This window comes from Bacteroidota bacterium (genome assembly GCA_016711505.1).
Classification (GTDB): Bacteria; Bacteroidota; Bacteroidia; order AKYH767-A; family 2013-40CM-41-45; genus JADKIH01.
In genome coordinates this window covers 1-57671 of the sequence record JADJSV010000008.1, presented here as the reverse complement: position 1 = coordinate 57671, position 57671 = coordinate 1, and the positions used below count along the sequence as shown (strand labels likewise).

Genomic DNA, 57671 nt, shown 5'->3' with positions numbered 1-57671 from the left:
CTGATTGCGTTCCTGCCGAAAGGACCCATTCGCCGGTTGCAGTAATATCAGGTTTGATCCTGCCATCACGTGTTGGACCACGACTGGAGAAAGAGGATAATTGTCCAACTTCTAAACTTGTATCTCTGGTAATAGCGAAATTTGCATTGGTGTAATAATTTCTGTTAATGTATGAGCCAACTGTTATGACCTTATCACTACATGTGAAACTACTTACAATAGTCTGCTCACCATCCGGTTTTTTATACTGATTTATTACAGGGAAAATTAAACTGTCGGGAATATTGTCAAAAACCATTTCAAGACTCCATGCATCCATTCTTCCACTGCCAAATGTTTTGAAACTCCATAAATATCTGCTGGTATCATTTCCGGAAATATTCATAGTTGAATCCGGATAGATGATGTATTCAAAAGAATATCTGCCATTGAAATATTCTGCATAGCGATAGATTGTTCCAAGACGATTGGTGCCATCGAATAGGGTATCAACAACAACGGTATCCAATTGTGATTGGATATTGACAAATGGCATAGTTGCAACTGAATAATAATCCGGTTTAACTCTGTCCAGTCCAATCGAAAAATTTGCATTCTCAAATTGTCCTGAATCGCCCCATGCCTGAATGTAAATGTAATCACTGCTGAATTGCAGCCATGTAAAATTAGTATCTGCATTCAGGTCATATCCGAGATGAATCGGTGCTGTACCTGCATTTCCTGCTGAAGCTACAACTACACGACCGGGTCCTGTTGTTATAAGATTGTCGATGTACTGCGCCTGAATATCTTTTCCATCATGAGAACCGAAATAAGTTCCCAGACTAATATTGATAACTGCGGGTTGACCTAAAGCATCGGCTTTATCGAAAATATATTTTACTGCATCACCCAATGAACTCAGAAAGTCATTGTCAGGCTGGTTTAAATTTGCCTTGACGATGATCATGTCTGCTTTTGGAGCCATGCCTTTATAATTATTTACTGCTAATCCATTTCCGCAAGCAATTCCGGCAACATGGGTGCCATGTCCGAAAGGACTATCGTAATGTTGCGTGGATGTATCGATCTGATTACCGATGTATTCTTTTCCATAGCCATAAGGCTGAGGTTGTGTCAGTGGATTAAGATTGATGATCGACTGATCCCAAAGAAATTTGATTCTTGTATTTCCAAATTCATCTCTGAAATCAGGATGAGTGTAATCAATTCCTTCGTCTATGATACCGACAACTACACCTGTACCATCATAACCTTGTGGTAATCCAAAACCATTTTGAACTTCAAGCGCATGATTATTTCTCACAGCCTGATCATTCATTGGTAAAAATTTATAGTCGTTACTTTCAATTCTCTGAACATCTGCAACCTTTGCAAGAATATCGATCTTGTTCAGTGGAATTCTGATCGAAGCTATGTCACCTGCAGAGTTTTTAAATACTCCACCTAATTCAATTGTCTTTGCCTTTATAACATCAACATTCCCTTTCACCAGTACTGAGATCTCTCTTGAATCGTTATTTTCAGCTTTTATTTTTCGCTTCAAGCCGAAATTCATTTTTGCAGATTGCTCTTTTGCCTTTGTAGATACATTGGTAAAAGAATTCTGAGCAATGGCACTTACAGTGAGAATCAGAGAGAGAGAAATAGAAATTAACTTTTTCATTTTTGCAATAGAAATTTATTCTGATTAGTACTGAAGATCAGCGTTTTTGTTACTTCTAATTGGTGAGAAATCTGACTTAAAATATTCTTTGCTATTGAGGTGGAAACTTCGAAAATAAGCGGAATTATAGCTTTTTTGAAGCTAATCCAGGTGTCATTGAAATATGACAGCTTTCAATATATCTTTTGATTGAGGGTGAGAGCTCAATTTGTTTGCCTTATTGAGCCTTTCTGCTTCATTTTTTGCCTTTTTTTAGCGACATTTGCAGCCTTATTTTAAACCGGAAATGAATCATTTTCATGATCTGCCGGACTCAATTTTAATAAACACAAAACAAGTATGGCTGACGATAAAAAGATAATTTTTTCAATGGTAGGTGTAAGTAAAACTTATCCACCACAAAAACAGGTTTTAAAGAACATTTATCTTTCGTTTTACTATGGAGCGAAGATCGGTATCCTCGGTTTGAACGGTGCCGGTAAATCAACTTTGATGAAGATCATAGCCGGACTTGAAAAATCTTTTACCGGTGAAGTAGTTTTTTCTCCGGGGTATACTGTCGGATATCTTTCACAGGAACCGGAATTTGATAAAGATAAAACAGCAAGAGAAGTTGTAATGGAAGGTGCGCAAAAAGTTGTCGATCTTTTGAAAGAATTCGAAGAGATCAACAATAAATTTGCAGAGCCTATGGATGATGATGCAATGAATAAACTCATTGAACGTCAAAGTCAGGTTCAGGATGCAATTGATGCAGCGAATGGATGGGAGATCGATAATAAGATTGAGATCGCTATGGATGCTTTACGTTGTCCTGATCCTGAATCGAAGATCGCAACTCTTTCTGGAGGTGAAAAACGTCGCCTTGCACTTTGTCGATTGTTATTGCAAGAGCCGGATGTTCTTTTGCTCGATGAGCCAACGAATCATCTGGATGCTGAATCAGTTTTATGGCTGGAACAACATCTACAGAAATATTCAGGGACAGTAATTGCCGTAACTCACGATAGATACTTCCTTGACAATGTTGCAGGATGGATTCTTGAACTGGATAGAGGAGAAGGAATACCATGGAAAGGAAATTACTCATCATGGTTAGAACAAAAATCAAATCGATTAGCGCAGGAAGAACGGACTGAAAGTAAACGTCAGAAAACTCTTCAACGTGAATTGGAATGGGTTCGCTTGTCGCCGAAAGGTCGTCATACTAAATCAAAAGCACGTATCGCTGCCTATGATACCATGTTGAATCAGGACGTTAAAGAGAAGGAAGAAAAACTTGAATTATTTATTCCACCCGGACCGCGTTTAGGTGGAGTAGTTATTGAAGCGAATAATATTTCGAAAGCATATGGCGACCGGGTTTTGTTTGAAAACCTGAGTTTCTCATTACCACCTGCAGGGATTGTCGGAGTTATCGGACCGAATGGTGCCGGTAAGACAACACTTTTCAAAATGATCATGGGTCTGGAGAAACCGGATTCAGGTGATTTTAAAGTTGGAGATACTGTTCAGATCGGATATGTAGATCAGTCGCATGACGATCTTGTTCCGGGAAAAACGGTTTATGATGTAATCTCAGGCGGAACAGATACAATGATCGTCGGAACTCAGAAATTGAATTCGAGAGCGTATGTTTCTAAATTCAATTTCAGTGGAACTGATCAGAGTAAAAAACTGGAAGTGTTATCAGGTGGAGAAAGAAATCGTGTCCATTTAGCCATTGCTTTAAAACAAGGTTCGAACGTACTTTTGCTCGATGAGCCAACGAACGATATCGATATCAATACACTTCGTGCACTGGAAGAAGCACTTGAAAACTTCGCCGGATGTGCCGTTGTTATTTCCCATGATAGATGGTTCCTCGATCGTATTGCCACTCACATCCTAGCTTTTGAAGGTGACTCTCAGGTTTATTTCTTTGATGGAAACTTCTCGGAATATGAAGAGAACAAGAAGCAGCGTCTGGGTGATGTACAGCCTCATAGGATCAGATATCGGTCTTTGGTCAGATAAAGTTTACTCAATTCCGGTTTTTGATTTAAGCCGGTGAAGAGTAAAATGTTTAAATTGTTTAAGGTGTTTAAATTGTTTAAGGTGTGGAGAAAGTATCAAAGCACTTTAAGCCCTTTAAACACCTTAAATACTTTAATCCACTATTCAAAAAAGAAAATTTCAGTTTCATGCAAAGAAGATTGTGAATAATTCCCTTCCACCATCCATATTCATGACCGTTTGATATCTATTTTAGAGGCTACATAAAAATCATGTCAAAACCAAGTATACCAAAAGGCACAAGGGACTTTTCTCCGAATGAAATGCGCCGGCGGAATTATATTTTCGATACTATCCGGACCATTTATTCTCGCTATGGTTTCGAACAGATAGAAACACCTTCTATGGAAAACCTTTCTTCACTGGAAGGAAAGTATGGGGAGGAAGGAGATAAGTTGCTGTTCAGAATTTTGAATTCAGGTGAAGTAGTGGATCAGATAAAGAAGGCCAATGGAAATGTTACAATGCGTGACATTGCAGAAAAAGGACTTCGTTATGATCTGACTGTTCCTTTTGCGCGTTATGTTGTAATGAATCAGAATGATATTTCTTTTCCATTCAAAAGATTTCAGATCCAGCCGGTGTGGCGCGCTGATCGTCCGCAGAAAGGAAGATACCGCGAATTCTTTCAATGTGATGCTGATGTTATTGGTTCAAATTCTTTACTGAATGAAATTGAATTGATCTCAATCATCAGTGATGTATTTGAGAATTTGAAGTTCGGTGTAACGATAAAACTCAATAACAGAAAAGTACTTGCAGGAATAGCAGAATTAATTGGCGCTTCAGATAAAATAATTGACATCACTGTTGCTATTGATAAACTTGATAAGATCGGTATAGAAAAAGTAATTGATGAATTAAAGTCAAAGGAAATTTCTGATCGTTCGATAGAATTATTAAAACCGATCATTGACCTTAAAGGCACGAACGAAGAAAAACTAAATGTACTTTCTGAAGTATTGTCTGATTCGGAGATCGGTAAAAAAGGAATCGAAGAACTCCGTGAAATTCTGTCAGGATCTACGGATATCCCGCCAATGTGTGTGCTTGAACTGGACATTACATTAGCACGTGGATTGAACTATTACACAGGAGCGATCATAGAAGTGAAAGCAAATGATACCCGGACGACTTTTACCGGTAGCATCTGTGGAGGTGGACGATATGATGACCTCACCGGAATTTTTGGTTTACCAAATATGTCAGGTGTAGGGATTTCTTTCGGAGCAGACAGGATCTACGATGTAATTGAAGAGATCAATGCATTTCCTGATTTCAGTAATGTGTCGACACGATTGATGTTTGTCAATTTTGGAATTGCGGAGGCAACTTATTGTTTAAGCATTGCACGACAATTACGGAAGTTGAATATCAATACTGAAGTTTATCCTGATGATGCTAAAATGAAAAAGCAAATGGCTTATGCGGATAAGAAAAATATTCCATTTGTAGGTTTGATCGGTTCCGAAGAAATGTCTTCCGGAAATCTGACTATAAAAAATATGAAAACAGGAGAACAAGTAAAAATAACTGCAGAGCAGCTTCCTGATTTAATTTCTTGATTTAATAATTGTAATTTATGGCACAAGCACAGCACAAGATCAGCAGCACAGAACTTTCGATAAATGATATCGAAGAAATTATTTTCGAGAACCGAAAGCTGGTCCTTTCCGATGATGCAAAAACGAAGATCGTTAAGTGCAGAAAATATCTTGACCGTAAACTCAAAGAATATAGTGAGCCTATCTACGGTATCAATACCGGTTTCGGTGCGCTTTACAATAAATCCGTTTCTGAAAATGATCTTGGAAAACTTCAGCGTAATCTCATGGTTTCACATGCGTGTGGCACCGGAGATGTAGTACCGGTTGAGATCGTACGTTTGATGTTGCTTCTGAAGATTCAGGGATTGTCATATGGAAATTCCGGAGTTCAGCTTGTGACTGTTGAGCGATTGGTTGACTTCTTCAATAATAATATTTTTCCAGTAGTATATCAGCAAGGTTCGCTTGGGGCTTCCGGTGATCTTGCGCCACTCGCTCATCTTTGTCTGCCATTGATCGGAGAGGGAGAGGTTTTGTTTGAAGGAAAAGTTCAACCTTCGAAAAATATTTTAAAGAAATTCGGCTGGAAGCCAATTGAGCTTCAGTCAAAAGAAGGATTAGCGTTACTGAATGGAACACAATTCATGTCGGCATATGGCCTGTATTGTATTATGAATTCATATCAGCTTGCTTCAATGGCTGATTTTGTTGCGGAAATTTCTCTCGATGCATTTGATGGCCGGCAAGAACCTTTTGATAAATTAATTCACAAGATCAGACCTCACAAAGGTCAGATCGATGTGGCTGAGAATATGAGAAATATTCTGAAAGGCAGTCAGATGATCAAACGCCGCAAAGAACATGTGCAGGATCCGTATTCATTTCGTTGCATTCCACAGGTGCATGGAGCTTCGCGCGATGCTATAAACTATGCTGCTGGTGTTATCCTGACAGAGATTAATTCTGTCACAGACAATCCAACTGTTTTTCCTGACGAAGATAAAGTGATCTCAGCAGGGAATTTTCATGGACAACCTTTAGCTCTTGCTATGGATTTTCTTGCCATCGCACTTGCTGAGCTTGGAAATATTTCCGAAAGACGAACTTATTTATTAATTTCAGGTCAACGTGGATTACCGCCTTTTTTAGCAGGTAATCCGGGTTTAAATTCGGGTTTTATGATTCCGCAGTATACTGCTGCGTCAATTGTTAGTCAGAATAAGCAATATTGTACCCCTGCTTCAGTTGATAGCATTGTATCCAGCAATGGCCAGGAAGATCATGTCAGCATGGGCGCGAATTCTGCTACTAAATTATTTAAGGTGGTGCAAAATGTTTATACCATTCTGGGAATTGAGCTAATGACAGGAGCACAGGCTCTGGAGTTTAGAAAACCATTACAAAGTTCCAGAATGATTGAAGAATTTGTAGCAGCTTACCGTAAGTCTGTTCCATTTATTGAAGAAGATGTAGTAATGTATCCATTGATGAAGCAAAGCGAGGAGTTTCTGAAGAACCTGTAATTCGCAGAATAAAATACTTTTGTAATGATGAGAAAAAGTTTAGTTTTCTTTTTTATGTTTTTTTGTTCTGTTTTGCAGGCGCAATATTCGCGTTTGAATTCATTGAATTTTACTCAGTTTTCTATTCGTCAAAAGGAGAATGAAAATGAAATCAATAAACTGATTGCTTCTGAATTCAACTCACATCCTGACCTTGGAATTTATCCGTTCGATACCCAGAAGAAAAACCGGATGATTGAATTGGTAGACAGGCGGACGGTTTTTTCAAGATACTTTGTTGAGAAGGGTTCCGGTGGAAATCGATTCATGATTCAGAATTCCTATTCACCGATAAATTATTTTGATGAGAATGGTTGGTTGCGGGAAATAAATTATCGATTGTCCCCAACTGAAAAGCCCGATATTTTTGTTTCGGATCAACAGCGTTCTCCACTAACGATCGATCTCGGAAAGCGTGAAGTTGAAATTTTATTCCAGGGAAAAAAATTAAAACTGGCGAAAGACATTCGTTTAATTCATATTGACGATAATGGTATTGAAAATGAAATTGGTCAATCAGATTGGTCCAACCGTACAGTAGGGGATGATGGTATAAAATTTCATAATTTTTATCCGAATGTTGATCTGGTTTTTGCTGTAAGTGAAAGCAAGATTGAAATGGATTTTATTTTGAAACAAAGGCTGAACTTAATTGGAGGAAATCTGGTTATGCGTCAGCAGTTTGAAATGAGTGATGATCTCAGAATCAATTCTGAAATTATTGGACATGGGACTAATCACATTGTTGATGGGAAGAATAATATTTGTTTTACTATTGAAAACTGTTATGCTTATTCAAATGGTAATTCTGATCTGCCATTAGCAGTTAATTCGGGGTTTAATTCGCAGGGAGAATTCAATGTTTTTACTCCTGTAAGTTGGTTAAATTCTGCATCAACAATTTATCCTGTTGTCATTGATCCTGTTGTTACTGCTGCTGATAGTTTGTTGGCTGCTTCTATCATGGGAACAAGATACAGTGCGGTTTGCTGGACCAACAGTTGCGATTATTTTCTGAATGTTCCAATACCTGCCAATACAACTATTACAGATATTACCGGTAAATTCAGATTTTTTGCATTTGGAGCTTGTATGGGAGATGATGGAGGATTCAGTATTGAAAATGCGGGATGTTTATTTCCTCCCGGGTCACCTCCGGTAATGACATGTCCTGCAGCCATAAATTTTAGTTGCGGATATGACAGTACTTCAATGCCCGAGCTCCTGGCATGTTTGCCTGCACCATCCTGTTCAGCTCAGGTTTTGAATTTTGTTTTACACTTCTACAGATGTAATGTCGATCCTGATCCAAATTGTACCGGCAATTGTGTGAGGGCAAATACAAATTGGGTCATGTATGTTTCCGGAACTACACTTGAGAACGCATTCTTTACTCCAAGTATGCAAGTCTGCGGTGGAACAAGTGTTGATCTGGTTGTTGTTCCTCAGAATGGAGTTCCGCCTTATACATTTGTCTGGAATACTTCGTCATCAACTAACGATACATTACGCGTTACACCAAATGTTACAACAATTTACAATGTAACAGTAACGGATGGTTGTGGAACAACTTTTACTGCAGCTGATACTATTACTGTCGAACCAAATACCAACCCGGGCTTTACAATTTCTCCTATTACTGCTTGCATCAATACACCAATCAATTTATCAGGAAATGGTAGTTCAGCTGTGACGGATTATGATTGGGTAGTACCGGGAAGCAATGCTGCCGGTGGAGTTATCAATGACAATCAGAATCCGACAGTGCAATATTCTTTGCCCGGAAATTATAGTGTAACACTTCGCTACTTCAATTCAAATTGTCTTTATTTCGATTCTACAATTGCTATTACGATCACTTCGCAATCTGTTCCTGATGTTTCAATAGTAAATTCAGTTGCAGGTCCTTTTTGTCAGGGCGATACATTGCATTTTGATGCTACACCTGTGAATGGTGGTACTGCACCGACGTACGATTGGATCGTTGATGGAGTTTTATTGCAAAGTGGAGCAGTGGACACTTTTTCTACTTCTGTGTTGAACAATGGATCAGTTGTCCAGGTTGTGCTTCATTCGAATTCTTCTTGTGTTTCTTCTCCGACAGATACTGCTTCAACTTTCATAGCATTAAATTCTTCCGTAGTTCCAAGTGTTACTATTTCTCCCGATACAGCAGTTTGTCCGGGTTCTCCAGTCACCTATACTGCAACAGAAATTAATGGTGGAACAACTCCAACTTTTCAATGGTATGTTAATGGTTCAGCAATTCCCGGTGCAACAACCGCAACGTTTGCAACAGTTTTGAATGCAGGTGATTCTTTGATCACTGTTCAAATGAATTCTGCATTACGATGTGTAACTACTTCAACTGCTATCGATACTTCAATAAATGTGCAGTTGCAAAATTCTGTTCCTGCACTCAATTTAAATTCAGATGCAAGCGCTTCTCTCTGTACAGGTGATACAATTCATTTTACTGGCTCATCTGTCTATGGCGGAAATTCTCCGCTCTTTCAATGGTATGTGAATGGAATTGCATCCGGTACTGCTTCTTCAGATTCTACATTTGATTTTGTAGTTGGTACCGGAACTGATTCTGTCAGTGTTTTATTGACTTCCAGTTTGCCATGTATCATTACTAACACAGCTGCCGGATATGATATTATTCAGGGATTGATTTCTTTGATGCCTGATGTGACTATTTCTACAAATCCGCCGGTAGTATGTGAGGGGAATACAACAAGTTTTATCGCTCAACCGCAATATGGAGGAGTGAATCCGACTTTTGAATGGTATGTTAATGGACAAAGCAGTGGTAGTGGTAGTATTTTTACTCCGCTACCGTTAGCTACTGCAGATAGTGTAAGTGTTGAAATGACATCGAGTGTTCCATGTGCTATTCTGCCACAAGTCAGTTCCTATTTTCTGGTCAATAATTTCCCATCGCCAATTGCAGATTTTATTTATTCAAATCCTGCCGAAGGTGCCTTCCTGAATCAGGTCAGTTTTCTGAATACTTCGATTGACGCAAGTTCATGGGTATGGTATTTCCGGTCAGATTCTGATACAACTTTTGTCAGAGATCCGGTTCATCAGTTCCCGGCACAAGGAACTTATGAAGTAACATTGTTAGTTCAGAATAATCTTGGTTGTATTGACTCGATCACTTACAATGTTATTGTCGAAGATCCGATAGCCGTATTTTTGCCAAGAGCTTTTTCTCCAAATGGGGATAATATTAATGAGTCATTTGCCCCGATCGGTGCAAGTTTGTCTGAATATGAATTCAGGATCTTTAACCGGTGGGGCGAGGTTATTTTTATCGGTAATGAAAAGAAACCCTGGACAGGGAATGTCCGGGATACAGCAACACCTGCTCCCGAAGGTGTGTATGTTTACCATCTGGAGGCCAAAGGCCTTGATTTAGAGGAAAAAAAGGTCAATGGGAGAGTGACATTGATCAGATAAAAATTCCCATTTTATAACAGTCATTCTACTGACTTTTTATCTAACTTCGCAGCTCAATTCTATCTCGTATGGCTAAAAACTTTATCAGCAATAAAGACGAAACGGTCAGAATGTTCAAGAATGGCTTTCTAGAGAAATTATCCCACATTCACTATTCAGTTCCTCTTTTCATCTTTCTTCCTGTGATCGGATACTTCGGCTATAAGTCGATATTCGTATATCATCTATCTGTTCTGTCAATTTTTGGTTATATAATGCTTGGCCTTTTTATCTGGACCCTGACAGAATATGTTCTGCATCGGTTTGTGTTTCATTGGTTACCTCCGGGAAAAATAGGAGCTAGGTTGCATTTCATTTTCCACGGTGTTCATCATGATTATCCGAGTGACAGCAAAAGACTCGTAATGGTTCCAACAGTTTCAATTCCGTTGTCAGCATTGTTTTTCTATTTGTTTAAATTAGCAATCGGTCCGGTATTAGTTGCGCCTTTCTTTATGGGCTTTCTTGCAGGATATTTATTCTATGACATGGTTCATTATGCCATCCATCATTATAATTTCAAAAGCAAATTCTGGTTGAATTTAAAACATCATCACATGCTCCATCATTATAAAGATATGGATCATGGGTATGGAGTAAGCTCGAAGATCTGGGATTATATTTTCAGATCTGATTTTAAGAAGTCGGCGGATCAGTAAGGGTATTTTGTAATTTGAGTGTACGATAAAAAGAATTTAAGGGGTTTAAGGTGTTGTGAAGCATTTTTGATCCCTTTTTTTTAGTCAAAATAATATAAAAATTGTTTAAGTGTTCAGCAGTAAATTCCGAAGTATGACATCGGATGATACAGGGCTGCGAACTATACTTTTTCATTATCACGCATATTTATTCTCATGGAGATAAAATTAAAAATGCCTCATTGAAACTCCGTCTTTTAAGTAAAATTTTAAAAGATTAGTAATTGCGTTCTTAATATTTTTGCTTCGTGTGGCGTAATAAGAGATTTTTTTTAAGTTTTAATGGATTAAAAAATTTATTAAGTCATACAGTTGGACTTTATTACCAAAAAGATCCCTAAAGGGATGACGTATGCCCTATCTAATGGTGCGAGAGCGGAAGTCGTGAAAGAAATTTTGCCAAAGGCAAAATTTCTTTCACGACTTCCGCTCTCGCAAAACCGAAAACATGCTGGTGTCATCCCTTTAGGGATCTTTTTGGTTATTAAGGGATCATTTTTCAAATTGATTTATATTCAATAGCACTTTCTTACGTATTGACTCCTTACATATTAAATTAATACCGTATAATGGATAAAAATATTAGGTACATATTACTTTAAATGATTCACAGATTATTTTAATTTTACTACCTGTTGAATTCAGGTCTATTAAAAATACTCTTAGTTTTATATCATCAAAAAGTCCATTCCAACTGCTATAGAAATTCTTAAGATCCTCATCTGAATTTTCAAGCTCCATCGCATCTAATATCGTTTCATTTGCAACGATACCAAAATTCAAATCCATTTTTAAATATCTTAGATCTTCAAATATTAATTTTGACCTTTTATCTTCATGGTAAAATTCAACTTCTAATTCAAGAGTATCATTATATCCCGGGTTACTTCTGTCTAGTGCAATATTGTGTACAATTGAATCGTGCCAATGGTAATCTTCAAACTTTTTCATATTGAAAATACGATAATTGATCTTAATTAAATTTGTAGAATAAAAACGGGAATTAATATTTAATGATCTTTTGGCTGAACCATGAATTATTGTTAAGAATTCTAACTATGTAAATTCCAGGTGCAAGATCTTTTGTTGAAATTTGAAATGGGCGATCAGAAAGTTTAAAAATATTTTCTTTTTCAAAAACGGTTTTTCCACTTATATCTGTGATGCTTATTTCGATTCTGTCATTCTTATTAATTTCAGAAAATATAGATATTTCTGAATCAAATGGGTTTGGATAAATGTGAAATAATTGTGAGTTAAAATAATTTGCAATCGCTGTATTCACATTCTCCACACAAGGTGCCAGATATGCTCCACTGTTAAACCTATCCTTCGCAGGGATACTACCTGAACCAATCGGACTTGGATCACCGATTGTCGGGAAGATAGAACTTGTCCAGAAATCAGGTATGCTGTCGAGATAATATGATGTGTCAGGAAGTGGGATGGTTCCTGATGGCGTGATCGTTCCTCTGATGTTATTTGCAAATTCAAAATGACCGGAACCGGCAAGAGAATAATTGCCAAGGAATGGTCCAATATTGGAAACTTCATTGCCAACAAAATTAATCGAATCACTTTGTACTGTTCCTGACGTCATCAATAAGCCATACAACTCTGCACGGTTTCTGAAAAAAGTATTCAATGGTCCGGATGGTCCCCATGTCTGATCGATCTGAATGTTCTGTACTATATTTCCTTCAAACAAATTTGCATAACTGAAATGACCATGCATTGAAATATCTGCTCCGAAATCTGCAGGAAACTCTGAACGATTCGGTTCTGTGGAATAATTATATGCAACTACATTTCCATTCGCGCCACATTGTAATGAGAACGAATGGCGAAGATGGCGCATTATGTTATTTTCAATTCTGCATTGTCCTGTGTGACCAAACAAAGTGATCCCGTAGCCATGTGTAGATGTTCCGTCATAGGCAAAATTGTCGTGAATATAGCTGCGGGAAACAGTGATGTTTGTAGAAGCATCTATTTCAATATGACTTCCGATACTTGTACCAATTTCAACACCGGTTATCCAGCATTGAGCTGCATAGGAAAGATTGACATTGAAACAAACTCCTACAGCAACATCATCAAGCCGTTCTATTTTCAGACATTCTAATCCAACCTGAATTTTTGGAATGATCTTTCTGATTCGTGGATTGAGTGAATAATCATAATTGATTCGCAATACTTCATCAAATGTAAGAGTGTTCGAACTGATTGCTGAAATTCGAACGATCTGTCCTATGGAATTATCTGCCCAACTGACCGGCTGTGTATCCCATGTTCCATTTGTCTGCATGATCTCTGCATAATCACCAACAGAGAATAAAGTTGCATCATCAACAACTATTGAATTGCTGAATCGTTCTGCACCTGATGTAACATTTGTAAAAGTCGGACCGGTAGTGCCGGAAATATTAATTCCATTTCCAATTGCTCCGCTAAAATCAAAAAGAAGATTTGTTGAATCTGAAGTGGCGCCACGCAGGATCGTACTGTCGGGAAGATTTATTGAAGAATTAAATAAATAGTTTCCACCGGGAAAATAAATGACAACAGGTTTTGGAGCATTCGCAATTGCATTTTGAAGTGCAACTGAATTGTCAGTCAACCCATCAGCGACTCCACCTACAGTTAAAAAATCAATTACTGTTGCATTTCGTAAATAGTTTCCCTGATAACCGCTATTGGTCAGTTAAATGTTCTGTTTAATGGGATTGTTTGTGCAAAACAACTTGCTGTGATGAAAAGTAAAAATGCAGTAAACGTTAATTTCATATCCGGTCAGATTTACGATAAATGTAAAAAAATCCGTCTAATGAAAATGCAAAAAGTAAATTATTTTGGCGAAAAAACTTTTCTCAGCTTGAAGGTTGATCCGGATTCAGGTTGACCGAAATTGTGATCACATTTGATTTATCTGAATTCTTATCAGATGATGGAGTAGTAGTATAGTTGATTTTCAGAGGTTGAGTCTCTTTCGGATCAACAGGTTTAGAAGCAGTGTTCAGTTTGAATTGAATGTTCAGGTTTCTATGAAAAACTACGCGGACGCCCTGGTATTTTCGTTTTGAAAATTTCAACAAAGAAATGAGTCTGATAGCTTCTTCATTGCAACCATAACCAATGCCATGTTTTATCTTTGCTCCGGAAACCACTCCGAATACATCAATGTCAAAGTCGACAGATACTGTTCCCTGGATTTGATTTTTCAAAGCCTCTTCAGGATATTTCAAATTCGATGCAATGAATTCATTCAATGCTTTTGCCCCACCAGGATAAGTAGGTTGAGTGATAAATGAATTTGGTTTTTTGCTTTGGTTTTTCAAGTCTATAATATGCCTTAGAACGTTATGATAAATCTACTGTTTTAACATTTTTAAATGATATCCATTACCGGTTTGAGTTTCAGTAATACTTAATATATAAACTCCATTTTCTATATGATCTGAATCTAAAACGGTATTCTTTATATGCGACTTTTCTTTTAAAATACACCTGCCTTGCATGTCGAACAAATTTATTTCTACAGAAACATTTCCTTTTGTCTCTATATTAATATTGTTATTAAAAGGATTTGGAAACACAGATGTTTCTGCAATTTGTGGTTTATTTATACTTGAAGTAGGTGAAACATTCAGCATTAACCAAAAGGCTGAAACACCACTATAAGGACAAGCGTTATCATTTGCATAAAATATATAATTAGTCGGATTGACTACAGTGTCTGATAAACTGGGTGTCCAGCAAATAACTGCAGTATCTCTCCTGCCTCCTGTATGATTTACTGTCATTCCTATAGGTAAGATAGCGGCATCAATAATGATTGTGGTGTCTGAATAATTTAAATCACTTGAATATAGAGAAAAGCATGCTTCTATTCCAGGTGTTAAAGTTGTATCAAGAGTAAATTGTCCATTTATATCAAGTAAATTGGGTATCATATTGGGAAAGTTCTTTATTTCAAATAACATATCAACCTGAACTTGTCCGATTAAAATATGATTTCTATATTCATTTATTCTGTATGCATAAATTCCAATATCTAAAACTGTTGGTCGTAATAAAAAATTACCTGTCTGAGTATCAAAACCATAAATGAGGGAGTTGCATGGCTGATCAAAAGTATAGTTGTTTAGAAAGGACACAACATCTGTTGAATTGGACCCAGTTCTTGGGCTAACTAATTCAAAACTTAGAGAGTCTCCATCCGAATCAAAAGCATGAGCTTCTAATGTATTTAGTTGATTAATTGTCAAATTGAATATTGGATCGTTAGCAAAATCAGCTGAATTATTAGCAGCGAAATTTGTATTATGTAATATACTATAAACATACATAGAAGTAGCGCCAGGATCCAATATTGTAGAGATTGCCTGAGGTCTGGAATTTTCTGAATGAGAAAAAGTCCAAGAGCATTGACCCGGTAATAAAATCGTATCTTTATAAGTATATTTTTCGACTCCATAATTGAATCCGCCATTGCAAATTGTAGAACTTGTACATAGCATTGGAACCTGAAAGCCTGAATCAATTTTATTCAAATAGATATTGCTAATTGGAAATCCGCAACTGTTAGAAATATTAATTTCCAGAGAATCAGGTTCCTGAATACCACCGCAGTCCCTGAACATTGTATATTTTAATTCATATGTATTGGGAGATAAATATTTATAGATTATATATCCTCCAGCGGAATGAGATGCGTAAGTATAATTACTAGAAATGAAACATATGGAAACTAAAATGAGAATTTTTTATATAAAAATATTTCATGTATTTTGAGTTTATTTCATTATACAATTGAAGGTAAAAAACTTAAATTAAAATATACTTAACAAAAACCTAAAAATGCACTACAGAAATTTAGACATGTTTGAATAAATTTTATGTAGTGCAATTTTTGAAATATAAATTATTTTACTTTACCGGCATAAGACCAGTCACGTGTATCAATTTTAATGATCTCACCCTGATTTACAAAAAGCGGCACATTTACAATTGCTCCTGTTTCAACAGTTGCTTGTTTTAATGTGTTAGTAGCAGTATCACCTTTTACACCGGGTTCAGTGTAAGTGATCTCAAGTTCAACGAATGTCGGACCTTCACCTACTATAGGAGTTTCATTTTCAAATGCGACTTTCACAAGCATACCTTCTTTCAAAAGTTTTGCTGTTTCGCCAAACATTTCAGCAGGAACATATACTTGCTCGAATGTTTCATTGTCCATCACTACCAGACTGTCACCTTCAAGATAAATAAATTGAAGTTCTTTAAATTCGACACGAGCGATATCAACTTCTTCACCTGCACGAAACCTGTTTTCGACAACTTTACCGTTTTTCAGATTTTTCATCTTTGCCTGGTAAAATGCACGTAAGTTTCCCGGTGTTCTGTGGATATATTCTGTTACAAGACACAATTCACCATTATAGCGAAGGATCGTTCCAACTTTAACATCTCCTGTATTTGCCATTTCTTATAATATTTTATTGATTTTCAAGTTTAATTTCGGAACGCAAACATAAGAAATCAAATAGAATCAATTTCTATATTTACGCCTATGATAATTCGAATTATTACTGTTTTCATTGCATTTCTTACTTGGACAACTGCCGTAAATGCTGATTCTGACTCAGTTACAGTGTCCTTGAAAGGAAAAGCCTATGATACCCAAAATCCGGACTTACGTCTGGAAGACCTCATGATCATTAATCTCAGGACCTCTCAAGGTACATTCGGGAAGGTGGATGGAACATTTGAGGTGAATCTGCTAAAATCTGATACTTTATTAATTGCCAGCACAGGTTACGAATATCAGAAGATCACTTTAACGGATTCAGCATATCATCAGAATTACTTTATGAATATTCCAATGGTAAAGTTGAATCGGCAGTTAAAGGAAGTCGTAATTTTTTCACCACGGGATCTGCAGGCAATATACACTGATATAGAGAAACTCGGTTACAATAAAAAGGACTTTGAACTAAGTGGAGTTGATGCATTCAGCAGTCCGATTACTTTTCTCTATCAACAGTTCAGTCCGCTTGAAAGAGCGAAGCGACACAATGCTCAACTTAGAAATGAAGATAAACGCCGTGCATTGTTAAAACAACTTCGGTAAATTATGTAGCGCACGACATTATCAATTTGAATGATGATGAATTCGAAGATTTTATTTCTTTCTCAAATGTATCCGAAAGTTATCTCAAACGAGCTTCACAATATGATTTCTGTATTTATATAAAGCAGAAGTTTGATGTGTACAGGATGATGAAGGCAAATCGACGGTAGTTAGTTCAAGGTTCAAAGTTCAAAGTTGTCTTCGTAGCAACCTACGAAGACAACTTTGAACTTTGAACTAACGTTATTCCTTTTCCCACTTCGAAACCACTGCCGTAGCAACAGCATTCCCCATTACATTCGTAGCTGATCTACCCATGTCGAGCAGCCAGTCGATAGCGAGTAACAATGCAAGCCCTTCTTGTGGAATCGAAAAAGTCTGGAGCATTCCGGCGATCACTACGAGTGAAGCTCGTGGTACTCCTGCCATTCCTTTGCTGGTAACAAGAAGAATTAACATCATGGTCACTTGTTGAGACATTGATAATTCGATGCCGTATGCCTGGGCAATTGACATTGTTGCAAAAGTCATATACATTATCGATCCATCGAGGTTAAATGAATAACCGAGTGGCAATACAAAACTTACAATTCGCGGCGGACAACCAAATCGTTCGAGACCTAAAATTGTTTTGGGCATTGCTGCTTCACTGCTTGCTGTAGAAAATGCAAGCAGCATTGGTTCTTTTATGTGATTGAATAATTTTTTGAAATCGATTTTAAGAATATAACAAAGCACCATCAGAATTCCGAATATGAAAAAAAGCAATCCGCCAAAGAAACAAAGAATGACTTGAACATATCCGGAAAGAATTCCTAATCCTTTTGTTGCAATGATAGCTGTCATGCTCCCGAATACTGCAAGAGGTGCAAGCTTCATCACATAACCTGTTACTTTTAACATGGCATGTGAGAGTGCATCAAAGAAATCTACAATGATCTTACCTTTTTCATTCAAGGATGCTACCGCTACTCCGAAAAAAAGAACAAATATGATGATCGGCAAGATCTGATTTCTTGCCATTACATCGACGATGCTCTCGGGGAAAATATGTTGGATGAAATCTTTTCCATTAAATTCCTTTGCCTGAACAACAGATGATGAAACTTCTGTCATTTGTAAAGCTTTCCCGGGTTCGAAGATATTTACAATGACAAGTCCAAGAACTAAAGCGATAATAGTTGCAGCTGTGAAATAGATCATGGTTTTCAAACCAATTCTCCCAACCGAATTAAAATCGCCAACTTTTGCAATACCGGTAAGCAGCAATGAAAATACCAATGGTGCAATGATCATTTTTATCAGGCGTAAAAAGATATCACTCAGTAAATGCATGTTCTCTGCAAACGGAGTGATGTTCGCAGGATCAGGCCATGTTTCACGATACCATGCACCAAGAATGATTCCCAGAATGAGACCGATGATGATCTGCGTTGTAAGATTTATTTTCTTCATAAAAATTATTTACCGATAAATGTCTTTGACCGAAATTTCCATCATTCGCTCAGGCACTGCAAGTTCTTTGAATCCATACTTCTTGTAAAGTCCATGTGCATCTAAAGTTCCAAGTAAAAATTTCCGAAGTCCTTGTAACTCCGGATGTGCCATAACTTCGTTCATCAATTGCTTTGAATAACCTTTGCTTTTTTGTTTTTCGACAATAAATACATCGGCAAGATAAGCGAAAGTTGCTTTGTCTGTAATGACCCGACAGAAGCCAATTTGTTCTTTTTCAATGTAAACGCCGAAGCAAATCGAATTCTCAATAGACCGCTTGAGGATTTCCAAAGGAATATTTTTCGCCCAATAGGATTCTTTTAGTACTGAATGTATGGTGTCTAGTTGGAGGAGGGATTTGTCGGTGCTGATGTGAGTGAGTGGCTCATTTCAGAGATCAATTTTTTTTGTAATGTTAGTGAAAAAGGAAGATGTATGTTTAATTATCATCGTTAAAAAATGCTCTTTTTCAGAGCATTTTTTAACGATGATAATCACTCAGCGAAATCCGTCATTCAGGAGGAAACTTTTCGGTTATGAAGCATGGTAGTTTGTTTCGAGATATGATAATGTTTTAAAATCCATGATGCATTAGGAAATCGCAATGATTCACCTTCGTTGATTCATAACCGAAAAGTTTCCTCCTGAATGACTGGTTTTCGTTTGTCTGAATCATCTCAAATAAAATGCTCTGAAAAGAGCATTTTATTTGAGATGATTCAAAGATAAGGAGCTACGGAATTCAAGTATCAGTTTTTTGTTTATGAATTACTGTCTTTTGTTCTATGAGTTCGTTGTTTGAAAAAGTCAAGAATGCATTAGCAAATGATTCACCTTCGTTGATTCATAACCGAAAAGTTTCCTCCTGAATGACTGGTTTTCGTGTGTCTGTATCATCTCAAATAAAATGCTCTGAAAGAGCATTTTATTTGAGATGATTCAAAAAGGAGCTACGGAATTCAAGTATCAGTTTTTTGTTTATGAATTACTGTCTTTTGTTCTATGAGTTCGTTGTTTGAAAAAGTCAAGAATGCATTAGCAAATGATTCACCTTCGTTGATTCATAACCGAAAAGTTTCCTCCTGAATGACTGGTTTTCGTTTGTCTGTATCATCTCAAATAAAATGCTCTGAAAAAGAGCATTTTATTTGAGATGATTCAAAGATAAGGAGCTACGGAATTCAAGTATCAGTTTTTTGTTTATGAATTACTGTCTTTTGTTCTATGAGTTCGTTGTTTGAAAAAGTCAAGAATGCATTAGCAAATGATTCTCCTTCGTTGCTTCATAACCGAAAAGTTTCCTCCTGAATGACTGGTTTTCGTTTGTCTGAATCATCTCAAATAAAATGCTCTGAAAAAGAGCATTTTATTTGAGATGATTCAAAGATAAGGAGCTACGGAATTCAAGTATCAGTTTTTTGTTTATGAATTACTGTCTTTTGTTCTATGTGTTCGTTGTTTGAAAAAGTCAAGTATGCATTAGCAAATGATTCACCTTCGTTGCTTCATAACCGAAAAGTTTCCTCCTGAATGACTGGTTTTGTGTGTTAGAATCATCTCAAATAAAATGCTCTGAAAAAGAGCATTTTATTTGAGATGAAAAAATAATCACCTTAAAAGTTCCGTATTATACTGGATGCATAAGTGGGTTTTAAATTTCAAATTTGTAAAATGTATTTCACTTATATTACTACAAATCCAGGCAAGAATGTTCTTTATGTTGGGATGACCAATACTTTAAAAAGACGAATTAGAGAACATGAAGCTAATAGGGGAAAAAAGGAAACTTTCGCAGGGAGATACTATTGTTACAAGTTGGTTTATTTTGAAACATATGCTACCCCTATGGAAGCCATTGTTCGAGAAAAGGAAATAAAAGATATGAGCAGGGAAGAAAAGTTCAGGCTTATAAAATCCCGGAATCCTGGAATGAATTTCTTTGATCCTTAGTTAAAGTCCATTCATTTCAATTATTTTCCCCATCTTTCCCCCATGAAATGGCCGGCAGAATTTTTAACTCGAATGCAATCGTATTTTGGCAATGACTATGATACTTTTTTAGAAGGACTTTCAAAACCTGCACCTGTCAGCATCCGGATGAATGAAAGAAAAGCCATTCGTCAATTTGAAAATTGCAAGTCAATTCCATGGTCACGTTCCGGTTTTTATCTTGAAGAACGGCCATCTTTTACTCTTGATCCATTATTTCATGCAGGTTGTTACTATGTTCAGGAAGCAGGATCGCAATTTCTGGAACAACTTTTTTTGCATGCCATAAAAGAAAAGGAAGAGCCAATTGTTTTAGACCTTTGTGCGGCGCCCGGAGGAAAATCTACACACTTGTTATCTTTGATGAATGGTTCGGGTTTGCTTGTCAGTAACGAAGTTATCTCATCAAGAAATAAAGTTTTACAACAGAACATCGCCAAGTGGGGATTTGCAAATTCAATTGTTACGCAGAATGATTCATCTGATTTTGGTAAAGCAGGGGAGTTGTTTGATGTCATCGTTGTGGATGCGCCTTGTAGTGGCGAAGGACTTTTTCGAAGAGACCCGAATGCTGCGAATGAATGGAGTGAAACTGCAGTTACAGCATGTTCTGTCAGGCAGCACGAAATTCTGGATAACATTCATCTGGCTTTAAAACCAGGAGGATATCTTATTTATAGTACTTGTACATTTGAAACTTCAGAGAATGAAAGACAGGTTGAAAGACTTATTACTGAGTATGAATATGAAATTTGCAATCATATTAATGCTGATCATGGAATAAAAAAATCAGAAGCTGGTTATCATTTTTATCCACACACAACAAAAAGCGAAGGGTTTTTTATTTCAATGCTTAAAAAACCAAGTGCAGGTCACCATATTCGAATTAAGGAAGACAAGCCTAAAAATTCTGATCGTCAATCGACTGCTGTTTTAGCTGAATATTTTCAGAATGCAGATGAACTTGTTTCTATCGTAAAAGACGATAGACTTTATACATTTCCGAAAAAGCACTATTCTCTTTTGCGTATCTCATGAAAAAACTCTTCATCCGACAGACAGGAATATTTTGCAGGCAATCAAAAGAGAAAAATTTTATTCCTTCAGAAGAACTTGCGCTTGCAATTGATTTGAAAAAGGAAATTGCATCAGTTGAAGTTGATCTAGAAACAGCACTGAACTATTTGCGATGCGAAAATATTTCTTTGCCAGGAGTCGCCACCGGCTGGACTCTTATTAAATATCAAACTTTTTCGTTAGGCTGGGTAAAGGTGCTGGATAGAAGAGTAAATAATTATTTTCCGAAGGAGTGGAGGATTCTGAATAAGTAGATTGGTTTATTTTGGCAGCTAGTTTAGTTAAGGCCGTCAAAGATTAAGGCCTTCAGAAGATCTGCAGAAATTAAACACAAGAACACAAGTCCACACAAGTCCACGGAATTTATAACTCAAAATAATAAGCGTTAAATCTGCGAGATTCGCGAGATCTGCGGGAAATAATTTTTCAGTAATAATTTATTAGAATTTAAATCCATCCATTCAACTTGTAGTACACCAACGCCGCAAACTCCCTCATACATGTGATCTCAAGTTTCAGATAATTCCAGTAATTATATCGTAGTCCCATATTTTGTGAAACATCGGGTGCGAATTTTTTTCCGCCAAGTTTTTTGTGACTATACTTCAAACTTATGTGCATTGCATTTTCGTAAGAAGAAATTCCGCCCAGTTTAGTATAATCAAGTTTTCGGAAAACCCGCATGGTGCGATACATATTTTCAGGAGAGGTAACAATTGCAACACCTGTATTTTCAAAACCTGGTCTGAAATTTTTCAGTTCCATAGCCTGTTCACGTGTATTTGTTCCTTTCAGCATCATTGAAATTCTGGTTGAATCAATTCCTGCATTGATCAGATAGCGTCTCATACTTTTGGCTACTGATGAATCCTTAGGATGTGCAAGGATGATGTCAGAATATTTATAAAATTTAGCAAGTTCTGCTGTATAGTAAAGTCGAATCAGATTCGATTCCGACGGCATACCACTTCCGCCAAGCATAATAATTGAATTTGGATAAAACCGAAACTTTGTGCCTTTATCGCCCAGCCAATGATGTATGTCGTATGGGATTCTTGTAAAAGCAATGACAGACATGAATAAAAATAGAATTCCCAGAAAAAAAATGAATCGCTTGATCAATCTGCTGATTCGAGGGAAATGTTTTTTCAATAATGGATTTGAGTTGTGCACAAATTGAAGAATGAATGACAATGTTACAAAATTGGTTTGAAATTCGTAGTCAAACACAAGAACACAAGTTCACAATAAGTGCACGGAATTAATTTTCCGTGCACTTATTGTGAACTTGTGTCCTTGTGTTTAAATTTCACTGATATAATGCTTAAATTCTTTCTTACATTCTTTGCCGTCAACGGTTGAAACCTCTTAAAAAAGGTCGTTTTCGTTCATCATTTTTATTAAATTTGCAGCAATCCACAACAATATTATGTCCGAAATTCCAAAAACTTACGACCCCTCGCAAACCGAAGATAAATGGTATGCCTACTGGATGAAAAACGGCTTTTTCAGGAGCGTTCCTGATGAGCGTGAGCCTTATACAATCGTCATTCCACCACCGAATGTGACTGGTGTATTGCACATGGGTCATATGTTGAACAATACTATTCAGGATGTATTGATTCGTCGGGCCAGGATGCTGGGAAAAAATGCTTGCTGGGTTCCGGGTACTGATCACGCTTCTATTGCAACTGAGGCAAAAGTGGTTGCAATGCTGAAAGAGAAGGGTATTAACAAGAAAGATCTTTCACGTGAAGACTTTTTAAAATATGCCTGGGAGTGGAAAGAAAAATACGGTGGAATTATTCTTGACCAGTTGAAAAAACTTGGTGCCTCGTGTGACTGGGACAGAACCCGATTCACTATGGAAGATGACCTTAGCGATGCTGTTATTGAAGTATTCATCGATCTATACAACAAAGGACAGATCTATCGTGGTGTAAGAATGGTAAACTGGGATCCGCAAGGAAAGACTGCACTCAGTGATGAAGAAGTAATCCATAAGGAAGTTAATTCCCGGTTAGTATATGTTCGCTATGCAATAATTGATGCTGCACTTGCTTCGATTCTAAAATCAAATTCTTCTGAATGGAATTTGTCAGAGAATTCATGGGAAGTTACTGCAGTTGGAAAAAAATATACCGGAAATGAATTCATAACGATCGCTACTGTACGTCCGGAAACAATTCTGGGTGATACAGGCGTATGCGTTCATCCTGATGATCCTCGTTATTCATCCATGAAAGGAAAGTTTGCTGTTATACCTATGGTAAATCGTCCGGTGCCAATAGTATTTGACACCTATATCGAAATGGAATTTGGTACGGGAGCATTGAAAGTTACTCCTGCACACGATATCAATGACTACAATCTTGGAGTAAAATATAATCTTGAAGTTATAGATACAATTAACGATGATGGTTCGATGAGTCCTGCCGCTCAGTTTTATATTGGCGAAGACCGTTTTACTGTTCGTAAAAAAATTATAAAGGATCTTGAAACTTCAGGACATGTCACTAAGGTTGAAGATTACAGAAATAAAGTTGGATATTCTGAAAGGACTGATGCTGTAATTGAACCAAAGTTGTCGATGCAATGGTTTCTGAAAATGGATACTATCAGCAAGCCTGCTTTGGAAAATGTTTTGAATGGAAATGTAAAACTGATTCCTGACAAGTTTATCAATACGTATAAACACTGGATGGAGAATGTACACGATTGGTGTATCTCCCGTCAGTTATGGTGGGGACAACGAATTCCTGCCTGGTATGATCCGAAAGGTCGTACTGTTGTTACGCGTACTTCGGCAGAAGCAATTGCATTGTTTAAAAAACAGTTCAGTGATTTTGAATTTACAGAAAAAGATCTTCGTCAGGATGAAGATGTACTTGATACATGGTTCTCTTCATGGCTATGGCCAATTAGTGTTTTTGATGGTTTCAAAGATAAAGGCAATAAAGACATTAAATATTATTACCCGACGAATGATCTTGTAACAGCTCCGGAAATTTTATTCTTCTGGGTTGCGAGAATGCTAATCGCCGGATATGAATGGATGGGTGAGAAGCCGTTTTCAAATGTCTATCTGACGGGTATTGTTCGTGATAAGCAAGGACGTAAAATGTCGAAGTCGTTGGGAAATTCTCCTGATCCGCTTGACCTGATTAAAAAATACAGCGCCGATGGCGTTCGTGTTGGAATGTTATTATCGTCTCCCGCTGGAAATGATCTTTTGTTTGATGAAGCTTTGTGTGAACAAGGAAGAAATTTTGCAAATAAGATCTGGAATGCTTTCCGACTTGTAAAAGGATGGAATGTTGGAGATGTAAAACAATCTGATGCAGATAAGATCTCTATCGAGTGGTTCAATTCACGGATGGCAGAACAGGTTGATATCATCAACGATCATTATTCTAAATTGAGAATGAGTGATGCTTTGATGTCATCATACAAATTGATCTGGGATGATTTCTGTTCATGGTATCTGGAAATGATCAAGCCTGATTTTGTAGATGGGCAGCCAATGCCTGTTTCGAAAGAAACAATGGATGCTACTATTTCGATCTTCGAAAATCTTCTGAAAGTAATTCATCCATGGATGCCATTTATCTCTGAAGAACTATGGCATTTGTTGAAAGAAAGAAAAGATAAAGATTGTCTGATCGTTGCTCAATGGCCGGTCTTCAAAACAAAAGATCAATCGTTGCTGACTGATTTTACTTATGCATCAGAGCTGATCACGCAAGTGAGAAATACCCGCAAACAAAAGAATCTTTCTCCAAAAGAAAAAGTTTCATTGTTTGCAAAGGATGCAGGTGCTTTGAAGAGTAAATTCAATGATGTAATAATCCGCCTTGTAAACTTGGATAAGTTTGATGCGGCAACTTCTAAAATTGAAAATTCATCTTCATTTCTCATAGGCAATCTGGAGTTTTATATTCCTTTCTCTGCCGGAATAAATGTTGCAGAAGAAAAAGACAGGTTGATGAAAGAACTTGATTACAACAAAGGATTTCTGAAATCAGTTCAGGCAAAACTTGCCAACGAGCGTTTCGTTTCAAATGCAAAGCCTGAGATTCTTGAGAATGAGAAGAAGAAACAAGCGGATGCTGAAGCAAAGATTCGGTCGATTGAAGAGATGCTCGGGTCTTTGAAGTAGTTTGTCATATCTGTTACAGGTTACAGGTTTCAGGTTTGCATGTTGCAACCTCCAACCTGTAACCTTTATCCTGAAACAATTTCTTAATTGAAAAAATTCTTCCGCTATTTTTTATATACTTTATTAATAGCCTTGACTTGTCTGATTGTCTGGGGTCTTTTTAATTTTTCATTAGTAACATACGGCTGGAATCAGTTAAAAGGCCAGATGCACATCATCAATAATTCGCGTCCGTTGACAGAAGTATTGAATGATAAAGAAATCCCTGATTCGCTGAAAGCAAAGATCCGATTTATAGATGTGATTGCAAAGTATGCATCTGATTCACTTGGATTAAAACGTTCTGAAAACTATACTACTTTGTATGATCAGAAGAACAAGCCAATTCTATGGGTGATAACTGCATCGGATCGTTACAAGTTAAATGCGTACCAATGGAAATTTCCGTTTTTGGGAAGTGTATCATATAAAGGATTTTTTGACTATGCGAAAGGTGCATATGAAGATTCACTCCTTCAGCTACAAGGGTATGATACAGATTACGGAGAAGTCAGTGCATGGAGCACACTCGGCTGGTTCAATGATCCGATTCTTTCGAATATGCTTTATCGAAGCGATGGACAATTAGCCGAACTCATCATTCATGAAATGACGCATGCAACTGTATACCTGAAAAGTAATGTAGACCTGAATGAAAATCTTGCCAGTATGATAGGTGAGGAGGGAGCCATACGTTTTCTGAATTCACATTTTGGAGAAAATTCACAGCAGGCAAAAGATTATGTTAACCGGAAAAATGATTACGATCTTTTCAGTAATCAGATGCTTCTTGCGAGGACTAAACTTGATTCGCTATACAAAACCTTTGATGGACTGAATACTGCTGTAAAAGATTCACTGAAGTCATATATGATTGAAGAAATAGTTTCCTCATTAGACACAGTTTCATTCCATAATAAAAAAAGGTACGCTTCACTTTTTGAAAAGCGCAAACCTAACAATGCATACTTTATGAATTTTGTGAGGTATGATTCGCAGAAAGAGGAGATGAGAAAAATATTAAATGAAAAGTATAAAGGAAATATTATTTTATATTTAAAATCTATTTCAAATTAATTTTTTTTGCACGGCCCTTAAGGGCCGTGCAAAAAAAATTATTACATATTTCTTCTGTATTGGCCACCCACTTCAAACAGCGCTCCGGTAATCTGTCCAAGCGAAAGATACTTTGCAGCTTCCATCAGATCCTCAAACAAATTCTTATTCTGAACAGCGCTCAATTGTAATTTACGCAATAATTCATCCTTCTTGTCAGCATGTCTTTTGTGAAGTTCATTCAGCATGTTGATCTGATATTCTTTTTCTTCTGAAGTAGCACGGATGACTTCACGCGGAACTACTGTAGGTGAACCTTTGCTCGACAAAAATGTATTTACACCAATGATCGGGAATTCGCCATTGTGTTTCAGTGTTTCATAATACAGACTTTCTTCCTGGATCTTTCCGCGTTGGTACATTGTTTCCATTGCGCCTAACACTCCGCCTCGTTCTGTGATGCGATCAAATTCAAGCATGACTGCTTCTTCAACAAGGTCTGTTAATTCTTCGATGATAAATGAACCCTGAGTTGGATTTTCATTTTTTGCCAATCCTAATTCGCGGTTAATGATCAACTGAATTGCCATTGCTCTCCGAACACTTTCTTCAGTCGGTGTAGTAATGGCTTCATCGTATGCATTTGTATGCAACGAATTACAATTATCATAGATTGCATAAAGTGCCTGCAGTGTTGTACGGATATCATTAAAATCAATTTCCTGCGCATGTAACGATCTGCCTGATGTCTGAATGTGATATTTCAACATCTGCGATCTCTCATCTGCATTGTATTTTAACTTCATCGCTTTCGCCCAGATCTTTCTTGCCACTCTTCCGATCACTGCATATTCAGGATCAATTCCGTTGCTGAAGAAGAAACTTAAGTTAGGAGCGAATTTGTTGATGTCCATTCCACGTGATAAATAGTATTCAACGTATGTGAATCCATTTGATAACGTCAATGCAAGTTGAGTAATTGGATTTGCTCCTGCTTCAGCAATATGATATCCGGAAATAGAAACTGAATAAAAATTCCGTACTTTTTTGTCAATGAAATATTGCTGTACATCGCCCATCAAACGCAATGAAAATTCAGTAGAGAAGATGCAAGTGTTCTGAGCCTGATCTTCTTTCAAAATATCAGCCTGAACCGTTCCTCTTACAACTTGTAGAGTATGTGTTTTTATTTTCTGATAAATATCCTGTGGTAAAACCTGATCACCTGTAACTCCTAACAACATTAATCCAAGTCCGTCATTTCCTTCAGGTAATGGGCCTTGATAAACTGGTTGCTTTGTACCTTTTACTTTAAAGATCTCATCGATCTTAGCTTTCACTGTATCCGTTAATCCATGCTCAACAATGTATTTTTCACATTGCTGATCAATTGCTGCATTCATAAAAAATCCGGTAATGATTGAAGCTGGACCATTGATGGTCATTGATACAGATGTTTTTGTATCTGCAAGATCAAAGCCACTGTATAATTTTTTTGCATCATCCAGACAACAGATAGAAACACCACTGTTACCGATCTTGCCGTATATATCAGGACGGTAATCCGGATCCTGACCATATAGTGTTACAGAATCAAATGCTGTCGACAACCGTTTTGCCGGCATGCCTTTGCTCACGTAATGAAAACGACGATTCGTTCTTTCAGGACCTCCTTCACCGGCAAACATTCTTGTCGGATCTTCTTCGCTACGTTTGAAAGGATATACTCCGGCAGTATATGGAAATTCACCCGGGAAATTTTCCTGCAGATTCCATTTCAGAATTTCTCCCCAGGCTTCAAACTTAGGAGTTGCAACTTTTGGTATGTGTGTATGTGAAAGTGATTCTGTATATGTTTTTACTTTAATGTCTTTTTCACGAACCTGGTAAACGTAAAATTCATCTCTGTATTTCTGTACTTTTCCCGGCCAGTCTTCAATGATCTTTCTGTTTTTTCCATCAAGATCCAATGCAACCTGTAAATAAAATTCTTCAAGTTGTTTGATCATTCTGTCTTTGTCTTCAAACTTTGATTCTTTCAAAGCATCTATTGACTTTCTGATGCCGAATAATTTTTGTGCAACACTTCCCTGATCAATTGTCCATTGTGCATATTTCCGAACAGTCTCAGAAATTTCACTTAGGTAGCGAGTACGGGCAGGAGGGATGATGTAAATTTTTTCTGACATCTCTCCGGTGATCTCGAAATGAGATTGAAGATCGATCTTTACTTTTTCATTCAATCTGTCAATGATTGAACGATAAAGCCGGTTCATTCCCGGATCATTGAATTGCGATGCTATAGTTCCATAAACTGGAAGCTCATCGTCGTTGGTTTCCCAAAGCTGATGATTGCGTTTGAATTGTTTTTTTACATCGCGCAATGCATCGAGTGCTCCTCGTTTGTCGAATTTATTTAATGCAATCACATCAGCAAAATCAAGCATGTCGATTTTTTCTAATTGTGTTGCAGCACCATATTCAGGTGTCATAACATACAATGCAAGGTCGGAATGATCCATGATCTCTGTATCGCTTTGTCCGATCCCTGAAGTTTCGAGAATGATCAGGTCATACGCAGCAGCTTTCAAAACATCAACTGCATCTTTCACATATTTCGACAAGGCAAGATTAGATTGACGCGTTGCCAATGAGCGCATATAAACTCTTGGATTGGAAATAGAATTCATGCGAATTCTGTCACCAAGTAAAGCGCCACCGGTTTTTCTTTTCGATGGATCAACAGAAACTATAGCAATATTTTTATCCTTGAAGTCGATCAGAAAGCGACGAACCAGTTCATCAACCAATGATGATTTCCCTGCACCACCGGTTCCGGTAATTCCCAGAACGGGAACTTGTGCAATCGTTTTTGTTTCAGTGATAGAATGAATTTTTTTGCGGATCTCAGCAAATTCCTTTTCGTTATTCTCAGCGCAGGAAATTAATTTAGCAATTGCCTTTGGATTTTTCTTAGTCAAATGGTCAACTTCTCCATTCATGTTCATTCCCGTTGGGAAATCACATTTTTGCAACATATCATTGATCATTCCCTGCAAGCCCATAGAACGGCCATCATCAGGAGAATAAATTCTGGTAATTCCGTATTCCTGAAGTTCTTTAATTTCTTCCGGAAGAATTACTCCACCACCACCACCGAAAATTTTTATATGTCCACAACCTTTTTCTTTCAAAAGATCATGCATGTATTTGAAATATTCAACGTGCCCACCCTGATATGATGTCATAGCAATTGCCTGAACATCTTCCTGTATTGCACAATCCACAACATCAAGCACACTTCTGTCGTGACCAAGATGGATCACTTCCGCACCACTCGATTGAATGATCCGGCGCATGATATTGATCGCTGCATCATGTCCATCGAACAAAGATGCTGCAGTAACAATTCTGATTTTATTTTTAGGGTGGTAGACTTCTATTTTATTCATTTTTTCAGGCAATCAAAATATTTGTGGCAAATATAGCCAATTTTGGCCTGAAAACTAGGGTCATGCAGTGGTATAATCTTCTAATTTTTATGATATTACAAGGTATTTGTATTATCTAATGACATCAGCGATAATTTATTTTGAATTTAATGTTGAATTAATTTTAATGAAATTTATGATGACGTAAACCATTCCTGCTTTTTATACTTGTATCAATATTAGTTCAATTGAATTTCAGATCGCTTAATTGGCGGATTGTCATTTTTTGTTTCTGTTTAAAAGCAACCTTAAAAATTATTATATTTGATTAAACTCTAACTCTGAATGCCTATGAAAAAAATCTCTACTCTGGTAACACTATTAATTTTATTTCAGATTTCATTTGCTCAGCAAAGTAAATTTTCAAAGATCTATTTTGATAATACAAATTATTTTTCAGCTGATGGAATGGTAAAGTCTTTTGATGGCGGTTTGATCGTCACCGGAATTTACAATTATACTTCTTCAGTAATGAAAATTGATTCCTTAGGAAATGTGGTCTGGGCAAATTCGTTTGGCTTTGGACAGAATGAATCTGTTAATGCTGTCGTCAGAACGACAGACTCCTGTTACGTTATGGCAGGAAAAGCGTATGATATTCTTGCAACAAATCTTGATATTCAAATCACAAAGATTGGGCAGTCAGGAAATTTGATCTGGTCTAAAATAATTAGTCTGCCTGAACATCAGGAAGCATTTGCAATTTCACCAACTGATGACGGCGGATTTATTTTAACCGGTAATGAAGGTTACATAAGTCCACCACACAACAGAATCCTCGTATCGAAACTCGATTCATTAGGAGATGTGGAGTGGTTGAAAGTGTATCAAGGCGGTAACAATTCCAATTATGGGAATTCAGTAAAGCAAACTCCTGATGGTGGTTATGCAGTAATTGGTTACGTTGAAGATTATCCGCCTTTCAATGGAAATGGATTATTGCTGAAATTATCATCAACAGGAATTGTAGAATGGGCAAACAAATATAATACAGTTACGCCTTCTGTTTTTGTTGGAAACGATCTGGTTATTACTCAGGATGGGATCATTTCATATTATAGTACCGGAAATGAACATGCTATTATCAAAACAAATTTTAGTGGAAATGATTACTGGAGAGAAACTATAAGCGGAGCAGTACCTGGCATGAATATTTTGAATACAGTTTCTTCGAAAATGAAGCTGCTCCAGGATGGTAATTTAGTTTTTGCAACAGGTAACAGAGGATTTGCTTCGCAATCATCAATCGTTTGTATTGATTCTACAGGAGGCTTTAACTGGTCACAATATATTACAAATAGTTCACATGATATTGAAGAAGCGGATGACCATGGGTTTTTCATTCTTGGGAATGGACCTTTGATCGGTGTCAGAACAACTACTATTACCAATCCACACGTTGGAATTATAAAATCTGACTCACTTGGGAATGCAGATCTTTGTACTTCAATAAATCCATCAGTAAGTATAAACTTCGGAACAACGACACAAGATCCGATTTCGATCACTGTTATTTCTTACTCTGCATTTTCCACTGCTGTATCACCAATCAATAGTGCAATGGTGATTTCAGAAATGACAAGTTGTGTTGATTTCATTGGTGGAATTGAAGATTGGTTATCTGATAAAATTGAAATCTCTCCAAATCCTTCTCATTCTTCGTTTAACCTTCATCTTCCCGGATTAACCGGAAATATTTTAATCAATATACAGGATGCTTCCGGAAGAATAACGTTTTCACAAAAACGAAACGTGAATTCTTCAGATGTAATAAATATTGAACCAGATTTATCAGCAGGAATTTATTTTCTCAGCGTGAATTCTTCAGCAAATAAGATTATTAAGAAAATAGTTGTACAATAAAATATAATCTAATTTGAAATAAAAGAGCTCCATAATTTAAATATTATGGAGCTCTTTTTTATTCTTAGAATATTTTCTCTCAAATGTTTCAATTTTTCGAAGTGCTGCCAACATGCCCGGTGAAGCAACTTCTGAATGTGTTTTTAAACTTTCTTTCAGTTCAGAATACAGTTCCGGATATTTCCGGCAGATCTTTTCAATCGCATAAGCGGCATAAGCCCGATTTGCAATTGGTGAATCATTTGAATTTAAAATCAGAAAGCAATTATCCACTAACAGCGATTCAAGTTTTTCCGGAACTTCTGCAAACATCAGAAGCTTTGCCAGATTTCTCTGAATTGCAGGATGTGATCTCACAGGGAGATGACTGATGATCCGCTTTAAATGCTTGTTCGCTAATTCAGGATATAGTTCAATGCAATATCCAATCGGCCACGAGGCTCTTTGTGCCAGACGTTCATCTTTCCCTAATGTAATCTTCAGTAGTTCATCGAAGTGGAGTTGATTTTTCCCAACATAGCGCACGATTTTTTTCATCTGAAGTGCACTATGTTTATCATCGATCAGATTCTTCAGATATGACATAAAGATTATTGTCTGATAATTTTCTTCGTTCTTTGAATTCCATCTGAACTTAATGTCAGAAAATAATTCCCTGAAGGCAGATCACTGATATCAAATTGCTGAGTGATCAATCCTTGTTCACTTGCAGATTTCAATGATCTGCATAGTTTTCCTGTTACATCAAATAATTCCAGTTGATGTTTTGCAAGTGTGGGGATAAAATATTGTACTGTGACCTTGTCGACAGCAGGATTGGGCGCTGGATCATATAATTGACAAGTTGTTATTATAGTACTTGTTATCGGCTGATTAATTCCTGTGGTTACCGATGAATCGATAATAATATTTTCATCACCGGGGAAATACAATGTATATGCAAAATAGACTAGCATCATTTCATCAGTTGTCCCTTCACCTAAATAAACCCAAGCCGGCGGATCGTTTGGATTTTCAGGATTTGCTGTTGTATTATCATAGAAGGCCGAAGAATAGATGACCGAACCTACCGGAATTTTTAAAACTCGCGGAAATGAATAAAGCCCTTGCCAGTGGAAATCCCATTCAGGAATATCGATGAATGGAATTGTATCGTTCAATGGAGTTACACCATATGAACGAATACTTCTTCCAAGCAAATGCATGTGCGGACCAATTGCCAAAGTAGAAATATCATAACCTAAGGTATAATGCGCGTCAAATGTTCTCGTCTGGTTTGGAGGTAAAATCAATGGTCCATTATCCAGGAAATAATGGTTCAGCGGCGCTTCAATTGCAATTTCGCGTTGCAGGTTAGAGCTTAACTTAAGATTGATCTTTGTACTGTCCATACGATTTGAAATACCACCCGGATAATGAACCTGCAGAATGACATTTGCATTAGGAAGTAATTTAATTCCCATTCCTGTCGGTGTAAAATATGCACTTTGTCCGGGGACCCAGATTCCAATCAACTGCGAAGTATTCGAACCCGTTCCACCAAAATTAGTGTAACCCGGATCCGGGTCTGCAGCATCGAGTTGAAGCGGAGTAGCAGAAGTATCTGAATAAATAAGAATGTGATGGACAATTGAACGGTCTCCCGGAATTGCTTCCAGACCGTTTATGTATTTTAATGTTGATTGACCGGTAGGAATTACGAAGCAACGATAAAGATCATCAGTAGTGTTCACAGTATACAAAGGTGCAGACAACACAAGATCAGGAGAACCTATTTCCCCACTACTTGAAAACACCGGTGCATCAGGTTCAAGAGAGGTATCTCCTAACAAAGTCCCATTGTTAACCCAGTCGGCAATGTCAGCAATTTCCTGATCTGTTAAAACCCGTTCGTGAGCAAGACGATTGTATGCCGGATCAGGCGGCCATGGTGGCATACTGTGATCCTGAACAGCATCAAGTATATCTGAAGCGTTGTCAGTTGCATCAGTGTAACTCATTAGTGAGAATGGAGCGATGCCATTCGCATTATGACAACTACTGCATTTTGAATAAATAATATTTGCCACGCGTGTCGACCAGTCAGTCTGAGCTGAGGCCTGTAATGTAATATGGGAAATCAAGAATATATAAAGTAACTTTTTCATAGTGTAAATATAAAATTATTTTGAAAGAATTCCATAATTATTACCTTGCCTACTTAATTCGATATAAAATGAGAAAAATTCTTTTATTGTCAGCATTGATATCAATTTATTTGACCGGGAAGGCACAAATAAATATCGGTAATCCGGGTGCAATAAAACCTACCAGTTTTAAAAATAAAGATATTGAACTGTATAAAACATTGACCACTTATTTTGTGATCAGAGAAGGGGATAAAGAAAATCAGACTGCAATTGAAAATATGTTAAAGCAAGTCTGGACATTTAATAAATTTCAAGTGATCGACTTTGACAAATATAAGACTATGACTGAAAATGAAAATGCTATCTTTTTTGGTCTGAGGAATTATAACAGTAGTTCCGATTACACATCAAATTCTGATCTGTTTGGTAAATACGCTCAATACTCTTCTCTCAGTATTCAATTGTGGAGAAACCTGAAAAAGGAAAAGCCCCAATTGTTGAATGAAGATGTACTTGCCTATATCAATCTGGGAACACATTGGAGAATGTCAAAGGAGTTGCAACAGCGGGTAAGCCTGGATGCTTTTGAATACATTTGTAAGACAGATACAATTGTAAAAGAATGGAGTTGGGGATATCTTAAAAATTATCTGCAGGAGATCAACAGGCATTTGGAAGCAAATAAGCCAAGATGGAGATTTGAAAGTGAAGTTGATAAGGAGAATATTTCAAAATTAAATTCACAGACCTTATATGTTAGTTCCGATGTAAAAGATCAATATGATAGAAGAGCAAAAGAAGATCCTTTTACAGAATATAAAGGTAAGAAGATTGAAATGATTTCTCCCGGAGATCTTTCTGAAAAAATTCTTAATTCAGAAATACCATTTTATTACATGAAGGTGTACATGCCATCATCAGATAAGATCATTACAATCATCAATAGCGCTACAGGAGAATATTTATATAGTGATTATAGTGGGATGGCGTATTTTTTCAAGGATAAGGATGTGAAGGAGTTGAATGGGAAACTTAAATAATTGATAATAATAACTAATAACTAATGATGATGATTTGGAAAGGTAACTCCGTCAATTAAATATAGAGCCTCTTATTCGTTTTTAGTTCTAGAAAAGTTCAGCTATCATACACCTTACACCACCACCACCAATAGTTTCAATTTCTGATATGTCTGAAGAAATGATTTTGGCGTATTTTTCAATCTGATTCAGCTGATTTTTATTGAAGCCGGCTTTTGCCTGATTGGACATTATAATTAATTGTTCATTCGAACTGTTCTTTAAGGCCAGACAATTTCCGCAGAATTTTTTTGTTTGTTCAAATGAGATTGAAATGATTTCTCGTCCTGTAGATCTTAAATGATCTTCTATCCGGCTTTTATCTGAATTTATAATTGCATCTGAACAAAGAATAGCAAAATTATTTGCAAGAGTCAAAATAACATTGGTGTGATAGATTGGAAATCCGTTTTCGTCATTTGCAGTAAATTGAAATACTTCATAGCTTGTTTCTTGTTTCCATTTCTCAATCGCAGCTACATTTGTTCGTTGTGAAATGCATGCATAAGCAAATTTCAAAGTGTGATCGAGGACCAGACTTCCCGTCCCTTCTAAAAATATATTTGAATTTTCAAGATAGGAAAGATCAGCAATGTTTGAATAATTTTGTTTTAAATACTCTATAAATTCTATCCGTTTTTCTCCACGACGGTTTAAAGCCATCATTGGATAAATCATCAAACGATTCGGTGGAAATGTGGAGAACCAATTGTTCGGATATAGTGCATCGGGTGTTGTTTCGTCGGGTGGACGAAGTACATGTACTCTTACTCCGGCGTTTACTAAAGTAGATTTGAAATTATTAAATTGACCTTGAACGTTATTTATTTTCTTCTCAATTTGAAACCGGTTGTCAGCAGCCGTTTCGGGATTATAAACAAATCCAATCGGTTCAATAAGGAGGATATTATCAGTAAGAATCATTCTGTCAATTTAATTTTTTTTGGAGGAAATGTGAAGAAAATAAATTTCCTTTAAATCCTTACACTTTATTTCAACGTATTTCGTTTATGAAAGTGAGTTATTTTTTTGTATTTCAGATCATGTCATGCAAATTATAGTAAAATCTTACATCATCATAGAATGACCAGAATCTTCAAAGCATATCGCTATACAATGTCGTATTATGCATCAAACCCCACGAGAATGAAAAATGAACCTGTAGGAAGCTACAATCACATGCAAGAAGACGAGCAGACCATGAATAGCATACAGGCTGATCCTGTTCCTGCTAGTTTGTACATGCTTCTTATTGTTGATGCTGTTTTAATTTCGGCATTAGCAGTTTTTGCGGCTCAGATCATCTTCTGATTTATTCAGACTAAAAAAAATTCAAACGATAGTCAGACAGACTGTCGTTTTTTTTTGTAAAAATTTCACCTGATTATACGATATGGTATTTTTACACCTCAATACTTGAAGATTAAATATTTTTAAATGAGGTGAATCCAAAAATTTTGTAAAGATCTTTTTTCATTTCTTCTGTTAAACCTTCTCCAAAGGTGAATTCATGCACAAATTGATCTTCTATAAATTTAATTTCGGATGTAAACAGTTCGTTCATCCGTTTATTCTGTAAATGTGGATTTTTTTTGTAAAATTCTGAAAGTTTCATATCTTAAGAGAGTCATTTTCATGCCACTGATCAAATTACCTGTAAATGGATGAAAATTAAGTCGGGAACAAATCAATTTTGAGAAAAATTGCCATGTAAAAGAGTAAGGAACGCTTCTAAATCCCGTTCATTTTACTATTTTTGAAGACTCTAACCAACCTCCCTAATTATGAAAAAGGAATTTTACTCTTGGCATTTTTATGCCTGATTTCAATTGTCAGTATCGCGCAAATTTCTCTCACACAATTTGCTCAAGGATTGGCTCTTCCAGTCGATATTAAAAGTTGTGGCGATGATCGTCTCTTTGTACTTGAACAAAAAGGAAATATCCAGCTTCTGGATACTTCCGGAATAATGTATTCCCGACCGTTTTTAAACATTCAGACACGAGTTCAATTGAGTTCAGAACAAGGGCTTTTAGGTCTTGCATTCCCTGATGATTATGCTACCACAGGATACTTTTATGTAAACTATACTGCTAAACCTAACGGTGAAACAAGAATTTCACGATTCAGAACTTATGCAAGTTCACCTGATTCTGCTGACCCAAACAGTGAAGAAATTCTGCTTCGCATTTATCAGCCTTATTCAAATCATAATGGCGGACATTTAGCATTTGGTCCGGATGGATATCTATACATTGGAACGGGTGATGGTGGATCCGGTGGAGATCCCGGAAATCGTGCACAAAACACTGATTCACTTTTAGGGAAAATGCTACGTATAATCGTTGATCCGTCAGATTCTACTTATTCAATTCCTCCTTCTAATCCATTTGCACATGATACTTCCAATGGTCGTCCTGAAATCTGGGCAGTCGGAATGAGAAATCCATGGAGATGGAGCTTTGATAAAGTGACCGGTGATCTCTGGATAGGTGATGTCGGTCAAGGTGCACAGGAAGAAATCGATTTCATTCCGGCCGGAACAACTGACTATCTAAACCTTGGATGGAATTGCAGAGAAGGTCTTGCTTCATATCCATCGTCACTTACTTGTGGTGTGGCAGCTGATTACTGGTCTCCGGTAAGAACATACTCTCATGCAGCAGGATGTTCGGTAACCGGTGGTTATATTTATCGCGGTGGAAAATACAATGAACTTTACGGAAAATATTTTTACACGGATTATTGCCAGTCTAACATTCATTATCTGGTTCCTAATGGAAGCGGTGGTTTCGCTGATACAGACCTTGGAAATTTAGGCGCTGCCAGTGTGATCTCTTTCGGTGTGGATAAAAATGGTGAATTGTACTGTGGAACATCAGGTGGAAACATTTACCGTTTTAGTTCAGCTGACTGTACTCCAGTAGCTGCAATTGCCAATGGAATCGATTCAATTTCCGATTGCGGAGCCGGCTCAGTAATTCTGAATGGCATAGTGAATGACGAATATTTTGCAAACTGGTATTTGGATGGGGCTTTATATGCTTCTGATACAACACAAATCCAGGGATTTCAAAATGGTACTTATGTTCTTGAAGTCATCAATGGCGCTTGTGTAAACAGAGATACAATTTATGTTAGTCTGGTTCCACCTCTGAATATTTCGTTTACAGGTCTGGATACGCTTTATTGTGTATATAATTCAACTGCATTCTTATTACCAAATGTTCTTGGTGGAACTTTTTCAGGACCGGGAATAAATCTTGCGAGCTTCAATCCCGCTATTGCAGGAGAAGGTATTCATACAATAACTTATACTTATACAGATGCTACAGGTTGTACTTATTCCGGTTCACAAAATGTTCGTGTCGATCTTTGTCTTGGAATTTCAGAGAACAATTGGTTGAATACAATTTCAGTATTTCCAAATCCGTCGAATGGAAGTTTTAACATTCAGGTTTATAGTACAAAAGATCGTAGTATGAATATGCTTATCACAAATAATATCGGACAATCAGTTTCGCAGGAAACATTTGTTGTCGGAGCAGGGGAGAGCACAATCGATATCGATACAAAATTACCTGCAGGAATTTATTTTGTAAGATTAACTGAAGGTGAAAACATTCTTGTTAAAAAAATTGTTGTTCAGTAAAAATAAATTCAGATACAAATGAAATTTAAATTAGTGCTGTCATACGTAGTTTGTTTGCTTTCATTACAAACAAATTTCGCACAGCAGACATTCGATATTCACATACAACCATCAACAATAACAAGTGCTCCGAAAATTCACAGCGGAGCATTTGCTGTTCATAATGGTAAGTGGATCTTTCTTGGTGGAAGAATTGATGGTTTGCATATCATGCAGGCAAATCAGGCATTCCCTACATTTGGCAGAAATGATTCTGTTTTTGTTGTAGACCCTGTGACTGATACGTATCAGGCTGCATCTGTTGCACAACTTCCATTTATCATATACGAAGCACTTGGTTCTTCCAATATGCAATCCTATCAGAAGGACAATCATCTTTATATGATCGGTGGTTATGGAAAATCAGATTCAAGCGGTGTATATACCACTTTCCCTTCATTGATCTCCATTGACCTTGATTGTCTGATCTCAAATGTTTCAGGAGGAAGTTCGATAAATACATGTTTCCGTCAATTGCTGGATACTAATCTTGCTGTGTCGGGCGGTGAACTTGAGAAAATTGATTCAACATACTATCTTGTCTTTGGACACTATTTCCATGGTGCTTATGCTGAAACTCCGCAGATCAGTCCGTTCGTTCAGAGATATACGCATGAGATCCGTAAGTTTAATATCAATGACGATGGAGTGAATTTGTCTATCTCAAATTATACTGCTATTCAGGACACAAATATTTTCCACCGTCGCGATTACAATCTGGTGCCGCAAATTTATCCTTCCGGTGAATTTGGAATGACAGCATTTGGCGGAGTGTTTCAGAAAAATGCAAACCAGCCTTTTCTGACACCCATCGATATCACTTCAACGAATGTTCAGCATCAATCTTCTTTCAATGAAAATCTGAATCAGTACACAACTGCGACATTGCCGGTATATGATTCCATCAATAATTATATGCATACACTGTTTTTTGGAGGAATGAGTTTGTATACATTAGACACTGCAACAAATGTGCTTATTCAGGATACACTTGTGCCTTTCATTCAGTCTATAAGTAAAGTTACCCGCGATAATGTCGGTGGATTAACAGAATATCAAATGGCGGAATCTATGCCGGGATATCTGGGAACAAATTCATTTTTTATTCCTGATAGTAGTGTAAGATATCTGGAAGGTGGGATCCTTGATCTCAATTCAATCAGCGGTAACCAAAGAGTAGGATATATTATAGGTGGAATCCAAAGTGATGCTCCGAATATTGCGAATCTGGATCCCTTTGGAATGAGTCGTCCAAGTGCAACTGTCTATGAAGTTTTAGTTGATAAAACTAATTCTGATGTTCGCGAAATTGAAGTAAACAATAATATCAATAATCTTATTGTTTATCCGAATCCTGTTTCTAAAATTCTGAATATTGATTTCTCTGTACCTAATACTACGAATTGTGAAGTTGCATTGTATTCTCTCAAAGGTAAATTGGTAAAGTCAATTTTGAGTGAGACAATTCAGAAAGGTGTTAAACATATTTCATTTTCTGTCGAAGGAGTGAAGAGTGGAGTTTATCTGTGTAAGATCTCGACACCGATTGCTAAGAAAGTAGTTAAGGTCATTGTAGAATAATTTCTGCGAAAATCTGCGGTACTCTGCGGGAAGTAAATACAGCATAATATTTCCCGCAGAGTTGCGCAGAATACGCAGAAAAACCGCAGAAATTCCTGCGGAATTAAACAAAAATATTAATTTATAATTTATTATTAAATAGTGATTGTATAAGTTAATTAATCAAAGATTATTTAATCTCGAAGAGATCTCTGCGGCTTTTCTGCGTGTTCTTCGCACTCTGCGGGAAATAAAAATTGTTTAATTTTTCCCGCTGACTCAATCAGAATTATTTAGGCGCGATCTTCATTAGATAAACTGCAATAATCGCATAAATAAAATTCGGAATCCAGACAGCGATCAATGGCGGAATGGATCCATTAATCGCAAATGTATTACTGAATTGTTGAAAGAGAATGTAGGTAAAGCTCAGAAAAATTCCGAAGCCCAACTGAACACCAATTCCACCTCTGACTTTTTTACTTGAAAGCGAAACACCGATCAGCATAAGGATAAAAGTCGAAAAAGGAACGGCGATCCGTCTGTACTTTTCAATCATATAGGTGCTTACATTTTGAGAACCTTGATCATTTTCTTCTTTGATAAACCGGTTTAACGTTGGAGTATCCATTGCATCGATAATATTCAACCTGCGTTTGAAATCCGTTGGCTTGATCGAAAGTACTGTATCCATTCTTTTTCCGCTTCGCAAAGATTCACGGAAACCATCGATCGTCCGGATATAGTAATTCTCAATTCTCCACTTTGATGTTGTGCTGTCCCAAACGATCCGGTCTGAATTCAGAAACCAGTTTCGTTTTCCGTTTTCAATTCGTTCGAGAGAAAAACGATAACCGACATTTTCTGCATTGTTATAACCTTCCAGGTACATGAATACACCCGGACTGATCTGCCGGTGCAGATTTCTGTCCTTGAACTCTACGGGATTTTTTATATACTGATTTTCAAATTCAAGTTTTATTTTATTTGAATGTGGAATTACCCAGCCGTTGAAATAAAATGACAAGGAAGCTAGAAAAGTGGCAGCAATGAAGTAGGGGAAGAGTAATCTCCGGAAACTTATTCCGCTGTTGAGGATTGCAACGATCTCTGTATTGGCGGCCATTTTTGCCGTAAAAAAGATAACGGATATAAAGACAAACAAAGGCGCAAACAAATTTGCGAAATATGGAATGAAATTAAAATAGTAGTCGAACACAATTGCATGAAAAGGTGCCTTGCGTTCAATAAAATCATCCAGCTTCTCCGATATGTCAAAGATCACCGCAATCACAATGATCAATGCCAGCGAAAAGAAAAACGTTCCGAGGAATTTTTTTATTATGTATTTGTCTAGTATTTTCAAATTGGTAAGTGGTTACTTTTATTTTCGTTTTTCGTGAATCGTAATCGTGAATCGAATGTCGTTGTAGATAATCTGGTACTTAGTCTAAGCATTCCAACCAATCCGAAATCCGCATTCCGCATTCCGAAATTTTTCACTTTTCATTGAATACTACATTTTCCTGCCAAGCTTCGAAACCATCTCATTCTTCCATGAAAGAAACGTTCCTTCCAGTATCTTTGTTCTTGCTTCCGTAACAAGCCAAAGATAGAAAGCAAGATTGTGAAGTGTGCATATTTGTGCTGCAAGAATTTCTTTACTGATTACTAAATGGCGAACATATGCTTTTGAATAATAAGAATCAACATATGAAGTTCCGGATTCATCTAATGGTGAATTGTCGTCTTTCCATTTTTCATTTCGCATATTCATGATTCCATTCTGCGTGAATAACGTACCATTACGTGCATTTCTTGTTGGCATAACACAATCAAACATATCAATTCCAAGTGCAATGCTTTCAAGGATGTTAATTGGAGTTCCAACACCCATCAGGTAACGCGGTTTGTCTTCAGGTAATATCGCGCAGACTGATTCTGTCATTTCGTACATCATCTCTGCAGGCTCACCAACAGAAAGTCCACCGATGGCATTTCCATCTCGCCCCTGCGCTGCAATGAATTCAGCTGACTGCAACCGAAGGTCTTTGTAAACACTTCCCTGAACGATGGGAAACAATGTTTGCTTATGGCCATACAAAGGCTCTGTTTTATCTACATGATCGCAACATCTCTTCAACCAACGATGTGTCATCTCCATACTTTTCTTTGCATATCGATGATCGCACGGATATGGAGTACATTCATCAAAAGCCATGATGATATCTGCTCCAATCACTCTTTGTATGTCCATGGCATATTCAGGTGAAAAGAAAAGCTTTGAACCATCGATATGACTGGAAAACGACACCCCTTCTTCCTTGATCTTCCGGCGGTCGGCCAGAGAATAGACCTGATACCCGCCACTATCAGTCAGAATCGGACGGTCCCAATTGATGAACTTATGCAATCCACCGGCCTTTTGCAATACATCCAAACCCGGTCGGAGAAACAGGTGATAAGTGTTACCTAAGATGATCTGTGCTTTTATATCTTCCTTGAGTTCATGCTGATGCACAGCTTTCACCGTACCTCCGGTTCCGACAGGCATGAAGATCGGAGTATGAATTTTTCCGTGATCAGTTGTAATTTCACCGGCGCGGGCTTTGGTTTGCTCGTCCGATTTCAAGAGTTTAAATTTCATTTCTGATTAACAATCTTACGTTAATATCTCGCCAAATATAAACACTTTGATATGAACGGCACTTTTACATTTGTAGGAATCGCAATTCTTTACCGGATTCTTTAAATTCTGCATGACACACCTTACTAACGACCTTACGGGCGTACTTTTTATTTTATTAGTGGTAACGGCTGTTATTCAGCTTGTTTACTACTGGATATTTTTCCGTCGACTAGCTTTTTATAAGTATGATCAGGTAACGGGTGGACCGCATCCAGTATCAGTAATTATATGTGCAAAGAACGAAGTAATACGGTTGAGAAAATATTTACCTGCTGTTTTAGAACAAGCTTATCCTGATTTTGAAGTGATCGTTGTGAATGATTGTTCATGGGATGAAACCGATGAATATCTGGAGTCGTTGACATCGCAATACTCCGGTCTGAAAATCGTTACACTTAAAGAACAGGAAAAGTACAGACATGGTAAAAAGTTTGCGCTTACATTAGGAATCAAGGCTGCGAAGAATGAATACTTGTTATTCACAGATGCAGATTGTATACCTGCAAGTAAGAATTGGTTGTCGCTCATGCAACGTCACTTTGCAAGAAATACAGAGATCATTTTAGGATACGGACCTTATCAGAAGGAATCCGGATTTTTAAATAAGCTGATTCGCTACGATACATTTTACATTGCCATGCAGTATCTCTCTGCTGCACTTGGTAAAAATCCATAAATGGGTGTAGGAAGGAATCTGGCTTATAAGAAAGATCTCTTCTTCAGAACAAAAGGATTTGCAAAACATAACCACATTTTATCGGGAGATGATGATCTTTTCATCAATGAAAATGCAACTTCTCAGAATACTTCTGTGGAATTAGACCCTGAATCTTTCACTTTTTCAGAAGCGAAAAAAACTTTTGGTGATTGGTTTTCACAAAAAAAACGGCACATGAGTACAGCAGGGCATTATAAAGGCTCTCATAAGTTCTTTTTATTCATGAATTCTTGCAGTTCTTTACTCTTCTATATGTTGCTGATTGCCTTGTTAATACTGCGTTTCGAGTGGAAATTACTTTTATCTTTGTACGCAGGAATGTTACTCTTACGATTACCAATTGTATACTCATGCTCTAAGCGTCTAAAAGAAAATGATCTTCTCTGGTCGTTTCCACTTCTAGAGATCGTTCATATTGTATTGCAGCCTCTCTTTTATATTGCTAACGTCTTCACAAAACAAAAAACATGGAAGTAAACCCAAATCTCTCCGAGAAAGCACAGATCGACTATAAACTAGTCCAGATGGCCGTTAAAGGCGATCAAAAAGCTTATGCGGAATTAATGCAGCGCTATAAAGATTCGATTTACTTCATGCTGTTGAAGATGGTAAACAACCGTGATGATGCCGACGATCTTACTATCGAAGCATTTGGAAAGGCTTTCAAAAATCTTCATCAGTATACACCTGATTTTGCATTCAGCACATGGCTGTTCAAGATCGCTACCAATAACTGTATCGATTTCATTCGTCGTAAAAGAAAATTCACTTTCTCTATCGATAAGAATATGGAGAATGACAGCGGACAGGAAATGCAATTTGAAATAAAATCTCCTATGCTTGATCCGGAAGAGAAGATGATCAAGAAGCAGAAAGCAATCCTGATGCGCGATGTAGTTGAAAAGTTGAAACCACGTTACAAACGATTAGTTGAATTAAGATATTTCCAGGAACGTTCTTACGAAGAGATCGCTGACGAATTAAAACTTCCTCTGGGTACCGTAAAGGCCCAGCTTTTCAGAGCACGGGAGTTTTTGTATCAGATCCTGAAGAATCAGGAGGAGCAGATTTGAACTTGTCGTTCGAGACTCTTATTTCGAATAACGAGTCTCGGACTACTAAAAATATGAGTAAAAATCATCGCGCTATCATAGAAAAACCAGAAAGGGAAAATTTGATCCCTAATTTTCAATTGAATTGGATTACGATTTTTGCTTTTCACTTGACTTCAGTACCTAAAAAAATCACTTTTGATTCATTAAGGTTTTCAGCATTGAAAACAAAAATTATTTTTGCTTAAGGTAATTTCGAACAATTTCCCAAGCTAACCCCAAATCAATCTAACCAGTTTGAACAGCATTGAAAGTATTTATCAGTAACTGGAATGAAAGGTTAATGTTATTTCGAGGAAGGATATGGATGCGTTTTATACTCATCATATTCTGCATTCTCTGGCAATTGCAAAACTGATTTCATTAAAACCCGGTACTTCTGTTCTGGATGTTGGAACCGGCGGTGGCTTTCCGGGGATTCCCTTTAGCAATACTTTTTCCTGAAGTCAGGTTTTATCTGGTCGATTCAATTGGCAAAAAGATCACGGTCGTTAACGAAGTTGTTAAAGGTATCGGACTGACCAATGTTTCTGCAGAAAAGAACAGGGCAGAAGATCTTAATATGAAAGTCGATTTTGTTGTCAGCAGGGCAGTGGCGCCGATAAAAGATATTGTACATTGGACTTCCAAACTAATCAAAAAAGGCGGTAATAATGACCTTCAGAATGGCTGGATCTTGTTGAAAGGCGGGGATTTAGCGCAGGAGATCAAGGATTCCGGGCGTTCGGCGGATGAGTTCGAAATTAGCAATTGGTTTAAGGATGAGTTTTTTGAAACGAAGAAGATTGTTTATATAACTTACTGATTTTCAATTTTATAATAAAAAATAAAACACTAAGGTCACTAAGTTTTTAGCACAAGAGCACTGAAGTGAAACGTCTTCTTATCTGTGTTCTTGTGTTAAATTTTAATGTTCTAAGTGTTGAAAATTTTTATTGTTATTTTGGATGAAAAATAATTCAATTGTTTGGTGCATATAAAATAAATCTTACCTTTGCCGTCCTGTTTTTAGAGTAAATACTGAATAATATGAAAAGGACATTCCAACCTTCGACCCGAAGAAGAAAAAATAAACATGGTTTCCGTGCCCGTATGGCCACAGCTAACGGACGTAGAATCTTATCTGCACGTCGCAGAAGAGGACGTAAGAAACTTACTGTTTCCAGCGAAAAGAACAATAAATAATTCTCTATACCTATTTTTGTTGAACGATGCCGGCTCTTGTGGTCAGCATCGTTTTTTTTTCTGCGGTTTTTCTGCGTATTCTGCGCAATTCTGCGGGAAATAATAAGCGTGATTTCTTTCCCGCAGAATTGCGCAGAATACGCAGAAAAACCGCAGATTTTAAATCCGTATTTATACTTCAATATTTGATCAACTCCGCAATCGCTGCAAGATTTTTCTCAGAGATCAACTGATGCCCCGTCGGCAAAACATGCACAGTACAATTTTTCCCTAAACCCGATTTGAATTTTTGTCCAAGTGAGGGCGGCATTAAAACATCATGCTTTCCGAAGAAGAGATCGACCTTTGTGTTGTTTGCAATAATCTTCTTCACTTCTGAAAGATCAGGAATTATATAACGATAGATCATCCAGCCATTGTAAACTTTATCCCGACGCAACTGATTCTCTAATGAATATTTCAAAAACCGGATCTTCTTTTCATCAAGTAATTTTATTTTCTTTAATCCATTTCCAAATGCAATCAAACGATGCGGATCTTTGATCACTCTTTCAAAAAGTTTTTTGCCGAAATAATTTCTTGTCACAAAACGATACATCGTTGTCGGTTTCAATCCGTCGGGTGCAAGTAAGATCAAACGATCAATCCGTTCTGACATGAACTGATAAAGCGTAAGCGCCACTCTTCCACCCAGACTGAATCCCATAACATCATATTTCTCTGCGGGGAATTTGTCCATTAACATTTTGTGAATGTCTTTGAATTGCTCAACGTCTAATCCGGTCTCAACCGATTTCATTGAAGCTTTGCTGGACCCATGAAAAAACAAATTCACAGAAATTAGCGTGTAGTCCGGAAGTTCATTACTTAGTGGCTCGAATTCAGTGGCTTCGTTGTCAAATCCATGGAATATGATCATTTTCTTCTGACCATTTCCATAGGTGAAAATCTCTAATATTTTATCGTCAAGCTGGATTTCTGTACGCACGGGGTGAAATTAGTCCTTTTTTTGGCACTCAAATTTGTTTCCCGCAGAATTGCGCAGAATACGCAGAAAAACCGCAGAAAATTTTACATCGCAGATGTTAGGTAGCCATCAATCCGAAATCCGCAATCCGAAATTAAAAGTCGTTCATTATTTCAACTAATTGTCAATAACATTCTCTCGACAAAACAAACAAAACCCGTACTTTTGCCTGACTTTTTTCGCCCAAAAGCAGGGAAGTCTCTAACCTTCTAACATTCAGTTATGCCAAGAGATAATTCCATCAAATCTATACTCATTATTGGAAGTGGTCCTATCATCATCGGACAAGCCTGTGAATTCGATTATGCGGGGTCTCAGGCTTCGCGCTCGCTCCAGGAAGAAGGCATTGAAGTGACTCTCATCAATTCCAATCCGGCTACGATCATGACCGATAAGGTCACAGCTGATAATGTTTATCTGAAACCACTGACACGTAAATCGATCATTGAGATCCTGGAAAAACATAAGATCGATGCTGTGTTGCCGACAATGGGTGGGCAAACTGCTCTCAATCTAGCGATTGAATGCCAGAAGTCGGGGATCTGGGATCGTTATGGTGTAAAAATGGTTGGTGTCGATATCGACGCGATCAACATGACGGAAGACCGGGAGAAGTTTCGTTTGCGAATGCTTCAACTTGGTGCAGGTGTTTGTAAAGGCAGAACAGCTACTTCTTTTCTTGAAGGTAAAGAGATCGCACAGGAAATTGGGTTTCCATTGGTGATTCGTCCTTCGTTTACACTTGGTGGAACCGGCGGAGGATTCGTTCACACAAAAGAAGAATTCGATACAGCATTGAATCGTGGACTACATGCTTCGCCTTTGCATGAAGTGTTGATCGAACAATCGATCAGCGGCTGGAAAGAATTTGAATTGGAATTGCTTCGCGATACTGCGGGAAATGTCATCATCATTTGTTCGATAGAGAATTTCGATCCGATGGGAATTCATACCGGTGATTCAATTACTGTTGCTCCTGCAATGACACTCTCTGATGTTACTTATCAGAAAATGCGTGACCTTGCTATCAAATGCATGAATGGAATCGGAAATTTTGCAGGTGGTTGTAACATTCAGTTTTCTGTGAATCCGAATAACGAAGAAGACATCATCGTAATTGAGATCAATCCTCGTGTATCTCGGTCTTCTGCTCTCGCATCGAAAGCAACCGGATATCCGATCGCAAAGATCGCATCCAAACTTGCTATCGGTTATAATCTTGATGAATTAAAAAATCAGATCACAAAAAATACTTCTGCATTCTTTGAACCGACACTTGATTATGTGATCGTAAAAGTTCCGCGCTGGAATTTTGATAAGTTCGTCGGAACTGATCGTCACCTCGGATTGCAAATGAAATCAGTCGGTGAAGCGATGGGAATCGGAAGAAGTTTCCAGGAGGCTTTGCAAAAGGCTTGTCAATCGCTCGAGATCAAACGTAACGGTCTGGGTGCCGACGGCCGCGAGATCCGCGACCAGGAAGAAATCCTCGACAGTCTGGAACGTCCGAGATGGAATCGTTTGTTCCATATCTACGATGCTTTCAAACTTGGAATTGGTTTTAACACCATTCAAAAGCTGACCAAGATCGATCCATGGTTCTTGAGACAGATCGAAGATCTTATTCAGCTTGAAAAAGAAATTGAAAAATATACTGTAGAAAATATTCCGCGCGACCTTTTGATGGAAGCGAAGAAAAAAGGTTATGCCGACAGACAAGTTGCACATTTACTTCGTTGTCTTGAAAGTCAGGTTTTCAAAAAACGTGGAGAATTAAATATTCGTCGTGTCTGGAAGCTGGTTGATACATGCGCTGCTGAATTTGAAGCAAAGACTCCTTACTACTATTCTACATTTGATGAAGAGAATGAAAGTGTCAGCTCTGATAAAAAGAAAGTGATCATTCTTGGTTCCGGTCCGAATCGTATCGGACAAGGAATTGAATTCGATTACAGTTGTGTGCATGGTGTTTTTGCTGCGAAAGAAGCGGCTATGAAACGATCATGATCAATTGCAATCCGGAAACTGTTTCGACAGATTTTGATATTGCCGACAAACTTTATTTTGAACCGGTTTTCTGGGAACACATCTATAAGATCATTGAACATGAAAAACCGTACGGTGTTATTGTTCAGTTGGGTGGACAAACTGCTTTGAAACTTGCAGAGAAGTTAAATAAATATGGAATTAAAATTATAGGTACAAGTTACGAATCACTTGATCTTGCAGAAGACAGAGGAAGATTCTCAACTTTGTTGAAAGATCTTGGAATCCCTTATCCAAAGTTTGCTGTTGTTGAAAATGCAGATCAGAGTGTGGAGCTGTCAAAGGATCTTGGATTTCCATTGCTTGTTCGACCATCCTATGTCTTGGGCGGACAAAGCATGAAGATCGTGATCAATGAAGAAGAACTGGAAAGTCATGTGATCAAAATTTTACATGACATACCTGATAACAAAATTCTTCTCGATCATTTTTTGCAAAATGCAATAGAGGCGGAGGCTGATGCGATCTGCGATGGAGAAAATTCTTACATCATCGGAATGATGGAGCATATCGAACCTGCAGGAATTCACAGTGGTGATAGTAATGCAGTTTTACCACCATTTGATTTGAGCGATGGAGTTCTAAAACAGATTGAAGACATCACACAAAAATTGCAAAGGCAATGAAAGTGATAGGATTGATCAATATTCAGTTTGCCATCAAGGGTGAAAAAGTATATGTGATCGAAGCCAATCCGCGCGCATCACGGACAGTTCCTTTCATTGCAAAGGCATACGATGAACCATATGTTAACTATGCGACAAAAGTTATGCTCGGTGAAAACAAAGTCAAAGACTTCAAATTCATCCTAAGAAAATTGGTTATGCAATAAAAGTCCTGGTATTCTCATTCGACAAATTTCTTGATGTAAACAAAGAACTCGGCCCTGAAATGAAATCGACCGGCGAAGCGATTTACTTCATCGATGATCTTGAAGATGAATTTTTCCAGAAGATCTATTCAGAACGTAATCTATATCTCTCAAGATAATTATAAAGAGTCATGCTAAAGTTTATTTTAATAGTCATTGTTTTAATGTTGCTTTTCAGAGCACTCAGAAAATTTATTTTCTTCAGTGCACATAATGCTTTCAATCAGGCAGCACAGGATTTTATGAAACGTCAGGAAGCCCAGGACCGCCAACGTAAAGAAGAAGGTCGTGTGTATGTCGACACTAAAGCTCGCATTAATCCGAATGATAAGTTTGATGATTATGAGGAAGTGAAATAGAGGTTTCAGGTTTCAAGTTTCAGGTTTCAGGTTTGTTAGTGCTGGGGTGTAGTCTGCAGACTACACCCCAGCACTAATAAAACTTGGAACCTGAAACCTGCCAACTTTTTAACCCTTTTCTTGAAGTTGTTGCCCCTTTCTAATACCTGATAATTTCCTATATTCGCTTCAAATTTTAAGGAAAATCCATGAAAAAATACCTGCCACACGTTGTTGCAATATTGGCTTTTATTGTCATCACTTTTCTATACTTCGCTCCGCTTTTGGGAGGTAAAGAACTCAAGCAGTCGGATATAGCCAACTGGCAGGGGATGTCGAAAGAGATCACTGACTTTCAGGAAAAAACCGGAGAATTTACTTACTGGACCAATTCAATGTTTGGCGGAATGCCGGGATATCAGATCTCTGCTGTCTATCCTTATATGATCGTGAAGTACATCGATAAGATAATTACTTTGGGATTGCCAACTCCGGCTAATTATCTGTTTCTGTTAATGGCAGGATTTTACTTTCTGTTACTGACACTTGGAGTTGATAGAAGGGTTGCAATTATGGGAGCAATTGGTTTTGCTTTCTCGTCCTACTTTTTAATTTTCATTGGGACTGGACATAATTCAAAAGCACATGCTATTGGATACATGGCTCCTGTCATTGCCGGTATCATTATGACATACCGAGGGCGGATCTTACTCGGCGCTTCTATTACCGGTTTAGCACTGGCATTAGAGCTTTATGCAAATCACTTGCAGATCACGTATTATCTGATGATGATCACTGTTCTTTTAGGTGGTGTATTTTTGTATGAAGCTAATTATTGGAAAAAAGCTAAAAGATTTTGCTAAAGCATCTGCATTATTGATTGTCGTTGCAGGATTAGCAGTCGCATCAAATATTACAAATCTTTGGGCTACTCAGGAATACGGTGAGCATTCAACACGCGGACCTTCAGAACTGACTGCAGATAAAGCAAATTTAACAACAGGACTTGATCGTGATTATATCACCGATTGGAGTTATGGGATAGGCGAGACGTTTACGTTTTTGATCCCGGATTTCAAGGGTGGAGCAAGTGAAGCTATTCAGACAAATAATAAAGATGTTTTAAAAAGTGTAGATTCAAACTATCGTCAATATGTGGGAAGTTTTGGTTCTTACTTCGGAGATCAACCTTTTACAGGTGGCCCTTTATACATAGGAGCAATTTTAGTTATGCTTTTTGTAGTAGGTCTTTTGATCATTCAAGGCCCATTGAAATGGTGGATCTTAATTTCAACGACCTTGTCAATTTTCTTGGGATGGGGAAAATATTTTATGTCGTTCACAAATTTTTTCCTCGATAATGTACCGGGATACGATAAGTTTCGTGCGGTAACAACTACTTTAGTTATTGCAGAATTTACAATTCCATTGATGGCTGTACTGGTAATAGACAAGCTTGTGAAGGATGAGAACTTTTTTGCTACCTACCGCAAGAAACTTTTAATAGGCATGGGTGTGGTGATAGGTTTTGTTTTACTTGTAAAACTTTCGCCGGGCACTTTTACGCGACTTTATACTGACAGAGAATATGACCAGGTATCTGCATCAGTGAAAGGTCAGCAAAACGCCTCTCAGATCGTCGATGAATTCTTTGCTGCAGTTTCAACAGCCCGTGAAGAGATCGTTAGCAGTGATGCCGGAAGAAGTCTGATATTACTGATACTTTCAGGTGCATTGATCTATGGATTTGCAAGATATCGCTTCAAAAAAGAATTTCTGATCTATGGATTGATCGTTCTTATTGCAATCGATTTAATTGGTGTAGATCGCCGGTATGTCGATTCGGATTCGTTTGTAAAAAAATCAGTGAACAGCACACCATTCCCTGAAACTCTGGCCGATCAAAGTATCAAACAGGATCCGACGCTGAGTTACCGTGTATTAAATCTTGCTGCGAATACTTTCAACGATGCGAGTACTTCTTATTATCACCAGTCGATAGGTGGGTATCATGGAGCCAAGTTAAAAAGATACAAAGAGCTGATAGATTACAGACTCACTCCCGAGATGTCTTCTTTGAGAAGTGCCTTACAAAAACCGGACTCATCATTTCAACAGATCATTGGCGGACAATCGGCTCTGAATATGTTGAATACAAAATACATTATTTATAATCCTGAAACACAACCATTGGTTAATCCGGGAGCTCTGGGTAATGCGTGGTTTGTAAGCGAAGTTAAGATCGTTCCAAATGCTGATGCTGAAATTGCAGCTCTGAATAATTTTAATCCGAAAACAACTGCTATCGTTGATCAGCGTTTCTCAGATAAAGTTACCGGTATCAATGTGGTAAATGATTCTTCATCTGCGATAAAGCTGACTTCATATAAACCCAATCATCTGACCTACGAAACAAATTCGTCGGGTGACCATCTGGCTGTTTTTTCAGAGATCTATTATGATGAAGGCTGGAATGCTTATGTTGATGGTAAAAAAGTTGACTATGTGCGTGCAGATTATGTTTTACGTGCAATGAAAATTCCTGCAGGTAAGCATCAGGTTGAATGGAAATTTGAGCCGGAAGTAGTTGCAACAGGAGGAATGGTCAGTCTGGCAGGTTCAATTTTATTGATTCTGTTTTTTCTTGGTGTTGTATACAAAGAGATTCAATCGGCTAAAAAAGCGGAGTAGAATTTGAAGAAGGTTCTGATCATTACTTATTATTGGCCACCAAGTGGAGGTGCAGGAGTTCAGCGTTCTTTGAAGTTCGTGAAGTATCTGCCTGAATTTGGAATTGAACCGATAGTTATTACTGTTGACCGGAACCAGGCCACTTATCCCATTTTAGATGAAAGTTTGTTGAAAGAAGTAAAAGAGAATGTACGTGTAATCCGTACACGTTCCTTCGAACCATTAAAAATACTTTCTGCATTAAAAGGAAAAGATACAATTCCGCACGGGGGATTTGCAAATAATAATAAAGAAACGATCACACAGAAAACGCTTCGGTTTATAAGGGGGAATTTTTTTCTGCCGGATGCCAGATTAGGTTGGGTACGCTTTGCTGTTAAAGCTGCATCTGATATCATTGAAAAAGAAAAAGTGGATACTGTATTTATTTCTTCGCCGCCGCATAGCAGTCAGCTTATCGGACTGGAATTAAAAAAGAAGTATAAGATCCGCTGGATAGCAGATATGCGGGATCCATGGACAGACATCTATTACTATCATGATCTACTTCATACAAAGTATGCAGCAAAACGTGACGCAGTATATGAGCGACAAGTTCTTGAAAATGCAGATGAAGTAATAAGTGTGAGTGATCCGATCAATAAATTATTCCTTGCGAAATCAGAGAAACCCGGCGGAGAAATTTCATGTTATACCGAATGGGTTTGACGAAAGCGATTTTCAAACAGAGATTCAGGTTTCTAAAGAAGAATTTGTTATCACTTATGTTGGAACTATTGCGGACAATTATAGTCCCGGAATTGCGTTTAAAAGTGATCAGAAAATTCATAGACGAACATCCCGGGCTAAAAGTAGTTTTGCAAATGGTCGGTTCCTCAAGTTCAATTATACGAAAGTTAGTCGATGAAAATGGGTTAAGTTCTAATTCAGTTTTTATTGAACATGTTGATCATCAGAGTGCCGTAAACTTTATGCAATCTGCAGCCATCTTATTACTTTTTATTCCGGATATTGCCGGTTCCGAAGGTATTCTGACAGGTAAATTATTCGAATATATTGGTAGTGGCAGACCAATACTTGGACTTGGTCCTTTATCCGGATCTGCAGCAACTATACTGAAGTCGACAAATGCAGGACAAATGTTTGATCGTAATGAACCTGATCAAATACTTAATTTTATAAATATGAACTTTGAAAATTGGAAATCAGGTTATATTTATAATAGTAATGAAACATCGAAGCAAAAGTACACCAGAAAAAGTCAGACTGCAGAATTGGTGAAAATTTTATTAGGCTAATATGCTATGAAGGTATATATACATCCTGAGATAACCGGACTAAAAATATATCAGTATACTTTAGTTTTGATCGCAGTAAATAGGGGAATTGAGATTGATTTTGTTGAAAATCCAAATGAAGCAAATGTAATTTTGTCTTATGGGAATAATTCAGAAATAAAAATTTCGAAAAAATTTTATTCAGATCTGATAAACGGTATATTCAATCATGAAAACCATTTTAAAAATGATTGTTTTATAAAAAATGAGTTTGGCGAAATAGATTATTTGTCTACTATTTTTTTTGTGTAAATTCAATTCAGGAATACAAAGCTCCCTCAGATGATTTTTTAGGAAGATCTGAATTCAAAAATAGTTATCAAGAAAAATTCAGTAACATTAAAATTAATCATGTGCAGAATTGCATTGATTCATTTGTCAGAAGCAATGTAAAAATTTCTAACGAAATTAAAACTCGTGAAAAATCCGGTTTCGTTTTAACTCGCGATATTGATAGCGTATATGGATCAATTAAGGAAGATGGAATGTTTGCTTTGAAAAAGTGGCTTCGTTGACTTTATTTCTTTGTCTTTCAGACATATCATTGGTCGTGCAGATTGGTTGAATTTTGAAAAGATAATGAAAATTGAAAGTGAGTATGAATTTAAATCGATTTTTTATTGGTTGCTGAAAAAGATAAGATGAATGCAGATTATTCATTTAAGAGTAAGAAATTGCAACGATATTATTCAATTGTGAAAACAGGAGGTTTTGAATCGGGCCTCCATAAAAGTTTGAGGCCTGATAGCATTAACGATGAATTAGAATTGATGGAAAAGGGATAGATTCAAATCGTTTTCATTTTCTCAATTTTACACTGCCTGAAGGTTATAACCAAATTGAGAGGTCTGAAATTAAAATTGATCTTTCTTTGGGATTTACTGAAGAATATGGATTCAGGAATAATATGGCCTGCCTTTCATTCCTTATAATCTGAAAGAAGATCGGCCCTTCAGTTTTCTTGAAGTTCCTATGCATATTATGGATAGAACATTTTTCAGAGACAGGTTAGATGTTGATGATGTTTCAAAGGAATTAATAATGTGGTTTAATGAAAATCTGAATAACTCGGTTTTTTGTCTGAACTTTCATAATAATTTCTTTTCCGAATTTAAATATCGTGGCTACATTAAATTATATAAATCGTTGTTATCTTATTTCAAAGAAACAGGACTGACTTGTTATGATCTAAATCAATTGAAAGTTGATTATTATATTCCTCAATATAATTTATTGTCAAATTTAAAGTGATGATATTTTGAAAATACTCATTCTTGACGCACAAAATCAAAATACCCTGGCCATAGTAAGGCATCTTGGTGAGAAGGGTTATTTTGTAAATGTTGCAGGAAGCAAATCCGCATCATTGTCATTTTACTCAAAATATGTTATTAAAAAGATCATTCTTCCTGATCCGAAAAAAAACGGTAAAAGCTACATTGATGCATTAATTAAAGAACTGTCAGAAAATAAATATGATGTTCTGATGCCGGTTGGTTTCAAAAGTTATCAATTATGTGCAGAAAGTCAGAATGAAATCAGAAAGTATACACACTTAGTAGTTACTTCTTATTCCAATATTGAATTAGCATCTGATAAAGTTTTGACATATCAGCTTGCACGTTCGTTAAATGTTCCTTGTCCGGTCACATATCAGATTGAAGCAGCGAATAATTTTCGAAGATAAAGAAATAGTTTTTCCTGTGGTCATCAAAAGCTCCTTTGAATCAGGTAAGAATATTGTAGAATATATGCATAGAAGCATAACCAGGCAGTGGAGATTTTTAGTAAAATGAAATCATCTCTTAATGGCGTTAGTCCTATTGTGCAAAAATATGTTTCAGGTGACGGGTATGGATTTTTTGCCTATTACAAAGACGGCAAATGCATTAAATATTTTATGCATCACCGCATTCGTGAATATCCTGTAACAGGTGGAGCAAGCGTTTGCGCTGAGAGTTTTTCTGACGACAAATTGAAAGAAACCGGTATGCTTTTGGATCATTTGAAATGGAATGGTGTAGCAATGGTAGAATTTAAAAAGGACAATACGGATGGCAAATATTATCTGATGGAGATTAATCCTAAATTCTGGGGTTCGCTTGAACTGGCATTATGTTCTGAGTCGATTTCGGAATATATCATAATGGAACAAAGGGGGAGAGGTAATCCCTGCTATTAATTTATATAAGGAAAAAGTCGTTTTTCAATGGATTTTGAATGGTGAATTGTTCCATTTTCTCGAAAGACCATCTTCATTTCTAAGAATTATCAAACGATGTTAATTTCAAAGAAAGATTTCAGGTGGAGTGATATAAAACCGAACTTATTTCAATTTGTAAATATCTTTGTTCATTATTATAAAAATCACATCCAGGTAATGTTTGCAAATAGATTTTCATACTCATACTATTCCATTCTTATGACAGCTTGATGAAACCTGCCAGGATCCTGCATTTAGCAAAAGAAAGGGGCTTGAATGGGATTGTTATCAGTGACCATAATACTATCAAGGGTGGTCTGAATGTTCCGCTCTGAATATGGATTCAGACTTCAAAGTAATCGTTGGATCAGAAGTAAAAACTTCAGTAGGTGATATAACCGGGTTGAACTTCAAAAGAAGAAATAACTGCATATTATTTCAGTGAAGTAATTGAACAGATCAAAAAGCAAGATGGACTTGTTTTGCTGGTTCATCCATATTACCACCATAAGTTAAATGAGATCGATTACTCAACAATTGATCTGATAGAAGGGTATAACGCCAGAGTTCCTAAAGATAAAAATGAACTTGCAATTGCTCTTGCAAAGGAGACATAAGATCCCATTCGTCGCAGGTAGCGGATGCACATCTTTACA

The 57671-nt window shown here is 37.1% G+C and carries 46 protein-coding genes and 2 pseudogenes (1 of these 48 running past the window's edge); 32 read left to right on the top strand and 16 right to left on the bottom strand.

Translation table 11 applies throughout. From position 1 onward, the window contains the following. Window positions 1–1666: the 5' portion of a S8 family peptidase gene (locus IPL24_10425; GenBank protein ID MBK8364073.1), read on the bottom strand. Its footprint begins 548 nt before the window's first position; 1666 of the gene's 2214 nt are visible here — the first part of the coding sequence; it begins with the start codon at window positions 1664–1666; the stop codon falls past the left edge of the window. Between the two features lie 339 nt (window positions 1667–2005). Between IPL24_10425 and ettA the strand changes: the two genes are divergently transcribed. From ettA to IPL24_10400, 5 genes are all read left to right on the top strand, one after another. Beyond that, window positions 2006–3682 (top strand): energy-dependent translational throttle protein EttA, encoded by a 1677-nt coding sequence (ettA, locus tag IPL24_10420; protein ID MBK8364072.1) that lies wholly within the window; start codon window positions 2006–2008, stop codon window positions 3680–3682. A gap of 251 nt (window positions 3683–3933) precedes the next feature. After that, entirely contained in the window at window positions 3934–5286 is a 1353-nt protein-coding gene (locus IPL24_10415; protein ID MBK8364071.1) for a histidine--tRNA ligase, read from the top strand. A gap of 17 nt (window positions 5287–5303) precedes the next feature. Further along, on the top strand, window positions 5304–6791 hold the full coding sequence (gene hutH, locus IPL24_10410) for a histidine ammonia-lyase (GenBank protein ID MBK8364070.1): 1488 nt from the start codon (window positions 5304–5306) through the stop codon (window positions 6789–6791). A 27-nt stretch (window positions 6792–6818) separates the two neighbouring features. Then, window positions 6819–10298: a gliding motility-associated C-terminal domain-containing protein gene (locus IPL24_10405; protein ID MBK8364069.1), complete on the top strand. Its 3480-nt coding sequence runs from the start codon at window positions 6819–6821 to the stop codon at window positions 10296–10298. Window positions 10299–10366: 68 nt separating this feature from the next. Then, window positions 10367–10996, top strand: coding sequence for a sterol desaturase family protein (locus IPL24_10400; protein MBK8364068.1), 630 nt, complete (start codon window positions 10367–10369; stop codon window positions 10994–10996). Between the two features lie 621 nt (window positions 10997–11617). Here the strand turns inward: IPL24_10400 and IPL24_10395 are convergent. The 5 genes from IPL24_10395 to efp all read right to left on the bottom strand — a co-directional run bounded on the left by IPL24_10395 (window position 11618) and on the right by efp (window position 16520). After that, window positions 11618–11986, bottom strand: coding sequence for a hypothetical protein (locus IPL24_10395; protein MBK8364067.1), 369 nt, complete (start codon window positions 11984–11986; stop codon window positions 11618–11620). A 52-nt stretch (window positions 11987–12038) separates the two neighbouring features. Then, the gene (locus IPL24_10390) at window positions 12039–13655 is read right to left on the bottom strand and encodes a T9SS type A sorting domain-containing protein (GenBank protein ID MBK8364066.1); all 1617 of its coding nucleotides are present in this window, start codon (window positions 13653–13655) and stop codon (window positions 12039–12041) included. Window positions 13656–13905: 250 nt separating this feature from the next. Further along, window positions 13906–14373 (bottom strand): energy transducer TonB, encoded by a 468-nt coding sequence (locus IPL24_10385; protein ID MBK8364065.1) that lies wholly within the window; start codon window positions 14371–14373, stop codon window positions 13906–13908. A 33-nt stretch (window positions 14374–14406) separates the two neighbouring features. After that, a complete protein-coding gene (locus IPL24_10380; GenBank protein ID MBK8364064.1) occupies window positions 14407–15678 on the bottom strand; it encodes a T9SS type A sorting domain-containing protein in 1272 nt (423 codons plus the stop codon). A gap of 281 nt (window positions 15679–15959) precedes the next feature. After that, window positions 15960–16520 (bottom strand): elongation factor P, encoded by a 561-nt coding sequence (gene efp / locus IPL24_10375; protein ID MBK8364063.1) that lies wholly within the window; start codon window positions 16518–16520, stop codon window positions 15960–15962. Window positions 16521–16607: 87 nt separating this feature from the next. On the opposite strand from efp, the gene IPL24_10370 reads away from it, so the two are divergent. Then, on the top strand, window positions 16608–17168 hold the full coding sequence (locus IPL24_10370) for a hypothetical protein (GenBank protein ID MBK8364062.1): 561 nt from the start codon (window positions 16608–16610) through the stop codon (window positions 17166–17168). Between the two features lie 243 nt (window positions 17169–17411). Here the strand turns inward: IPL24_10370 and IPL24_10365 are convergent, their stop codons facing one another. Both IPL24_10365 and IPL24_10360 read right to left on the bottom strand, forming a co-directional pair. Further along, entirely contained in the window at window positions 17412–18623 is a 1212-nt protein-coding gene (locus IPL24_10365; GenBank protein MBK8364061.1) for a dicarboxylate/amino acid:cation symporter, read from the bottom strand. Between the two features lie 9 nt (window positions 18624–18632). Beyond that, on the bottom strand, window positions 18633–19037 hold the full coding sequence (locus tag IPL24_10360; GenBank protein ID MBK8364060.1) for a GNAT family N-acetyltransferase: 405 nt from the start codon (window positions 19035–19037) through the stop codon (window positions 18633–18635). Between the two features lie 1299 nt (window positions 19038–20336). Here IPL24_10360 and IPL24_10355 point away from each other — a divergent pair. The 3 genes from IPL24_10355 to IPL24_10345 are packed head-to-tail and all read left to right on the top strand — an operon-like array spanning window position 20337 to window position 21985. Further along, window positions 20337–20615: a GIY-YIG nuclease family protein gene (locus tag IPL24_10355; protein ID MBK8364059.1), complete on the top strand. Its 279-nt coding sequence runs from the start codon at window positions 20337–20339 to the stop codon at window positions 20613–20615. A 42-nt stretch (window positions 20616–20657) separates the two neighbouring features. After that, on the top strand, window positions 20658–21692 hold the full coding sequence (locus IPL24_10350) for an RsmB/NOP family class I SAM-dependent RNA methyltransferase (GenBank protein MBK8364058.1): 1035 nt from the start codon (window positions 20658–20660) through the stop codon (window positions 21690–21692). Next, a complete protein-coding gene (locus IPL24_10345; GenBank protein MBK8364057.1) occupies window positions 21689–21985 on the top strand; it encodes a hypothetical protein in 297 nt (98 codons plus the stop codon). Before IPL24_10350 ends, IPL24_10345 begins: the two co-directional genes overlap by 4 nt. Before the next feature lie 193 nt (window positions 21986–22178). Here IPL24_10345 and IPL24_10340 read toward each other — a convergent pair whose 3' ends face one another. Beyond that, window positions 22179–22883 carry a YdcF family protein gene (locus IPL24_10340; protein MBK8364056.1) on the bottom strand — a complete coding sequence of 235 codons (705 nt, stop codon included), beginning with the start codon at window positions 22881–22883 and terminating at the stop codon, window positions 22179–22181. Window positions 22884–23160: 277 nt separating this feature from the next. Between IPL24_10340 and IPL24_10335 the strand changes: the two genes are divergently transcribed. Next, entirely contained in the window at window positions 23161–25890 is a 2730-nt protein-coding gene (locus IPL24_10335) for a valine--tRNA ligase (GenBank protein MBK8364055.1), read from the top strand. A gap of 87 nt (window positions 25891–25977) precedes the next feature. Then, entirely contained in the window at window positions 25978–27006 is a 1029-nt protein-coding gene (locus IPL24_10330; protein ID MBK8364054.1) for an aminopeptidase, read from the top strand. Window positions 27007–27047: 41 nt separating this feature from the next. Here the strand turns inward: IPL24_10330 and IPL24_10325 are convergent, their stop codons facing one another. Next, complete coding sequence (locus IPL24_10325) at window positions 27048–30437, bottom strand: methylmalonyl-CoA mutase family protein (protein MBK8364053.1); 3390 nt, start codon at window positions 30435–30437, stop codon at window positions 27048–27050. 330 nt (window positions 30438–30767) lie between these two features. Here IPL24_10325 and IPL24_10320 point away from each other — a divergent pair, with 330 nt between their 5' ends. Further along, window positions 30768–32339, top strand: coding sequence for a T9SS type A sorting domain-containing protein (locus IPL24_10320; GenBank protein ID MBK8364052.1), 1572 nt, complete (start codon window positions 30768–30770; stop codon window positions 32337–32339). 36 nt (window positions 32340–32375) lie between these two features. On the opposite strand, the gene IPL24_10315 is transcribed toward IPL24_10320, so the two are convergent. Further along, the gene (locus IPL24_10315; protein MBK8364051.1) at window positions 32376–32924 is read right to left on the bottom strand and encodes a hypothetical protein; all 549 of its coding nucleotides are present in this window, start codon (window positions 32922–32924) and stop codon (window positions 32376–32378) included. 5 nt (window positions 32925–32929) lie between these two features. Next, on the bottom strand, window positions 32930–34486 hold the full coding sequence (locus IPL24_10310; protein ID MBK8364050.1) for a T9SS type A sorting domain-containing protein: 1557 nt from the start codon (window positions 34484–34486) through the stop codon (window positions 32930–32932). 68 nt (window positions 34487–34554) lie between these two features. Here IPL24_10310 and IPL24_10305 point away from each other — a divergent pair, with 68 nt between their 5' ends. Beyond that, on the top strand, window positions 34555–35508 hold the full coding sequence (locus IPL24_10305) for a hypothetical protein (protein ID MBK8364049.1): 954 nt from the start codon (window positions 34555–34557) through the stop codon (window positions 35506–35508). Between the two features lie 87 nt (window positions 35509–35595). Here the strand turns inward: IPL24_10305 and IPL24_10300 are convergent, their stop codons facing one another. Next, on the bottom strand, window positions 35596–36471 hold the full coding sequence (locus IPL24_10300; GenBank protein MBK8364048.1) for an amidinotransferase: 876 nt from the start codon (window positions 36469–36471) through the stop codon (window positions 35596–35598). 159 nt (window positions 36472–36630) lie between these two features. Between IPL24_10300 and IPL24_10295 the strand changes: the two genes are divergently transcribed. The 3 genes from IPL24_10295 to IPL24_10285 all read left to right on the top strand — a co-directional run bounded on the left by IPL24_10295 (window position 36631) and on the right by IPL24_10285 (window position 40819). Beyond that, on the top strand, window positions 36631–36858 hold the full coding sequence (locus tag IPL24_10295) for a hypothetical protein (protein ID MBK8364047.1): 228 nt from the start codon (window positions 36631–36633) through the stop codon (window positions 36856–36858). A 493-nt stretch (window positions 36859–37351) separates the two neighbouring features. Beyond that, window positions 37352–39199, top strand: a complete 1848-nt coding sequence (locus tag IPL24_10290) for a PQQ-dependent sugar dehydrogenase (GenBank protein ID MBK8364046.1) — start codon at window positions 37352–37354, stop codon at window positions 39197–39199. Window positions 39200–39217: 18 nt separating this feature from the next. Continuing rightward, window positions 39218–40819, top strand: a complete 1602-nt coding sequence (locus IPL24_10285; protein ID MBK8364045.1) for a T9SS type A sorting domain-containing protein — start codon at window positions 39218–39220, stop codon at window positions 40817–40819. Between the two features lie 268 nt (window positions 40820–41087). On the opposite strand, the gene IPL24_10280 is transcribed toward IPL24_10285, so the two are convergent. Together IPL24_10280 and tgt are read right to left on the bottom strand one after the other, a co-directional pair. Next, window positions 41088–42164, bottom strand: a complete 1077-nt coding sequence (locus IPL24_10280; protein MBK8364044.1) for an LptF/LptG family permease — start codon at window positions 42162–42164, stop codon at window positions 41088–41090. A 150-nt stretch (window positions 42165–42314) separates the two neighbouring features. Continuing rightward, complete coding sequence (gene tgt, locus IPL24_10275) at window positions 42315–43445, bottom strand: tRNA guanosine(34) transglycosylase Tgt (GenBank protein ID MBK8364043.1); 1131 nt, start codon at window positions 43443–43445, stop codon at window positions 42315–42317. A 112-nt stretch (window positions 43446–43557) separates the two neighbouring features. Between tgt and IPL24_10270 the strand changes: the two genes are divergently transcribed. From IPL24_10270 to rpmH, 5 genes and pseudogenes are all read left to right on the top strand, one after another. Next, complete coding sequence (locus IPL24_10270) at window positions 43558–44163, top strand: glycosyltransferase (protein ID MBK8364042.1); 606 nt, start codon at window positions 43558–43560, stop codon at window positions 44161–44163. After that, window positions 44164–44682, top strand: a complete 519-nt coding sequence (locus IPL24_10265; GenBank protein ID MBK8364041.1) for a hypothetical protein — start codon at window positions 44164–44166, stop codon at window positions 44680–44682. Then, on the top strand, window positions 44673–45278 hold the full coding sequence (locus IPL24_10260; protein MBK8364040.1) for a sigma-70 family RNA polymerase sigma factor: 606 nt from the start codon (window positions 44673–44675) through the stop codon (window positions 45276–45278). The genes IPL24_10265 and IPL24_10260 overlap by 10 nt, the downstream gene beginning before the upstream one ends. Before the next feature lie 285 nt (window positions 45279–45563). Beyond that, window positions 45564–46122: pseudogene (rsmG, locus tag IPL24_10255) on the top strand (16S rRNA (guanine(527)-N(7))-methyltransferase RsmG). Window positions 46123–46346: 224 nt separating this feature from the next. Further along, window positions 46347–46502, top strand: a complete 156-nt coding sequence (gene rpmH, locus IPL24_10250) for a 50S ribosomal protein L34 (GenBank protein ID MBK8364039.1) — start codon at window positions 46347–46349, stop codon at window positions 46500–46502. A 178-nt stretch (window positions 46503–46680) separates the two neighbouring features. On the opposite strand, the gene IPL24_10245 is transcribed toward rpmH, so the two are convergent. Next, on the bottom strand, window positions 46681–47490 hold the full coding sequence (locus tag IPL24_10245) for an alpha/beta fold hydrolase (protein MBK8364038.1): 810 nt from the start codon (window positions 47488–47490) through the stop codon (window positions 46681–46683). 261 nt (window positions 47491–47751) lie between these two features. Here IPL24_10245 and carB point away from each other — a divergent pair. The 11 genes and pseudogenes from carB (at window position 47752) to IPL24_10190 (ending at window position 56994) form a co-directional block, all read left to right on the top strand. Beyond that, window positions 47752–50565, top strand: a pseudogene (gene carB / locus IPL24_10240) (carbamoyl-phosphate synthase large subunit). A gap of 12 nt (window positions 50566–50577) precedes the next feature. Next, a complete protein-coding gene (locus IPL24_10235) occupies window positions 50578–50805 on the top strand; it encodes a hypothetical protein (GenBank protein MBK8364037.1) in 228 nt (75 codons plus the stop codon). Window positions 50806–50993: 188 nt separating this feature from the next. After that, on the top strand, window positions 50994–51647 hold the full coding sequence (locus tag IPL24_10230; protein MBK8364036.1) for a hypothetical protein: 654 nt from the start codon (window positions 50994–50996) through the stop codon (window positions 51645–51647). After that, on the top strand, window positions 51607–53475 hold the full coding sequence (locus tag IPL24_10225) for a YfhO family protein (protein ID MBK8364035.1): 1869 nt from the start codon (window positions 51607–51609) through the stop codon (window positions 53473–53475). Before IPL24_10230 ends, IPL24_10225 begins: the two co-directional genes overlap by 41 nt. 3 nt (window positions 53476–53478) lie before the next feature. Beyond that, complete coding sequence (locus IPL24_10220; protein ID MBK8364034.1) at window positions 53479–54183, top strand: hypothetical protein; 705 nt, start codon at window positions 53479–53481, stop codon at window positions 54181–54183. 104 nt (window positions 54184–54287) lie between these two features. Then, entirely contained in the window at window positions 54288–54773 is a 486-nt protein-coding gene (locus tag IPL24_10215; GenBank protein ID MBK8364033.1) for a hypothetical protein, read from the top strand. A gap of 6 nt (window positions 54774–54779) precedes the next feature. Next, complete coding sequence (locus IPL24_10210; GenBank protein ID MBK8364032.1) at window positions 54780–55064, top strand: hypothetical protein; 285 nt, start codon at window positions 54780–54782, stop codon at window positions 55062–55064. A gap of 101 nt (window positions 55065–55165) precedes the next feature. Next, on the top strand, window positions 55166–55327 hold the full coding sequence (locus tag IPL24_10205) for a hypothetical protein (protein ID MBK8364031.1): 162 nt from the start codon (window positions 55166–55168) through the stop codon (window positions 55325–55327). Between the two features lie 466 nt (window positions 55328–55793). Further along, window positions 55794–56063, top strand: a complete 270-nt coding sequence (locus IPL24_10200; GenBank protein MBK8364030.1) for a hypothetical protein — start codon at window positions 55794–55796, stop codon at window positions 56061–56063. A gap of 7 nt (window positions 56064–56070) precedes the next feature. Further along, the gene (locus tag IPL24_10195) at window positions 56071–56499 is read left to right on the top strand and encodes a hypothetical protein (protein ID MBK8364029.1); all 429 of its coding nucleotides are present in this window, start codon (window positions 56071–56073) and stop codon (window positions 56497–56499) included. 105 nt (window positions 56500–56604) lie between these two features. After that, complete coding sequence (locus tag IPL24_10190; GenBank protein MBK8364028.1) at window positions 56605–56994, top strand: hypothetical protein; 390 nt, start codon at window positions 56605–56607, stop codon at window positions 56992–56994. Window positions 56995–57671: the final 677 nt, after the last annotated feature.

What these genes read in the sequence shown, in the direction of transcription:
- ettA (MBK8364072.1), top strand. Translation starts at nt 2,006, where the DNA reads ATGGCTGACGATAAAAAGATAATTTTTTCAATGGTAGGTGTAAGTAAA.
- IPL24_10415 (MBK8364071.1), top strand. Translation starts at nt 3,934, where the DNA reads ATGTCAAAACCAAGTATACCAAAAGGCACAAGGGACTTTTCTCCGAAT.
- hutH (MBK8364070.1), top strand. Translation starts at nt 5,304, where the DNA reads ATGGCACAAGCACAGCACAAGATCAGCAGCACAGAACTTTCGATAAAT.
- IPL24_10405 (MBK8364069.1), top strand. Translation starts at nt 6,819, where the DNA reads ATGAGAAAAAGTTTAGTTTTCTTTTTTATGTTTTTTTGTTCTGTTTTG.
- IPL24_10400 (MBK8364068.1), top strand. Translation starts at nt 10,367, where the DNA reads ATGGCTAAAAACTTTATCAGCAATAAAGACGAAACGGTCAGAATGTTC.
- IPL24_10395 (MBK8364067.1), bottom strand. Translation starts at nt 11,986, where the DNA reads ATGAAAAAGTTTGAAGATTACCATTGGCACGATTCAATTGTACACAAT.
- IPL24_10380 (MBK8364064.1), bottom strand. Translation starts at nt 15,678, where the DNA reads ATGTTCAGGGACTGCGGTGGTATTCAGGAACCTGATTCTCTGGAAATT.
- efp (MBK8364063.1), bottom strand. Translation starts at nt 16,520, where the DNA reads ATGGCAAATACAGGAGATGTTAAAGTTGGAACGATCCTTCGCTATAAT.
- IPL24_10370 (MBK8364062.1), top strand. Translation starts at nt 16,608, where the DNA reads ATGATAATTCGAATTATTACTGTTTTCATTGCATTTCTTACTTGGACA.
- IPL24_10365 (MBK8364061.1), bottom strand. Translation starts at nt 18,623, where the DNA reads ATGAAGAAAATAAATCTTACAACGCAGATCATCATCGGTCTCATTCTG.
- IPL24_10355 (MBK8364059.1), top strand. Translation starts at nt 20,337, where the DNA reads ATGTATTTCACTTATATTACTACAAATCCAGGCAAGAATGTTCTTTAT.
- IPL24_10350 (MBK8364058.1), top strand. Translation starts at nt 20,658, where the DNA reads ATGAAATGGCCGGCAGAATTTTTAACTCGAATGCAATCGTATTTTGGC.
- IPL24_10345 (MBK8364057.1), top strand. Translation starts at nt 21,689, where the DNA reads ATGAAAAAACTCTTCATCCGACAGACAGGAATATTTTGCAGGCAATCA.
- IPL24_10335 (MBK8364055.1), top strand. Translation starts at nt 23,161, where the DNA reads ATGTCCGAAATTCCAAAAACTTACGACCCCTCGCAAACCGAAGATAAA.
- IPL24_10325 (MBK8364053.1), bottom strand. Translation starts at nt 30,437, where the DNA reads ATGAATAAAATAGAAGTCTACCACCCTAAAAATAAAATCAGAATTGTT.
- IPL24_10320 (MBK8364052.1), top strand. Translation starts at nt 30,768, where the DNA reads ATGAAAAAAATCTCTACTCTGGTAACACTATTAATTTTATTTCAGATT.
- IPL24_10315 (MBK8364051.1), bottom strand. Translation starts at nt 32,924, where the DNA reads ATGTCATATCTGAAGAATCTGATCGATGATAAACATAGTGCACTTCAG.
- IPL24_10310 (MBK8364050.1), bottom strand. Translation starts at nt 34,486, where the DNA reads ATGAAAAAGTTACTTTATATATTCTTGATTTCCCATATTACATTACAG.
- IPL24_10305 (MBK8364049.1), top strand. Translation starts at nt 34,555, where the DNA reads ATGAGAAAAATTCTTTTATTGTCAGCATTGATATCAATTTATTTGACC.
- IPL24_10300 (MBK8364048.1), bottom strand. Translation starts at nt 36,471, where the DNA reads ATGATTCTTACTGATAATATCCTCCTTATTGAACCGATTGGATTTGTT.
- IPL24_10295 (MBK8364047.1), top strand. Translation starts at nt 36,631, where the DNA reads ATGACCAGAATCTTCAAAGCATATCGCTATACAATGTCGTATTATGCA.
- IPL24_10285 (MBK8364045.1), top strand. Translation starts at nt 39,218, where the DNA reads ATGAAATTTAAATTAGTGCTGTCATACGTAGTTTGTTTGCTTTCATTA.
- tgt (MBK8364043.1), bottom strand. Translation starts at nt 43,445, where the DNA reads ATGAAATTTAAACTCTTGAAATCGGACGAGCAAACCAAAGCCCGCGCC.
- IPL24_10270 (MBK8364042.1), top strand. Translation starts at nt 43,558, where the DNA reads ATGACACACCTTACTAACGACCTTACGGGCGTACTTTTTATTTTATTA.
- IPL24_10265 (MBK8364041.1), top strand. Translation starts at nt 44,164, where the DNA reads ATGGGTGTAGGAAGGAATCTGGCTTATAAGAAAGATCTCTTCTTCAGA.
- IPL24_10260 (MBK8364040.1), top strand. Translation starts at nt 44,673, where the DNA reads ATGGAAGTAAACCCAAATCTCTCCGAGAAAGCACAGATCGACTATAAA.
- rpmH (MBK8364039.1), top strand. Translation starts at nt 46,347, where the DNA reads ATGAAAAGGACATTCCAACCTTCGACCCGAAGAAGAAAAAATAAACAT.
- IPL24_10235 (MBK8364037.1), top strand. Translation starts at nt 50,578, where the DNA reads ATGCTAAAGTTTATTTTAATAGTCATTGTTTTAATGTTGCTTTTCAGA.
- IPL24_10230 (MBK8364036.1), top strand. Translation starts at nt 50,994, where the DNA reads ATGAAAAAATACCTGCCACACGTTGTTGCAATATTGGCTTTTATTGTC.
- IPL24_10225 (MBK8364035.1), top strand. Translation starts at nt 51,607, where the DNA reads ATGAAGCTAATTATTGGAAAAAAGCTAAAAGATTTTGCTAAAGCATCT.
- IPL24_10210 (MBK8364032.1), top strand. Translation starts at nt 54,780, where the DNA reads ATGAAGGTATATATACATCCTGAGATAACCGGACTAAAAATATATCAG.
- IPL24_10200 (MBK8364030.1), top strand. Translation starts at nt 55,794, where the DNA reads ATGGATAGAACATTTTTCAGAGACAGGTTAGATGTTGATGATGTTTCA.
- IPL24_10190 (MBK8364028.1), top strand. Translation starts at nt 56,605, where the DNA reads ATGAAATCATCTCTTAATGGCGTTAGTCCTATTGTGCAAAAATATGTT.